At 66.7% G+C, this 54644-nt stretch carries 63 protein-coding genes and 1 tRNA gene (2 of these 64 running past the window's edge); 43 read left to right on the plus strand and 21 right to left on the minus strand.

Annotated features, from left to right (window positions below; genetic code table 11):
* The 3 genes from HT136_RS18620 to HT136_RS18630 form a co-directional block, all read left to right on the plus strand.
* On the plus strand, positions 1 to 544 hold the final stretch of the coding sequence (locus tag HT136_RS18620) for a protein-disulfide reductase DsbD family protein (protein WP_214201319.1). The gene continues 1499 nt to the left of window position 1, outside the view; only the last 544 of its 2043 coding nucleotides appear in the window; its start codon lies beyond the left edge, outside the window; it ends in the stop codon at positions 542 to 544.
* A gap of 152 nt (positions 545 to 696) precedes the next feature.
* Positions 697 to 1323 (plus strand): hypothetical protein, encoded by a 627-nt coding sequence (locus tag HT136_RS18625; RefSeq protein WP_214201320.1) that lies wholly within the window; start codon positions 697 to 699, stop codon positions 1321 to 1323.
* Entirely contained in the window at positions 1316 to 1768 is a 453-nt protein-coding gene (locus HT136_RS18630; protein WP_214201321.1) for a hypothetical protein, read from the plus strand. The genes HT136_RS18625 and HT136_RS18630 overlap by 8 nt, the downstream gene beginning before the upstream one ends.
* Positions 1769 to 1861: 93 nt before the next feature.
* Here HT136_RS18630 and HT136_RS18635 read toward each other — a convergent pair whose 3' ends face one another.
* Together HT136_RS18635 and HT136_RS18640 are read right to left on the minus strand one after the other, a co-directional pair.
* A complete protein-coding gene (locus HT136_RS18635) occupies positions 1862 to 2482 on the minus strand; it encodes a YceI family protein (RefSeq protein WP_214201322.1) in 621 nt (206 codons plus the stop codon).
* Positions 2483 to 2494: 12 nt separating this feature from the next.
* Entirely contained in the window at positions 2495 to 3097 is a 603-nt protein-coding gene (locus tag HT136_RS18640; RefSeq protein ID WP_214201323.1) for an FMN-dependent NADH-azoreductase, read from the minus strand.
* 171 nt (positions 3098 to 3268) lie between these two features.
* Between HT136_RS18640 and HT136_RS18645 the strand changes: the two genes are divergently transcribed.
* Together HT136_RS18645 and trxC are read left to right on the plus strand one after the other, a co-directional pair.
* Entirely contained in the window at positions 3269 to 4150 is an 882-nt protein-coding gene (locus HT136_RS18645; RefSeq protein WP_214201324.1) for a LysR family transcriptional regulator, read from the plus strand.
* Between the two features lie 54 nt (positions 4151 to 4204).
* The gene (trxC, locus tag HT136_RS18650) at positions 4205 to 4672 is read left to right on the plus strand and encodes a thioredoxin TrxC (RefSeq protein WP_214201325.1); all 468 of its coding nucleotides are present in this window, start codon (positions 4205 to 4207) and stop codon (positions 4670 to 4672) included.
* Between the two features lie 15 nt (positions 4673 to 4687).
* On the opposite strand, the gene HT136_RS18655 is transcribed toward trxC, so the two are convergent.
* From HT136_RS18655 to HT136_RS18690, 8 genes are all read right to left on the minus strand, one after another.
* Positions 4688 to 5452, minus strand: coding sequence for a sigma-70 family RNA polymerase sigma factor (locus HT136_RS18655; RefSeq protein ID WP_214201326.1), 765 nt, complete (start codon positions 5450 to 5452; stop codon positions 4688 to 4690).
* Complete coding sequence (locus tag HT136_RS18660; RefSeq protein WP_214201327.1) at positions 5449 to 7578, minus strand: flagellar biosynthesis protein FlhA; 2130 nt, start codon at positions 7576 to 7578, stop codon at positions 5449 to 5451. The genes HT136_RS18655 and HT136_RS18660 overlap by 4 nt, the downstream gene beginning before the upstream one ends.
* Positions 7575 to 8534, minus strand: coding sequence for a transglycosylase SLT domain-containing protein (locus HT136_RS18665; RefSeq protein ID WP_246543894.1), 960 nt, complete (start codon positions 8532 to 8534; stop codon positions 7575 to 7577). Before HT136_RS18665 ends, HT136_RS18660 begins: the two co-directional genes overlap by 4 nt.
* A 75-nt stretch (positions 8535 to 8609) precedes the next feature.
* Positions 8610 to 8942 carry a flagellar protein FlgN gene (locus HT136_RS18670; RefSeq protein WP_246543895.1) on the minus strand — a complete coding sequence of 111 codons (333 nt, stop codon included), beginning with the start codon at positions 8940 to 8942 and terminating at the stop codon, positions 8610 to 8612.
* Positions 8943 to 9269: a flagellar biosynthesis anti-sigma factor FlgM gene (locus HT136_RS18675; protein ID WP_214201328.1), complete on the minus strand. Its 327-nt coding sequence runs from the start codon at positions 9267 to 9269 to the stop codon at positions 8943 to 8945.
* 121 nt (positions 9270 to 9390) lie between these two features.
* Positions 9391 to 9912, minus strand: a complete 522-nt coding sequence (locus tag HT136_RS18680; protein ID WP_246543896.1) for a flagella basal body P-ring formation protein FlgA — start codon at positions 9910 to 9912, stop codon at positions 9391 to 9393.
* A 70-nt stretch (positions 9913 to 9982) separates the two neighbouring features.
* The gene (locus HT136_RS18685) at positions 9983 to 10444 is read right to left on the minus strand and encodes a hypothetical protein (protein ID WP_214201329.1); all 462 of its coding nucleotides are present in this window, start codon (positions 10442 to 10444) and stop codon (positions 9983 to 9985) included.
* Positions 10441 to 11115 (minus strand): MotA/TolQ/ExbB proton channel family protein, encoded by a 675-nt coding sequence (locus HT136_RS18690; protein ID WP_214201394.1) that lies wholly within the window; start codon positions 11113 to 11115, stop codon positions 10441 to 10443. Before HT136_RS18690 ends, HT136_RS18685 begins: the two co-directional genes overlap by 4 nt.
* 248 nt (positions 11116 to 11363) lie before the next feature.
* On the opposite strand from HT136_RS18690, the gene flgB reads away from it, so the two are divergent.
* The 14 genes from flgB to HT136_RS18760 all read left to right on the plus strand — a co-directional run bounded on the left by flgB (position 11364) and on the right by HT136_RS18760 (position 21795).
* Positions 11364 to 11711, plus strand: coding sequence for a flagellar basal body rod protein FlgB (flgB, locus tag HT136_RS18695; RefSeq protein WP_214201330.1), 348 nt, complete (start codon positions 11364 to 11366; stop codon positions 11709 to 11711).
* Positions 11712 to 11713: 2 nt separating this feature from the next.
* On the plus strand, positions 11714 to 12121 hold the full coding sequence (gene flgC, locus HT136_RS18700; RefSeq protein ID WP_214201331.1) for a flagellar basal body rod protein FlgC: 408 nt from the start codon (positions 11714 to 11716) through the stop codon (positions 12119 to 12121).
* The gene (locus tag HT136_RS18705; protein ID WP_214201332.1) at positions 12118 to 12465 is read left to right on the plus strand and encodes a flagellar hook assembly protein FlgD; all 348 of its coding nucleotides are present in this window, start codon (positions 12118 to 12120) and stop codon (positions 12463 to 12465) included. Before flgC ends, HT136_RS18705 begins: the two co-directional genes overlap by 4 nt.
* Before the next feature lie 25 nt (positions 12466 to 12490).
* Entirely contained in the window at positions 12491 to 13306 is an 816-nt protein-coding gene (locus HT136_RS18710) for a flagellar hook-basal body complex protein (RefSeq protein WP_214201333.1), read from the plus strand.
* Between the two features lie 24 nt (positions 13307 to 13330).
* On the plus strand, positions 13331 to 14098 hold the full coding sequence (locus tag HT136_RS18715) for a flagellar basal body rod protein FlgF (RefSeq protein WP_214201334.1): 768 nt from the start codon (positions 13331 to 13333) through the stop codon (positions 14096 to 14098).
* 23 nt (positions 14099 to 14121) lie between these two features.
* Entirely contained in the window at positions 14122 to 14910 is a 789-nt protein-coding gene (gene flgG / locus HT136_RS18720; protein WP_214201335.1) for a flagellar basal-body rod protein FlgG, read from the plus strand.
* A 2-nt stretch (positions 14911 to 14912) separates the two neighbouring features.
* Positions 14913 to 15581 (plus strand): flagellar basal body L-ring protein FlgH, encoded by a 669-nt coding sequence (locus HT136_RS18725; protein WP_214201336.1) that lies wholly within the window; start codon positions 14913 to 14915, stop codon positions 15579 to 15581.
* Between the two features lie 10 nt (positions 15582 to 15591).
* Positions 15592 to 16695, plus strand: coding sequence for a flagellar basal body P-ring protein FlgI (locus HT136_RS18730; RefSeq protein ID WP_214201337.1), 1104 nt, complete (start codon positions 15592 to 15594; stop codon positions 16693 to 16695).
* Positions 16692 to 17039 (plus strand): rod-binding protein, encoded by a 348-nt coding sequence (locus HT136_RS18735; protein WP_214201338.1) that lies wholly within the window; start codon positions 16692 to 16694, stop codon positions 17037 to 17039. Before HT136_RS18730 ends, HT136_RS18735 begins: the two co-directional genes overlap by 4 nt.
* 3 nt (positions 17040 to 17042) lie before the next feature.
* Entirely contained in the window at positions 17043 to 18383 is a 1341-nt protein-coding gene (flgK, locus tag HT136_RS18740) for a flagellar hook-associated protein FlgK (RefSeq protein WP_214201339.1), read from the plus strand.
* A 12-nt stretch (positions 18384 to 18395) separates the two neighbouring features.
* Positions 18396 to 19316, plus strand: a complete 921-nt coding sequence (locus HT136_RS18745) for a flagellin N-terminal helical domain-containing protein (RefSeq protein WP_214201340.1) — start codon at positions 18396 to 18398, stop codon at positions 19314 to 19316.
* A gap of 66 nt (positions 19317 to 19382) precedes the next feature.
* Positions 19383 to 20246: a flagellar motor stator protein MotA gene (gene motA, locus HT136_RS18750; RefSeq protein ID WP_214201341.1), complete on the plus strand. Its 864-nt coding sequence runs from the start codon at positions 19383 to 19385 to the stop codon at positions 20244 to 20246.
* A 1-nt stretch (position 20247) separates the two neighbouring features.
* Positions 20248 to 21081 carry a flagellar motor protein MotB gene (locus HT136_RS18755; RefSeq protein ID WP_214201342.1) on the plus strand — a complete coding sequence of 278 codons (834 nt, stop codon included), beginning with the start codon at positions 20248 to 20250 and terminating at the stop codon, positions 21079 to 21081.
* 81 nt (positions 21082 to 21162) lie between these two features.
* Positions 21163 to 21795 (plus strand): YceI family protein, encoded by a 633-nt coding sequence (locus HT136_RS18760; RefSeq protein WP_214201343.1) that lies wholly within the window; start codon positions 21163 to 21165, stop codon positions 21793 to 21795.
* A 960-nt stretch (positions 21796 to 22755) separates the two neighbouring features.
* On the opposite strand, the gene HT136_RS18765 is transcribed toward HT136_RS18760, so the two are convergent.
* On the minus strand, positions 22756 to 23577 hold the full coding sequence (locus tag HT136_RS18765) for a flagellin N-terminal helical domain-containing protein (RefSeq protein WP_214201344.1): 822 nt from the start codon (positions 23575 to 23577) through the stop codon (positions 22756 to 22758).
* A 269-nt stretch (positions 23578 to 23846) separates the two neighbouring features.
* On the opposite strand from HT136_RS18765, the gene HT136_RS18770 reads away from it, so the two are divergent.
* The 19 genes from HT136_RS18770 to HT136_RS18860 all read left to right on the plus strand — a co-directional run bounded on the left by HT136_RS18770 (position 23847) and on the right by HT136_RS18860 (position 40402).
* Positions 23847 to 25220, plus strand: a complete 1374-nt coding sequence (locus HT136_RS18770) for a sigma-54 interaction domain-containing protein (RefSeq protein WP_214201345.1) — start codon at positions 23847 to 23849, stop codon at positions 25218 to 25220.
* On the plus strand, positions 25217 to 25609 hold the full coding sequence (gene fliE, locus HT136_RS18775; RefSeq protein WP_214201346.1) for a flagellar hook-basal body complex protein FliE: 393 nt from the start codon (positions 25217 to 25219) through the stop codon (positions 25607 to 25609). Before HT136_RS18770 ends, fliE begins: the two co-directional genes overlap by 4 nt.
* 6 nt (positions 25610 to 25615) lie before the next feature.
* Entirely contained in the window at positions 25616 to 27352 is a 1737-nt protein-coding gene (gene fliF, locus HT136_RS18780; RefSeq protein WP_214201347.1) for a flagellar basal-body MS-ring/collar protein FliF, read from the plus strand.
* Positions 27352 to 28362, plus strand: a complete 1011-nt coding sequence (gene fliG, locus HT136_RS18785) for a flagellar motor switch protein FliG (RefSeq protein ID WP_214201348.1) — start codon at positions 27352 to 27354, stop codon at positions 28360 to 28362. Before fliF ends, fliG begins: the two co-directional genes overlap by 1 nt.
* Positions 28346 to 28987, plus strand: coding sequence for a FliH/SctL family protein (locus HT136_RS18790; protein WP_246543897.1), 642 nt, complete (start codon positions 28346 to 28348; stop codon positions 28985 to 28987). The genes fliG and HT136_RS18790 overlap by 17 nt, the downstream gene beginning before the upstream one ends.
* Before the next feature lie 7 nt (positions 28988 to 28994).
* A complete protein-coding gene (locus HT136_RS18795) occupies positions 28995 to 30335 on the plus strand; it encodes a FliI/YscN family ATPase (protein WP_214201349.1) in 1341 nt (446 codons plus the stop codon).
* A 3-nt stretch (positions 30336 to 30338) separates the two neighbouring features.
* On the plus strand, positions 30339 to 30764 hold the full coding sequence (locus tag HT136_RS18800) for a hypothetical protein (RefSeq protein WP_214201350.1): 426 nt from the start codon (positions 30339 to 30341) through the stop codon (positions 30762 to 30764).
* Positions 30757 to 32460 carry a hypothetical protein gene (locus HT136_RS18805; RefSeq protein WP_214201351.1) on the plus strand — a complete coding sequence of 568 codons (1704 nt, stop codon included), beginning with the start codon at positions 30757 to 30759 and terminating at the stop codon, positions 32458 to 32460. Before HT136_RS18800 ends, HT136_RS18805 begins: the two co-directional genes overlap by 8 nt.
* Before the next feature lie 47 nt (positions 32461 to 32507).
* A complete protein-coding gene (locus tag HT136_RS18810; RefSeq protein WP_214201352.1) occupies positions 32508 to 33083 on the plus strand; it encodes a flagellar basal body-associated FliL family protein in 576 nt (191 codons plus the stop codon).
* A gap of 1 nt (position 33084) precedes the next feature.
* Positions 33085 to 33978 carry a FliM/FliN family flagellar motor switch protein gene (locus HT136_RS18815; protein ID WP_246543898.1) on the plus strand — a complete coding sequence of 298 codons (894 nt, stop codon included), beginning with the start codon at positions 33085 to 33087 and terminating at the stop codon, positions 33976 to 33978.
* Between the two features lie 101 nt (positions 33979 to 34079).
* On the plus strand, positions 34080 to 34421 hold the full coding sequence (gene fliN, locus HT136_RS18820) for a flagellar motor switch protein FliN (RefSeq protein WP_214201353.1): 342 nt from the start codon (positions 34080 to 34082) through the stop codon (positions 34419 to 34421).
* Positions 34422 to 34427: 6 nt separating this feature from the next.
* Positions 34428 to 34703 (plus strand): flagellar biosynthetic protein FliO, encoded by a 276-nt coding sequence (locus HT136_RS18825; protein ID WP_214201354.1) that lies wholly within the window; start codon positions 34428 to 34430, stop codon positions 34701 to 34703.
* Complete coding sequence (gene fliP / locus HT136_RS18830) at positions 34700 to 35473, plus strand: flagellar type III secretion system pore protein FliP (RefSeq protein WP_214201355.1); 774 nt, start codon at positions 34700 to 34702, stop codon at positions 35471 to 35473. Before HT136_RS18825 ends, fliP begins: the two co-directional genes overlap by 4 nt.
* A 13-nt stretch (positions 35474 to 35486) precedes the next feature.
* Positions 35487 to 35777 (plus strand): flagellar biosynthesis protein FliQ, encoded by a 291-nt coding sequence (gene fliQ / locus HT136_RS18835; protein WP_214201356.1) that lies wholly within the window; start codon positions 35487 to 35489, stop codon positions 35775 to 35777.
* Complete coding sequence (fliR, locus tag HT136_RS18840; protein WP_214201357.1) at positions 35774 to 36556, plus strand: flagellar biosynthetic protein FliR; 783 nt, start codon at positions 35774 to 35776, stop codon at positions 36554 to 36556. Before fliQ ends, fliR begins: the two co-directional genes overlap by 4 nt.
* Positions 36553 to 37689 carry an EscU/YscU/HrcU family type III secretion system export apparatus switch protein gene (locus tag HT136_RS18845; RefSeq protein WP_214201358.1) on the plus strand — a complete coding sequence of 379 codons (1137 nt, stop codon included), beginning with the start codon at positions 36553 to 36555 and terminating at the stop codon, positions 37687 to 37689. The genes fliR and HT136_RS18845 overlap by 4 nt, the downstream gene beginning before the upstream one ends.
* Before the next feature lie 47 nt (positions 37690 to 37736).
* A complete protein-coding gene (gene fliD, locus HT136_RS18850) occupies positions 37737 to 39167 on the plus strand; it encodes a flagellar filament capping protein FliD (RefSeq protein WP_214201359.1) in 1431 nt (476 codons plus the stop codon).
* Between the two features lies 1 nt (position 39168).
* On the plus strand, positions 39169 to 39540 hold the full coding sequence (locus HT136_RS18855) for a flagellar protein FliS (RefSeq protein ID WP_214201360.1): 372 nt from the start codon (positions 39169 to 39171) through the stop codon (positions 39538 to 39540).
* A gap of 256 nt (positions 39541 to 39796) precedes the next feature.
* The gene (locus HT136_RS18860) at positions 39797 to 40402 is read left to right on the plus strand and encodes a response regulator transcription factor (RefSeq protein ID WP_343222239.1); all 606 of its coding nucleotides are present in this window, start codon (positions 39797 to 39799) and stop codon (positions 40400 to 40402) included.
* Positions 40403 to 40625: 223 nt separating this feature from the next.
* On the opposite strand, the gene HT136_RS18865 is transcribed toward HT136_RS18860, so the two are convergent.
* The 4 genes from HT136_RS18865 to HT136_RS18880 all read right to left on the minus strand — a co-directional run bounded on the left by HT136_RS18865 (position 40626) and on the right by HT136_RS18880 (position 43506).
* A complete protein-coding gene (locus tag HT136_RS18865) occupies positions 40626 to 41192 on the minus strand; it encodes a TetR/AcrR family transcriptional regulator (protein ID WP_246543899.1) in 567 nt (188 codons plus the stop codon).
* Positions 41193 to 41206: 14 nt separating this feature from the next.
* Positions 41207 to 41671, minus strand: a complete 465-nt coding sequence (locus HT136_RS18870) for a nuclear transport factor 2 family protein (RefSeq protein WP_214201362.1) — start codon at positions 41669 to 41671, stop codon at positions 41207 to 41209.
* Positions 41672 to 41763: 92 nt separating this feature from the next.
* Positions 41764 to 42228 (minus strand): hypothetical protein, encoded by a 465-nt coding sequence (locus HT136_RS18875; protein WP_214201363.1) that lies wholly within the window; start codon positions 42226 to 42228, stop codon positions 41764 to 41766.
* Between the two features lie 105 nt (positions 42229 to 42333).
* Complete coding sequence (locus HT136_RS18880; protein ID WP_214201364.1) at positions 42334 to 43506, minus strand: pyridoxal phosphate-dependent aminotransferase; 1173 nt, start codon at positions 43504 to 43506, stop codon at positions 42334 to 42336.
* Positions 43507 to 43683: 177 nt separating this feature from the next.
* On the opposite strand from HT136_RS18880, the gene HT136_RS18885 reads away from it, so the two are divergent.
* The 4 genes from HT136_RS18885 to HT136_RS18900 all read left to right on the plus strand — a co-directional run bounded on the left by HT136_RS18885 (position 43684) and on the right by HT136_RS18900 (position 46787).
* A tRNA-Thr gene (locus HT136_RS18885) sits at positions 43684 to 43759 on the plus strand.
* Between the two features lie 208 nt (positions 43760 to 43967).
* Positions 43968 to 45215: a tyrosine-type recombinase/integrase gene (locus HT136_RS18890; protein WP_214201365.1), complete on the plus strand. Its 1248-nt coding sequence runs from the start codon at positions 43968 to 43970 to the stop codon at positions 45213 to 45215.
* A gap of 409 nt (positions 45216 to 45624) precedes the next feature.
* The gene (locus HT136_RS18895) at positions 45625 to 46506 is read left to right on the plus strand and encodes an ArdC family protein (RefSeq protein WP_214201366.1); all 882 of its coding nucleotides are present in this window, start codon (positions 45625 to 45627) and stop codon (positions 46504 to 46506) included.
* On the plus strand, positions 46503 to 46787 hold the full coding sequence (locus tag HT136_RS18900) for an RNA polymerase sigma factor (protein WP_214201367.1): 285 nt from the start codon (positions 46503 to 46505) through the stop codon (positions 46785 to 46787). The genes HT136_RS18895 and HT136_RS18900 overlap by 4 nt, the downstream gene beginning before the upstream one ends.
* 58 nt (positions 46788 to 46845) lie before the next feature.
* Here HT136_RS18900 and HT136_RS18905 read toward each other — a convergent pair whose 3' ends face one another.
* Positions 46846 to 47061 (minus strand): helix-turn-helix transcriptional regulator, encoded by a 216-nt coding sequence (locus HT136_RS18905; protein ID WP_373280357.1) that lies wholly within the window; start codon positions 47059 to 47061, stop codon positions 46846 to 46848.
* A 555-nt stretch (positions 47062 to 47616) separates the two neighbouring features.
* Here HT136_RS18905 and HT136_RS18910 point away from each other — a divergent pair.
* The gene (locus tag HT136_RS18910; protein WP_214201368.1) at positions 47617 to 48855 is read left to right on the plus strand and encodes a dicarboxylate/amino acid:cation symporter; all 1239 of its coding nucleotides are present in this window, start codon (positions 47617 to 47619) and stop codon (positions 48853 to 48855) included.
* Positions 48856 to 48934: 79 nt separating this feature from the next.
* On the opposite strand, the gene HT136_RS18915 is transcribed toward HT136_RS18910, so the two are convergent.
* From HT136_RS18915 to HT136_RS18935, 5 genes are all read right to left on the minus strand, one after another.
* The gene (locus tag HT136_RS18915) at positions 48935 to 49285 is read right to left on the minus strand and encodes a RidA family protein (protein ID WP_214201369.1); all 351 of its coding nucleotides are present in this window, start codon (positions 49283 to 49285) and stop codon (positions 48935 to 48937) included.
* A gap of 15 nt (positions 49286 to 49300) precedes the next feature.
* Positions 49301 to 50575, minus strand: a complete 1275-nt coding sequence (locus tag HT136_RS18920; protein ID WP_214201370.1) for an FAD-dependent oxidoreductase — start codon at positions 50573 to 50575, stop codon at positions 49301 to 49303.
* 118 nt (positions 50576 to 50693) lie between these two features.
* Entirely contained in the window at positions 50694 to 52280 is a 1587-nt protein-coding gene (locus tag HT136_RS18925; RefSeq protein ID WP_214201398.1) for an N-acyl-D-amino-acid deacylase family protein, read from the minus strand.
* Positions 52281 to 52291: 11 nt separating this feature from the next.
* The gene (locus HT136_RS18930; RefSeq protein WP_246543900.1) at positions 52292 to 53764 is read right to left on the minus strand and encodes a serine hydrolase domain-containing protein; all 1473 of its coding nucleotides are present in this window, start codon (positions 53762 to 53764) and stop codon (positions 52292 to 52294) included.
* A gap of 71 nt (positions 53765 to 53835) precedes the next feature.
* Positions 53836 to 54644, minus strand: partial view of a LysR family transcriptional regulator gene (locus HT136_RS18935; protein ID WP_214201371.1) — the 3' portion only. The gene runs 100 nt beyond the window's last position; the window shows 809 of its 909 coding nt (coding positions 101-909); its start codon lies beyond the right edge, outside the window — the gene reads right to left on this strand; the stop codon is at positions 53836 to 53838.

The raw sequence follows: 54644 nt of genomic DNA on the forward strand, positions 1-54644 counted from the left end.
GGTCTGGCAGGTCGGGGGCGAGATCTACTTCGCCGTCACGCTGCTCTTCGCGCTGCTGCTGGTGCTTGCGCTCTACGGCGTAGGGCGCGCGCAGCGCCGGGGCCGCAAGGCGCGCCCGGCCGCCCTCCTCGCGCTGTTCGATGCCCTCGCCTGCCTCGCCCTCCTGCCCAGCGCCGCGCCCGAACCGGTGGCCGCCGCCTCGATCCTCGACACCCGCCCCTTCTCCGCCGCCGCGCTCGACAGCGCGCTGCAGAGCGGCAAGCCGGTCTTCGTGTGGATGACGGCGGACTGGTGCCTCACCTGCAAGGTCAACGAGCGGGTCGCGATCGAGCGCGAGGAAACGCGCGAGGCCTTCCGCAAGCGCGGCGTCGTGGTGCTGCGCGGCGACTGGACCCGGCGCGATCCCGAGATCACCCAGTACCTGACCGAACGGGGCGCGGCAGGGGTCCCGCTCTACGTCTGGTACGCGCCCGGCAAGGCGGCCGAAATTCTCCCACAAGTCCTGACCCCCGCGTTGTTGAGCGAAAAGGCCACCCAGAAATGAGAAACCAGGCCCGTCCCGCGAACCCGGCATTAATTGCGGCAAAGCGTTCGGGCATCGGAAACTGATCTGCCTCGGTTCTCATTGAATAGGGCGTAAGGACGCGCGGGGCCTTGTTTCCCATCGCGATCCAGCCACCATTCGGGAGACGAGACGTGATTACACTTACCCCGCTCGAGCTGGTCATCGGCCTGCTCGTCGTGGCGGTCCTGGTCGGTATCGCCGTTACCGCGATGCGCCGCCGCCATTCCGCGACGCTCAAGACCCGCTTCGGCCACGAATACGAGCGCGCGGTCGATTCGACCGGGAGCACCCACAAGGCCGAAACGCTGCTGCACGAACGCGAGAAGCGCGTCGCCAGCTTCGACATCCGCCCGCTTTCAGGCCCCGAACGCGAGCGTTACGTCACCGAGTGGCGCGCCGTGCAGAGCCGCTTCGTCGACAGCCCCGCCGACGCCATCACCCGCGCCGACGTGCTGCTGGGCGAAGTGATGGAAGCGCGCGGCTATCCCGTCGTCGACTTCGAGCAACGCTCGCAGGACCTCTCGGTCGACCACGGCGACGTCGTGGAGAACTACCGCACCGCCCACACCATCGCGCAGCGTCATGCGCGCGGCGAGGCGACTACCGAACACTTGCGCCAGGCGATGATCCACTACCGCGCGCTGTTCGACGATCTCGTCAACGAACCGCAGGGCAATGTCCCCGCGATCGCCCGCCGCGAAGGGCGTGTGATCGACCTGCGCACCGAGAAGACCCGTGAGGAGCACCCCCATGACTGATGGCCTCAACCGTACCGGCAGTTTCGCCGAGCCCGCCGCCATGCCTGTCGACACCACCTACTCGCAGGAAAGCGATCAGGCGATCTCCACCGCCGATCTTGCCCGGAGCGGGAACGACACCGCACGACTGGCCGAGACCCGCGCCCACGATCAAAATGGCACAGCCATCGAAGACGACGCCCCACTCTTCCCTGGCAAAGAGGCGCAGGCCTTGCGCTCGCGCTGGGAAGGCGTCCAGGCGGGCTTCGTCGATGAACCCCGTCGGGCAGTCGAGGATGCCGACGCACTCGTTGCCTCGGCGATGAAGCGGCTTGCCGAAAGTTTCGCCAGCGAGCGCGCCACTCTGGAAGGGCAGTGGGACCGCGACGGCGAAGCCTCGACCGAGGACCTGCGCCAGGCGCTCAAGCGCTACCGCGCTTTCTTCGGGCGCCTGCTCGCGGTCTGACGCGCGCCCGAATCCAACCAAAACAGGCCCGGATCTCCGCCAAGATCCGGGCCTGTTTCTATATGCGACCCGGTGACGGGCTTATGTGGGGCGTCACTTAGCCTGTTCGAAGGCCGCGCTGATCCGCAATGTCACCGAATCTCCGACCATCGGAACATATTTGGTCACCCCGAAGTCCGAACGCTGGATCGTGCCGGTGGCGTTGAAGCCCAGGGTGTAGGCCTTGCTCATCGGATTGACCCCGCCCGCGTTGAAGCTGGCGTGAAGCGTGACGGGGCGGGTCACGCCGTGGAACGTCAGGTCGCCGGTCACGTCGGCGGTGCGTTCGCCGGTACGGGTTACCTTGGTCGAGACGAAGGTCATCGTCGGGTACTTGGCCGCGTCGAACCAGGTGGGGTCGCGCAGTTCGCCATTGAGCGTGTCGTTGGTGGTGTCGATCGAGGCGACCGGAATGGTCACCGCAAGCTTGGCACCGGCGACGTTCTTCGGGTCGAGCGAGAGCGTGCCCGAAACGCCCGAAAATTCACCATAATAGTCGGTAAATCCGAAGTGCAGCACCGAAAAGCCGACGCGGGTGTGCGAAGGCTCGACGTTGTAGGACCCGGCCTGCGCCGCCGCAGGCGCCGGATCGGCGGCCTGGGCATAGAGGACGGCGGGAACCGACGCCAGCAGGGCGACGGGAAGCAGGGCAAGCTTGAGAGTGGAACGTGTCATGGGCTTCTTCCTTCAGGCGAGCTTGGCGATGGCGGCCTTCGCGTCGGCGATGGCGCTGGCGGCCGCTTCGGGACCGAAGGCCATGCCCTCGGCGGTGACGACCTCGACTTCGGTCACGCCCATGAAGGCGAGCATGCCCTTGAGGTGGGGCATGCCGAAGACGATGCCGGCATCGTCATCATACTTGCCCGCGCGCGCCTGCGCGACAACGGCCTTGGTGTTCTTGACCAGTCCCTCGGGCCCCTGCTCAGTGTACTTGAAGGTGGAACCGGCGCGCAGGACGTAGTCGAACCAGGCCTTGAGCGTCGAGGGAAGACCGAAGTTGTAGATCGGCAGGCCGAACACCAGCACGTCGGCGTCCATCACCTGGGCGATCAGCTCGTCCTGGAGAGCACGCGCCTCCTGCGAGGCCGGGGTCAGCTTGTCGCCTTCGGGCGCCGCACGGCCGATGCCGACGAGCGAACCCGAGTTGATGTGCGGGACCGGATCGGTGTCGAGGTTGCGCTCGACGACGTTGGCACCTTCGGGCAGTTCGGCGAGATAGGCGTCGATCAGCTGGTTGCTGACGGAAGCGGCGCCGGTGGCCGCGGAACGGATCACGAGATACTTGGTCATGCGAATGGAACTCCTGGATAATGGGGGGTGGCGCCCCTTCGTAAAAGGGAGCCGCCAGGGCTTCGCAGGAAGCTTGATGAAGGAGATAGTCCTGCTAGTTTTGCATGACCATTGGCGAGATGAGCATACCTTCCATGCAAAAACGGATAGATGGCGTTTCCAGGGGCCCTCATGCACTGGGATGACATCCGCACCTTCCTCGCGATCGCGCGGGCGCGCAGCCTGTCGGGCGCGGCGCGCGAGCTGGGTCTCAGCCAGAGCACGATGAGCCGCCGTCTGACGGCACTCGAGGAGCGCAGCGGTGCGCGCCTGCTGCTCAAGACGCCGAGCGGCTACACGCTCACGCCGCTGGGCGAATCGGTGCTCGCCAACGCCGAGCGCATGAACGAGGACGCCCGCGCGCTCGAGCGCATCGTCCAGGGCCGCGACGTCGCGCTGCAAGGGCTGGTCCGGCTGACCACGGTGGAGACGATCGCCAACCGCCTGCTGCCGATCGCGGCGGCGCGCCTTCGCGAGAAATACCCCGGCATCACGATCGATCTGCTCTCCGACACCCGCTCGCTCAGCCTGATCGAGCGCGAGGCGGACCTGGCGATCCGCATGGTCCGCTTCGAGCACAACGAGCTCGTCTCCAAGCGGATGGGAACGATGGTCTGCGCGCTCTACGCGAGTTGCGACTACCTCAAGGCGCACCCCGAACCGCTCACCGATCCCGCGCACACCGTGATCACCGTCATGCCCGACATGGCGCACCAGAACGAGGCCCGCTGGCTTGAGGAGAAGGTCCCCCACGCAAGCGTCGTCTACCGCACCAACAGCCGCGACGCGCAGGCCGGCGCGGCGCAATCGGGACTGGGTATCGCCTGCCTGCCCATCTACCTCGCCGAGGCCACGCCCGGGATCGAGCGCATCTCCCACGCGGGCCTCGGCCCCGCGCGGGAAATCTGGCTCGGCGTCCACCGCGACTTGCGCGACATGCCGCGCATCCGCGCGGTGATCGAGGCGCTCGACGAGGCCTTCAAGTCCGAGCGCCTGCGTTTTTCGGTCGCCTGAGACCTTTCGCTCGCTGTTCGTCGCGCCCATATCGCGGCCAAGGAGAACGCGTCCATGTCCAGCCCCGCAAGTACGCCCGAGAGCAAGATCGTCGTATGCCCTTCATGCGGCGCCTCGAACCGCGTCCCCCTGGCGAAACTCGGCGCCGGGGGCACCTGCGGGCGCTGCCACTCCGCGCTTTTCACGGGCAAGCCACTGGTGCTGACCTCGGCCAATTTCGATGCCCACGCGGGCAAGGGCGACCTGCCACTGCTGATCGACTTCTGGGCGAGCTGGTGCGGCCCCTGCCGCCAGATGGCCCCCGCATTCGAGGCCGCCGCCGCGCACCTCGAACCCACGATGCGCCTCGGCAAGCTCGACACCGAGGCCGAACAGGCCATCGCCGGGCGCTTTTCCATCCGCTCGATCCCGACCCTGCTGCTCATGCTCCGGGGCCGCGAGATTGCGCGCCAGTCGGGCGCCATGCCCCCGCAGGCGATCGTGCAATGGGCGCAGGGGGCGCTGATGGGCATGGCCCGCTAGAACGGCGCACGCGGGTTAGAGAACGTCGGCCACCCCGGAGAGGCTCTCACGCAGCTTGGCAAGCGCCTGCGCCTTGAGCTGATGCACGCGCGGGACGCTGACCTGAAGCACCTCGGCGATCTCGGACAAGTTCAGCTCCTCGACAAAATAGAGCGAGACGACCAGCCGCAAGCGCTCGGGCAGTTCGGACAGTGCCGCGACGACCGCCCCGCGCATTTCCTCGTCGGCAAGCAGCTCGAGACTGTCCCTGGTTTGGGCCGCAAAGGCCGGGTTCTGGTCGGAGTAGACTTCCTCGATCGATTCGAAGCGCAGCGGCTGGCTGGAATCCTGCATTGCGGCGAGCTCGCCCTCGTCCATCCCCAGCGCCTCGGCCAGCTCGCGCAGAGACGGCGCGCGACCAAGGCTCGCGCGCAAGTCGCTTTCCCGGGCCTCGATCTGGCGACGCCGCTCGCTCGCCCCGCGCGACATCGGCACCGTCTTGCGCACGAGATCGACCATCGCGCCGCGCACACGCAGCTTGGCGTAGGCGGCAAAACCGTCTTCGGTGGGCCCCGCGTGCTTCTGTGCGCATTCGGTGAGGGCAACGAGCCCCGCCTGCATCAGATCCTCCAGCTCAATGCCCGGACGGCCCGTCCCGTTGACGTGCCAGGCAAGACGCCGGACCATCGGCAGGAAGCGACGCACGCGGTCGGCCACGTCCTCGCGGTGACCGCCAAGGCGGGGGCTGCGCCCACCGACCGAATACGTCGGCGGCGACAAGGCGGCTTGATCGTGTTTCATGCGGCCAGGCTTTCGGCGGGATCGGGAGACATCGGGTCGGGACCGGGCAGACCCGGCGTGGGCGTGCGCGGCGCGCCCACCACGTCGATCACCTCGATCGGCTGGGTAGGCGGCAGTTCGGCGATCGAGAGGACAAGACAACTGGGCGCGCGCAGGCGCAGCAGTTGCGCAAGCGCCCGGCGTGCGCGAGGCTGGACGACCAGCGCGAGCGGCACCGCATGGGCTCCGCGCGCGTCGGACAGTTCGGCGATGTGGCGTCCGATCGTGGCGGCAAGGTCGGGCTCGATCACTGGCTGGCCGGTGGCCGGGTCCATCATCCCCGAGACGATCGCGGTCTCGAGCCCGGCGTCGAGCGTAATCACCGGCAGGCGCACGCCGGGCGGACAGACCCGCCCGACGATCAATGCCCCGAGATCCGCACGGACGAGTTCGACGAGCCGGTCGTGCTCGACGCTCTGCTGCACCGCCCGGCTGAGGCTGGCGAAGATCGGCAAGGGGTGCGCGATCGGGATGCCGTCCTCGAGCAGGTTGCGCAAAAGGCGGGTGAGCGCGGCCAGCGAAAGCGGCTGCGGGGTGATCGTCTCCACCAGCTGCCCCGCATGGTCCTTGAGCCCATCGACGAGCGCCTTCACTTCGTCCGGGCCGAGCAGGTCCTGCGGACGTTCGGCGAGGAGCTGGTTGAGATGCGTTGCGATCACGGTGCCGGCATCGACCGTGAGGAAGCCTTCAGCGATGGCATGGTCGCGCGCGGCGGGAGCGATCCACAGCGCGGGGCAGCCGAAACTCGGATCCTGGGTCGCCTCGCCGCGCACGGTGTGACCCTTGCGCGCCTCACCGGCATCGATGGCGAGGACCTTGTCGGCACGCAGGTTCGATCCTCCCAGCACGACCCCGCCCAGCACGATACGGTAGTCGTGGGGTGCGAGGTCGAGCGCGTCGCGTACGCGAAATTGCGGGACGATAAAGCCGAAGGCCTGGCTGAGCTGCTTGCGCACCCCGGTGACCCGGCTGACCAGCGGCGAGCCGTGCCGCGCGTCGACGAGCTGGACGAGGCCATAGCCCAGCTCGATCGTGACGAGGGTGTGGTCGGAAACGTCCTCAAGGCTGATCCGCGCCGGGTCGACGGGCACGGGCGCCTCCTCGACCGGCATCGCGCCGCGCGCCGCACGCTGGCGCAAGGCGCGCCAGAGCCACAAGGCAAGTGCGGCGGCGGGCAGGAAGATCGTCTGCGGCATCGCGGGAATCATGCCGATCGCACCCAGCACGACCGCGACCGGAAGCCAGGTTTCCGGGTTGGCGAACTGTCCGCCGATCTGCCCGGCAAGGTCGCGGGTATCCGAGACGCGCGTGACGATGACCGCCGCCGCGATCGAGAGCAGCAGCGAAGGCACCTGCGCCACGAGAGCATCACCGATGGCAAGCGTGATGTAGGCTTGCGCCGCATCGCCCGCCGACATCGCGTGGCTGATCATGCCGAGGCAGAAGCCCGCGACGATATTGACCCCCAGGATCAGCAGCGCGGCGATGGCGTCGCCCTTCACGAACTTGGAGGAGCCATCCATCGAGCCGTAGAAGTCGGCTTCCGTAGATACTTCGCGGCGCCGCGCTTTGGCCTCGTCGGCGGTGAGCAGGCCCGCGGCAAGGTCCGCGTCGATCGCCATCTGCTTGCCCGGCAAGGCATCGAGCGTGAAGCGCGCCGAGACTTCCGAGACGCGGCCCGCCCCCTTTGTCACCACCACGAGGTTGATGATGACGAGGATCAGGAAGACGAAGATACCGACCGCGAAGTTGCCGCCGATGAGGAAGGCGCCGAAGGCCTCGATCACCTTGCCCGCCGCCTCGCCGCCCTCGTGGCCGTGGACCAGCACGACGCGCGTCGAGGCGACGTTGAGCGCTAGGCGCAGCAGCGTGGCGAAAAGCAGGACCGAAGGGAACGAGGAAAAGTCGAGCGGCTTGTCCGCGTTCATCGCCGCCATCAGAACCGCCACCGAAAGCGCGATGTTGAGCGTGAAGGCGAGGTCGAGCACGAAGGCGGGCACCGGCACGATCATCAGCACGATCAGCGTCAGGATGCCGACCGGCAGCGCGACCCCCGAGGGATCCTTGATACGCCGCAAGAGGTTCACAGCCCGAACCTCGCCAGCTTGCCGTAGGCGCTTTGTACGTTGCCCGGGAGTGCCGCGTCGGAGGCGCCGAAGGCGCCGCGCAGCGTGTCCGCCATGGAGACGGTCGCGACCTTGGGCGCCGTAGCCGTAGCCGTAGCCGTAGCCGTAGCCGTACGGGCGGCATGGAATTCGCGCGCGATCGGTCCCATCGGCGCCGCGCCCGGTTGTCCCGCCAGAGCGAGCCCGGTCGGCACAAACGCGCCTGCCTGTCCGGCAATTTCGCCGAGGTCGTCGGGCAGGCTGGGCGCATTGGCCCCCTCCCCAAGCGCGCCCGACATGCGCGAACGCAGCAGGTCCATCACCCCGGACACGCTGCGCGCGGTCCCGCTCGCGGTGTAGAAGATCGACCGGTTGGCCGCCGCCGCGCGCGGCATCAAGGCGGCCGCACTTGCGCCCGGTTCGCTTGCCAGAGCGCCAAGAAAGTCGCGCGCGCCCGCACTGCCGAGGAAATGGGCCAGATAGAGTTCGGTGGAATCGGGCTCGCGGCCAAGTGCAACGGTAAGATCGGCGCGGTTGTCGCGTGCCAGTTCGGCGGCCATCAGCGCCGAGGCCTCGGGGTTGAAGCGCAGCCCCAGCACCTGTTCGCGCATGTCGCCATCGCGCACCTGCCCACCCGCGATGACCTGGCTGACCCAACCCATACCGTGGTCGGCACCGTGGCGTCCCAGCGTTCCAAGCCAGGTCGCGTCGGTGAACTGGAACAGCCCCGCCGCGCTCGATGTTCCCGCGCGGGCGCTGGGATCAAGCCCCGATTCCAGCCGGGCTTGCGCCATGAGATACTGGAAGTCGACACCCGTCGCGTCGGCCGCCCGCGCGATCGCGGCTCGGGCGCGCGTCTCGGACATGCCCGCGCGCGCGATTGCCGGGCGCCCGACCGTCGCGCCGCTCTCGCCTCCCGCTGCTCGTGCCTCGCTCAAATGGGAACTCCCGAAAGATGGCTTCGGGTCGGGATCAGCAAGGGCCGTGCCATTTCGGAACCGGCCTCGCGTGGATCAGGGCCGCCCTCCGGCGACCGCGTAACCGGCGTGCGCGCGGTAGAGCTGCGGACTGCCGGTCAGCGCATCGAGACGCTTGGTGACATTGGCCGCAAGAATGTTGCGAACCTGCCGGTTGACCTCGTTGAGGCGCCGCGCGGTGTCGAGCAGCCCCCGGCACTCCTCGTCGAGGCCACCGCCGCCCAGCGCATCGAGGCGCGCGCAAAGACGGTCCTTGTCGCCCGTCGCGCCGACGATGCCGTCGAGGTCGAGTCCGGCAAGCGCCTGCCGCTCGGTCTCGAGAACGGCAAGCATCTGCCGCAAGGCGCCCTGCAGATCGGGCGAAGCCATTTACTTCGGGCTCCGCAGGAGGACGCCCGCCGCAATCATGGCATCGGCGATCTGGGTCGGGATGACCGGGTACTGTCCGGCCTCGACCGCCTTGCGGATCACCGAGACCCGGTCGATGTCGACCGGCGGCGCGCCGGGATCGAGCGCTGCGGAAGTCTCGACGCTGGGGCTCGTCTGCGAGGGGGTCGTCTGCGAGGTCTGGACGGCTTCGGACCGGACCGGGCTTGCCGGCTGAACCCCGGTCACGTCGTCGCCGCCCGACAGGCGGGCCGGGCGCGCGGATATCGGTCCGACCGATTGCGCAGGTCCCACTTCGATAGGTGGCATCTTACCGCTCCTTGAAAGATTCTGGTCTAGAGAACGGCCGTTCCGCTCGCGCTTTAAGGGCTGTTCCGAAAGCTCTCTTAAGACCCGGGACTCTCGGGCGTTTTCAACGGCATGGCAGGCATCAGGGCAGAGGCAACGCAACCAGACCGGGGCGCACGACACGCGCGCGCAGCTCCTGCCCGCCACCACGTCGCACCAGCGCCGGTCGCACCCGGATCCAGGCCCCGACGCCGCCCGCCTCGAGCGCTTCGCCGGGTTGCGAGACAGTAAAGCCCTCGCCGGTCACCGCGATCGAGAGCGCATCGCCGCGATGGACCGCAAGCGGCAGCGGTGGCCTGGCATCAAGCGGCTCGGGATCAGGCTGGCGCACCGGCACGAAGAGGCGCCAGCCGCCCGCATCACCGCATTGGACCACCACGCTGTCCCGGCCTTGCGTGCGCCACGAGAGTGCAAGCGAGGTCTGGCAGCGCGTGAGCCGCAGGCGCCGGTCGAGCGGCGTCGTTGCTCCGCCCACCGCACCGATCGGTGCCCCTGTGAAGGCCGCCACCTGCCGCTCGATCGCCTCGAGATCGGCGAAGCCCGGCGCGCCCGGAGAGCTCGCCCCGGCCGCCGCGATTGCCATGATCAGACTGCTTGCTCCCATGTCGTGCACCGTGTTCCTCGGTAATGCCCGCAAGGCCTGCCGGCGCAGGCGCGATCTTGAGGTGGAGCAATCATCGTGCCAGCCCCGCGTCCGGGTTCGCGGCGTCGAAGGCGAGCGCCGCGCGCACGGCGCCGGATCCGGGCTCGACGACGACGCGCGCGCGCATCCCTGCAGCGGAGGCCTCGCGGGCAAGCCGCAAGGCCTCCTCGACAGCGGCACCAAGGCCCTGGTGCCGACCGGCGTCGTAGTGCGCGGTGATCGTCAGCTGCTGGCGCGGATCGGGCGCCTGCTGGGCCAGCCAGTCGCGCAACGGGGGCGCGTCGGCGGCCGCGATGTAGACCGACAGCGGCTCCGCGATCGCGGGCGCTTCGGCACGTTCCTGCCGCGCCGCGGCAGTGCTCTGCCATGCCTTGCCGCTTGCGCCGGGCACGGCCTTTCGCGGTGTGCTGACCGCCGCGGCGGTGACCATGAACAGGATCAGCGACAGATCGGCCAGCGAGGTCTGCCAACTGACCGACGCGCGCCCGCTCATCGCCGCTTCGCCACGCTTGGGGGCGCACTCGGCAGCAGGTCGCCATGGCGTGGCAGGGCCACGGCGACCTGCTGCTCGAGCCAGTCGAGCACCTCCTGGCGCGCCTTTTCCTCGTCGCCCGCCCGGCGCGCGACCATGCGCGCCAGCGGCGCGAACACCATGTTGCCGAGCAGCAGGCCATAGAGCGTGGTCAGCACCGCCATCGAGATCGCCGCCGTAAAGCTGCCCCCTTCGCCGCCACCTGAGGGCAACTGGCTCAGCGAGACCAGCGTGCCCGCCAGGCCCAGCACCGGCGAGAGATCGGCGGCCTGCCCCAGCGTACGCACCGCACGCATGTTCTGTTCGGCCCGGCGGCGCTTGTGCGCGATATGCGCGGCGTGCAGCGAGGCGGCCGAGCGGGTGCCGATGAGTGCGCCGGTCGCCTCGTCGAATTCGGGGTCGCCCGAGTGGTGCGGTTCGGTGCGGATGACCCCATCCTGCTGCATCTCCTGGACATGAACCGCGAGCTCGGCCTTGAGCAGGCCGGCATCGAAGCGTCTGCGGGCGAGGCCGCGCAGGGCTCGCAAGGCGGTCGCGCTGTCGCCGAGACCGCAGCGCAGCACCGTCGTGAGCACGGTGCCGCCTACCACGATCAGCGCGCTTGGGCCGTCGAACAGCGTTTCGGGCGACATCACGGCTGCTTCCATTCCATGGCTCGGCGTATCCTTTCCCGGCTCGTCCTCCAGCCAAGAACGGCACCACCCGGACAAATTCAGCCCTGCCCGCGCTTTGCCGCCCATCCGGCAACTCCTTGCCGCCCGGGCCCCCCGCGAACTTCGAACCCACCATGTGAACGGCCGCTGCGCGGCGATCGGTCGCATCTGGCACGCCCCTTGCTGATCACCCAGGACGGAACACCGGCAAGGTAGAAGGAAGCAACATGCCGCAGGACCTGTTCGGCATTCACGGCAAGGCACTGGAGCTGCGCTCGCAGCGCATGGGGCTGATCGCCTCGAACATCGCCAATGCCGCGACGCCGGGATACAAGGCCAAGGACATCGATTTCGGCGCGGCTCTAACGCGCGCCGAAAACGGCAGCGACATCGACGCGGCGGCGCAAGGCGCCACGCTCTACCGGGTCCCGGTCATGCCCGCGCTCGACGGTAACACCGTCGAACTCCAGAACGAGCAGCTCGCCTTCTCCGAGAACGCGCTGGGCTATTCGACCACTCTCGAATTCATCCGCGGACGGGTCGACACCGTCAAGCGCGCGCTGCGGGGCGACTGACCATGGCCAATCCCCCGATGACGATCTTCACACTCGCCCAGCGCGGCATGTCCGCGCAGATGGTGCGCATGAACGCGGCGGCCTCCAACCTTGCCAACGCGGGCACGCTCTCGGCCAGCGAGGAAGGTGCCTACAAGCCGATCCGCCCCGTCTTCGCCGCCGACCTCGACGCCGCCAGCGGGCTCGCCTCGGTCGACGTTCGGGCCGTCGTGCGCGAACAGGCCGCCGCTGTGCGCCAGCACAACCCCGACCATCCGCTCGCCGACGCCAACGGCGACGTCTGGGCCTCTCCCGTCGATGAGAACGCCGAAATGGTCGAGATGCTCGAAGCCTCACGCCAGTACCAGAACCTGGTCGAGGCCCTTTCCACCGCAAAGCAGCTCATGCTCGAGACGATGAGGCTCAAATGACCGTCACTTCGATCACCTCCGCCACTTCCACCACGACCACCAGCGCGAAGACCTCGCTCGGCGATCTCGACCAGGGCGACTTCCTCAAGCTGATGATGACCCAGCTCCAGCAGCAGGACCCGTTCAACCCCACCGACCAGACCGAGATGCTCGCACAGATGGCGCAGTTTTCCTCGCTCGCGGGGACGACCTCGATGGCCGATACGCTGACCACGATATCCGGCCAGATGGACGCCTTGGTGAGCAACCAGGCCGCCACGCAGAGCGCGATTTCCGACCTCGCCACGTACGTCGCGGCCAGTCTTGCCTCCGCCACCGATCCGACCACCCCCGACGCCGCCTGAGCGCGCGCCACGAGAGAGAACGCCCATGTCCTACTATACCTCGCTGACCGGCCTCAAGAACGCGCAGACCGACCTCAACGTCATCTCGCACAACATCGCCAACGCCGAGACCACCGGCTTCAAGAAGAGCGACACCGCCTTTGCCGACATCGTCTCCTCCTCGATCCTGACCGACCCCGCGCTGACCACGGGCATCGGCGCCAGGGTCAGCGCGATCGTCCAGCAGTTCTCGCTGGGGCCGATCGAGCAGACCGGCTCGGCGCTCGACGTGGCGATCAACGGCGAAGGCTTCTACACGGTCGTCTCGCCGCTCTCGGGCGAAACGCAGTACACCCGCGCGGGCTCGTTCACCGTCGATGGCGGCGGTTACATCAAGAACGCGCAAGGCATGCGCCTCCAGGTGTTCCCGGTCGATGCCACCGGCGCGATCACCTCGACGACGACGCTGCAGGACGCGATGATCCCGGCCCAGAACGCGGCCGGCGAGGATTTCGCGGGCGTGACCATCGATTCGACCGGCCAGGTCGTTGCGACCTACGCCGATGGCAGCAACACCACGCTGGGCGTGCTCGCGCTCGCCAGCTTCGTCGCCCCCACCGCGATGCGCCAGGAAGGCAACGCCAGCTGGTCGGCGACCGGCGTCTCGGGCGCGGCCAAGTACGGCCAGCCGGGCTCGGGCCTGTTCGGCAACCTCATGGCCGGCTCGCTCGAACGCTCCAACGTCGACATCGCCGAAGAACTGGTCTCGCTGATCACCGCGCAGCGCAACTTCCAGGCCAATGCCAAGGCCGTCGACACCGCCACGCAGCTTTCGCAGACGATCATCAACTTGCGCAGCTGAGGTATCTGACGGGAGCCCCGGACGATGGACCGCCTGATCTACACCGCGCTTTCGGGCATGGCCAATTCGATGACGCGCGAACGCGTGATCGCCTCGAACATGGCCAATGCCCAGACCATCGGCTTCAAGGCCGAGGTCCTCAACGCCACCCCGATGACGCTGGAAGGTCCGCAGCTCGAAGTGCGCGCGATGTCCAGCGCCGACGTCAAGGGTGCGCTGATGAAGGACGGCGCGGTGGTCAACACCGGCAACCCGCTCGATGTCGCGCTTTCGGGCAATGCCATGTTCGCCGTCCAGGCACCCGATGGCGGCGAGGCCTATACCCGGCGCGGCGACCTTTCGGTGACCGTGACCGGCGTTCTCCAAAACGGCGAGGGCCTGCCGGTCATGGGCCAGGGCGGAGCGATCACCGTGCCCCCCGGCGCGCAGCTCACCATCGCGCCCGATGGCGGCCTGCTGATGACCGATCCCGCCACGCCCGACCAGCCCCCTGCCCGGCTCGACCAGATCAAGCTGGTCTCGACCACCGGCTCGGCGCTGACCAAGACGCTCGACGGCCTGTTCCGCGTTCCCGGCGACGGGATCGCGGGAAGCCCGAACGAATTCGGCGTTCTGCCAACCGACGCCAACGCGCGGCTGATCCCGCAATCGCTCGAACAGTCCAACGTCAACGCCTCCGAAGTGCTGGTGGAGATGATCGCCGCCCAGCGCCTGTTCGACCTTCGCACCAAGCTCATCGAAACCGCACGCCAGCTCGACGAGGGCGGCGCGCGGCTGATGCGCCTCGACTGACCCGTCCAAAGGAAACCCGCAAGATGCCCTCATCCGCCCTCCAGGTCGCCCGCACCGGTCTCGAAGCCCAGGACACGCGCATGCGCGTGATCGCCAACAACCTCGCCAACGTCTCGACCACCGCCTTCAAGCGCGACCGTGCCAACTTCGCGACTCTCGCCTACCAGGACGCACGCGTCGCGGGTGCGGCCTCTTCCAACGAGACCACATATGCCACGGGCCTCAACCTGGGCACCGGCGTCGGCGTCCAGTCGACCACCCGGATGGAAACCCAAGGCTCGCTCCAGACCACCGGCAACAGCCTCGACCTCGCGCTCGACGGGAGCGGCTACTTCCAGGTGACCCTGCCCGGCGGCCAGCTCGCCTATACCCGCGCCGGCAATTTCAGCCGCTCCTCCGAAGGCCTGCTCGTCACCAGTCAGGGCTATCCGCTCGAACCGCCGATCACCATTCCCGAGGGCGCGACCTCGATCGCGATTTCCGAGGATGGCACCGTCTCGGCGCAGATCACAGGGCAGTCCGACCCCTCGCAGATCGGGCAGATCACCGTCGCCAACTTCACCAATCCGCAAGCCCTCCAGGCGATGTCGGACAATTTCCTGCTCGAGACCGCAGCCAGTGGCGCGGCGCAAATCGGCATCGCCGGACAGGAAGGGCGCGGCCAGATCCGGCAGGGCATGCTCGAAGCCTCGAACGTCAACATCGTCGAAGAACTGGTCGACATGATCGAGACGCAGCGCGCCTACGAGATCAATTCCAAGATGATCTCGGCGGTCGACGAGATGCTGCGCAACGCCAACCAGACGCTGTGACCATGCCGCGCTCGATCCTCCTCGCCTGCGCCCTCCTCGCGCTCGCGCAGCCGGCGCTGGCGAAGAAGCCGCCCCGCCCCTCCGGCTTCGAGGCCACCCTGCCCCCGGCCCCGAGCGCGCTGCCCCCCGCGCAGGCCAGCGGCGGGATCTATTCGGCCGCAGCCGGCTACGCCCCGCTCTACCAGGGCAACCGCGCGACGCGCGTGGGCGATCCGCTGACCATCGTGCTGCTCGAGACGACCACCGCTGCAAAGTCGGTGAGTTCGAGCAACGGCAAGAGCGGAGGCGCCTCCATCACGCCCCCCACGGCCGGGCTGCTCTCGTTCCTCAACCCCAACGCCCTTAACGCGAGCTCGACTTCGTCGTTCAAGGGACAGGGCAGCGCCGCGCAGACGAGCACGCTCGCCTCGACGCTGTCCGTCACCATCGCCGAAGTGCGTCCCAATGGGACCGCACTCGTCCGGGGGGAAAAGAAGATGCTGCTCAGCCAGGGTGACGAATGGGTCCGCTTCTCGGGGATCGTGCGCCTCGCCGACATCGATCAGGACAACACGATCGCCTCGCCGCGCGTGGCCGATGCGCACATCGAGTATTCGGGCAAGGGCGCGCTCCAGCGCGCGAGCACGCAAGGCTGGCTCGGCCGCTTCTTCAACCTGATCTCGCCGTTCTGAGGGAGCTGCCATGCACCGCCTGCTTGCCTGTCTCGTGATCGCGCTTCTGGCCCTCGGCCTGGCTCCGTCGCCGGCCCTGGCCGAACGGGTGCGCGATCTCGGCCAGTTCCAGGGCGTGCGCTCGAACCAGCTCACCGGCTACGGCATCGTCGTCGGCCTGCCGGGCACCGGAGACGACAACCTCGCCTATCTCACGCAGGCGATGAAGGGCGTCTCGGGCCGCATGGGCCTGACCCTGCCTGCGGGTGTCGCGCCCGGGCTCAAGAACGCGGCGGCCGTCATGGTTACCGCGGAATTGCCCGCCTTCGCCAAGCCGGGCCAGCGTATCGACGTCACCGTCTCGACCATCGGCAAGGCCAAGTCGCTGCGCGGCGGCGCGCTCATCCTGACCCCGCTCTACGGCGCCGACGGGCAGATCTACGCGATGGCCCAGGGCAATCTCGCCGTCGGAGGACTGGGCATTTCGGCCAACGACGGCTCCAAGCTGACCGTCAATGTACCGACCGTGGGCCGCATCGCCGAGGGTGCCTCGGTCGAGAGGGCAGTCGCGACCGGCTTCGACAGCGAGGCGACGTTGCGCTGGAACCTCTTCGCCGCCGACTTCCTGACCGCCGCGCGCGTGCGCGACGCGATCAACCAGAAAATGCCCGGCACCGCCTCGGTCGAGGACGGGGTGACGCTCGCGCTCACCCTTCCGCTCGAGTCCAACACCCGCGCCAGCGTCATGGCCGCGATCGAGATGATCGAGATCAAGCCCGCCGAGACGACTGCGCGCGTCATCGTCAACTCGCGCACCGGCACGGTGGTGATCAATTCGGCGGTGCGCCTGGCGCCGGCTGCGATCAGCCATGGAAAGCTCACCGTGCGCGTCGACGAGAAGCCCACCGTCGTCCAGCCCGCTCCCTTCAGCCAAGGCCAGACCGCGATCGAACCCAATTCGCAGATCACCGCCGAGGAGGAAAACCGCTCGGTCGCGCTGTTCGAACCGGGCGCTTCGCTTGCCCAGGTGGTCGACGCGCTCAACCTGCTCGGCGTCACGCCCTCCGACCTCGTCGCGATCCTCGAGGCGCTCAAGCAGGCCGGCGCACTCAAGGCCGAGATGGTGGTGATATGACGACGATTGCCTCCACCACCAACCTCGTCCTATCGCCCGAGCGCGGGCTCACTTCCGCGCCTGGCACCAGCGAGCGCGAAAAGCTCCACGAAGCCGCGCAGCACTTCGAGGCGATTTTCGTGCGCCAGATGCTGGCCGAGGCGCGCAAGACCAGCTTCGACAGCGAGGGGATCTTCTCGAGCGGCGCGCTGCAGACCTTCCGCCAGATGCAGGACGACCAGTTCGCCGACCTCGCCGCAAAGACCGGCGCACTGGGGCTTGCCAGCGTGATCGAGGCGCAGCTTGCGCGCCACCTGCCGCCGGAGACCGACGCCCCCTCCACCACCGCCACGGGAGAAAGCTGAGCCATGGCCTCCGACCTCATCGCAATGGCCCGCAGCGGCACCCGCGCCGCGCGCACCGCGCTCGAGATCACCTCGAACAACATCGCCAACGCCTCGTCCGAGGGGTACGTGCGCCGCTCGGTCTCGCTCACCGAAGTCGCGGTAGGCACGGTCAACGCCACCCCCACCGCGATCAACCTCGCAGGCGTTGCGGTCGCCGGAATCGTGCGCAACGCCGACCAGTTCCGCCAGTCCGAAGTGCGGCGCACCGGCGCGGACGCCGCGCGCGCGGCCGCCGAGGTCCAGGGCCTGGAAAACATCGAAGCCGCGGTCGAGCAGACCGGCGTCTACACCTCGATCGTCGATTTCGAGGCGGGCCTGCAGGCGTTGCTCGCCGATCCCACCGACGGCGCGCTGCGCGCCTCGGTGCTCGAGCAAGGACGCACGCTTTCCCAGACCATGAACGTTGCCGCCACCAGCCTCGACGCGGTCGGCGAAGGGCTGCGCTTCGAGGCCGCCGACGGGGTCGAGAACGTCAACCGCATCGCCGCCGAGCTGGCCCGCGTGAACTTGCGCCTTGCCCGCGCCTCGGACGCCTCGAGCGACCAGACCGCACAGCTCGACCAGCGCGACACGCTGCTCCAGGAGCTCTCGCAATACGTCGACATGAAGACCAGCTTCGCACCCGACACCGGCGTCGTCACGGTCACCCTGGGCGGAACTGCGGGCACCGATCTCGTCGCGGGCGGCGTCACGCGCACGCTGGCGATGACCACCGCGTCGGACGGCACGATCAGCTTCGACCTCGACGGCACGGCCACGACCATTTCTTCGGGCGCGATCGCGGGCAAGAGCCTCTCGCTCAACCAGGCAGCCATCACCCGCAGCGACCTCGACGCGGTCGCCGCCGGTATCATCACCGCGATCAACGCCGCGCAGACGAGCGGCGTCGACCTCAATGGCAACGCGGGCCAACCGCTGTTCTCGGGGTCCGGCGCGGGCGACATGACGATGATCGCGACCAACGGCTCGGCCGTCGCCACCGCGCCCGCCGGAGCTTCCGCGAACAGCCGCGACGTCTCCAACCTCGAGGCGATGCGCAGCGCGCTGGCCAGCGCGGATCCCGCCGGCGCGATGGATACCTTGCTGTTCGGCGTCTCGAGCGCGGTCGCGGGCCGGATCGTCACGCGCGACGCGCTCGATTCGATCGCCAGCACCGCCAAGGTCGCGCTTCAGGCGCAGGCCGGGGTCGATCTCGATCAGGAAGCGGTCAACCTCGTGCGCTTCCAGCAGGCTTTCGAGGCCAATGCCCGCGTGATGCAGGTCGCCACTGACATCTTCGATTCCATCCTGGCCATTCGCTGAGGTATCCGCGCCATGCCGATCGTCTCCACCAGCACCAGCGCCTTCTACGAACGGGCCCGTACCGACCTGAAGGACTTGCGCTCGCAGGCCGAAACCTTGCAGAGCCAGCTCAGCAGCGGACAGAAGCTGACGCGTTCCTCGGACAACCCCGTCGCCGCCTCGCGGCTGCGATCGCTCGCGCGGCTCGAAAAACTGTCCGAGATCGACGCCACCAACGCCAGCCGTGCCAACGCCGACCTCAACCTCGCCGACGCGGCCATGTCGGATATGGCCGACGCGCTGATCCGGGCGCAGGAGCTCGCCACCGAAGCCGCCAACGCCACCTTGACCGATGCCCAGCGTACCTCGATCGGGCAGGAGCTTGAGCAGATCTTCGGCAACCTCGTCGCACTTTCGAACGCGCGCGATTCGAACGGCCATGCGCTTTTCGGGGGCGAGAGTGCTGGCGATGCCTATAGTCTCGATGCGAGCGGAAACGCGCTTTACGTGGGTACGCCCGGCACCAGCGACCTGCCGCTCGGCGAAGGGCAGAGCGTGAGCCGGTCGATGACCGGTCCGCAATTCCTGTCCTTCATCGACAGCAACGGCAATGCCGCCGACTCTCTCGCTACCGTCAAGGCACTTGCCAGCGCACTGCAAGGAGGCTCGAGCGATCCTGCCGGCGCCGCGCGCGAGGCGCTGGGCAATCTCCAAAGCGGGCTCGACGCGCTGACCACCGGCCAGACGGTGATCGGCACGCGCCTCGCCTGGATCGAGCTCACCGACAACCGGCGCGTCGACCTGCAGGAACTGCGCCAGAGCGAAGAATCCGAGATCGGTGCTACCGACATCGCCACCACCATCGCCACCTTGCAGGAAACGCTGACCGTCCTGGAAGCAAGCCAGGCGAGCTTCACCAAGCTAGCCGGCCTCACCCTGTTCGACCATCTCTGAGCCCGGACCCGGCCCCGAAGCGCACTACCGCGCTTCCGGGCTTCTTACCGAGGGGGAAAGTTAACCATGTTTGCACTCATCGGCATCGTCATCCTGCTGGTGATGGTCTTCGGCGGCTTCGCGCTCACCGGCGGCGCGCTGGGCCCGGTGATGCACGCCATCCCCCATGAGATGCTGATTATCGGCGGTGCGGCGATCGGCGCGGTGGTCGCCGGCAACTCGATGCACGAACTCAAGGCGCTGGGCGCAGGCTTCGCGCGCGTGATCAAGGGCCCCAAGCACAACAAGCAGGACCACATCGACGTCATCGTGCTGACGGTGCGTCTCATGAAGATCCTGCGTTCGGAAGGGCCGGTCGCGCTCGAAAGCCACGTCAACGATCCCAAGTCCTCTACGCTCTTCGCCGAATTCCCCCGCATCCTCGCCAACCACGCGTTGACCGACCTCATCTGCGACACGCTGACCCTGATCGTGGTCTCCTCCGGCACACTCGAGGTTCACGCCGTCGAGGACGTCATGGACAATGCGATGAAGACCCATTTCCACGAGTTTCACGGCCCCCAGCACGCGATCCAGAACCTCGCCGACGCGCTTCCCGCGCTCGGCATCGTCGCGGCGGTGCTGGGCGTGGTCAAGACGATGGGCTCGATCGACAAGCCGCCCTCGATCCTGGGCGGCATGATCGGTTCGGCGCTCGTGGGCACGTTCATGGGCGTGCTGCTCGCCTACGGCATCGTCGCCCCGATGGCGGGCCGTCTCAAGCAGGTGAACGACCAGGACGAGATGATCTTCCATTGCGTCAAGCAAGTGATCATCGCCAGCCTCCATGGCTGGCCGCAGCCACTCGTGGTCGAAAGCGCACGCTCGGGCCTGGGCCACGCGTTCCGCCCGGGCCTTTCCGAACTGCTCGACGCGATGCGGGGCCGCTGACGTGGCCAAGAAAAAGGACGAGGCCCTCCCCCCGATCATCGTCAAGAAAGTGACGGTCGTCGAAGGCGGGCACCACGGCGGCGCCTGGAAGGTCGCCTATGCCGACTTCGTGACCGCGATGATGGCCTTCTTCCTCCTGCTGTGGATCGTGGGCGCCACGACCGAGAAGCAGCGCAAGGGGATCGCCGACTACTTCAGCCCGACGCTTGTCCAGACCCGCAAGCAATCGGCGGGTTCGGCTTCGGGTCTGCTCGGCGGCTCCTCGATCACCGACGCCGACAACTACCCGCACTCGATGGGCCAGACCGGGACCAAGGCGATCACCATTCCGCGCGACAAGACCGGGGGCGCGAAGGAAGGCGCCAAGCCGATCAAGCAGAGCTCGCGCGCCAAGGAATCGCTCGAGAAAAAGCTGCAATCGAGCGCACGCCTGCGCCGCCTCGCCAAGCAGGTACGCCTCGTCGACACGACGCAGGGGGTGCGCATCGATCTCGTCGACGATGCCGACTTCGCGATGTTCCGCCTCGGAACCACCGTGCTCACACCCGATGCCGCCGAACTGCTGCGCGCGATCGCCGAGGCGGTGGGCTCCAACCCTGACGAGCTGACCATTCGCGGCCACACCGATGCCCTGCCCTTCCTGCCGGGCACCGTGGGCAACAACTGGTCGCTTTCGGCGGGGCGTGCCGAAGCGACGCGACAGGCGCTCATCCGCGATGGCCTCGGCGAAGACCGCTTCCGCCGCATCGAAGGCGTCGCCGACAAGGAGCTCCTGATCCCGGCCGATCCCAACGATCCCCGCAACCGGCGCATCTCGATCACCTTGCTCGACTGAGGCGATGCGCCGGGCGAGACAGTAGCCAACTCCGGGCAAGCGTGGCACTCTGGCGCGAGACAAGCCCCGGAAGGATCTGAAATGCGCCGAATTCCACTCGTCCTGACCGCCTGCGCCGCCCTGATGGGAGTGGCGAGCACGACCGCCTCCTGGGGCACCGCCCCGAGCGCATCCGCACCACTCGCGGGCGACTGGGCGCTCGAGAAGCCCGCCTCGCATCTTTCTTTCGTCACCATCAAGGCCGGCCAGGTCGTCGAGGCCCATCGCTTCGACACGCTTTCCGGGACCGTCGGCGCGGACGGCAAGGCACGCTTCGCCATCGCCCTGGGCTCGGTAAAGACCGGGGTCGACATCCGCGACCAACGCATGCGCGACATCCTGTTCCAGATCTCGCAATTCCCCGAAGCCACCGTGACCACCCAGCTCGACCCCGCCAAGCTGGCAAGTCTTGCCGTCGGGCAGCAGGTCACCCTCCCGGTTACCGCCACGCTGTCGCTGCACGGCCAGGACGCCCCGATCGAGACCGACCTTGCGGTGACCCGCATCGCCGCCGACAAGGTGCAGGTCGCGACGATCAGCCCGATCATCGTCGATGCCGGCAGCTTCGCGCTCACCGAGGGCCTCGCAAAGCTCCAGGAACTGGCTGGACTGCCCTCGATCACCGAACAAGTTCCCGTGAGCTTCAGCCTGGTCTTCGACAAGACGGCGAAGTGACGCGCCTCGAGGCGCGACACGTTACTTGACCAAGGCCGTCACTCAAAATCGTTTAAATGACGAAATTCAAGAAAATTGTCCTATCTTCCTGATTAACCACGCGATAATACGCAGACCTCGTGGCGGCTCACACACGGTAGTCAGGAAGTAGGCCTTAGTATGGTTCAGTATTTTCTTTGCCGGTTCGGACGGCACGACCCGGACCGAAATCAGACCAAGTGGAACGGTTGGCATTTCGTGAGCCATTGCAAGTGTTGTGGTACGCCCCTTCGTCGCCTTCGCAAAAAGGTTTGGCGCAAGACTGTTGAGCGTCTCTGATTGCGACCGTCGGGGCGTGGGGCAAAGGAGGTCACGCCTCCGCCTCTCTGTCTCCGTCCGCGCAAGCACACCACCGCCCCGCAATCGCCAGACCCGCAACTGCGCCACTCGGGCCGAAGCGCCACCAGCGCACATTTTTATTGATTTATATCAAAATATTACGAGCAAAATAGGCCAAGCGCCTCGCCCTCCCGGTAAAGCCTAGAAGCTAATTTTCGGGAATCGCCATAACACAATCGTTTGGCTCGATTGCTGCAATCGTTTCGGACCAGAATCCCGCTTTTTCGTGCTTTTTGACCCTGCTACGCGTCGAATCGAGCCGACGGGGATCGGCGAATTGGTCGGAACATTTGATCGTGCGAGTCTTCACCATCATGCGGTGCCGTCTGAACAGACACGCGCCCATTCAACGTCGTGCGGCATGGGATGGAAGCCATTTCGTGAGTCGCTGCCAGATGTGCGGCACGCCCATTCGCCGCTTGCGCCACAAGGTCTGGCTCGAGGACTGGCTGCCGGAAATGCGGGCCCAGTTCCAGCGCCTTCAACGCAAGCCGAATGGGCCCGGCGGTCTGGGGAAGACACCGCCGAGCCCAACTGGAGGCCTACTTGGTCAGGGCAGGCCATACATTACTTGCGACCACTTTAGCGCAGCAGCGAGAGCACGTTCTGCTGGCTCTGGTTTGCCTGTGCGATCATTGCCGTCGAGGCCTGGCTGAGAATCTGCGCCTTGGCCATCTGGGTCGTCTCGCTCGAATAATCCGCATCCTCGATCCGCGATCGCGCGTCCGACAGGTTCGTCACGTTGTTGGTGAGGTTGTTGATCGCCGATTCGAGGCGGTTCTGCCCGGCGCCAAGCGAAGCGCGCGTCGCGTTGACGTCGGCCAGCGCGGCATCGACATTGTCGATGGTGGTCGAAGCCGAGGCCGCGTCACTGACGTCGAGCGCGGTGGCATCGAGGTTGGTCCCGTCGATCGTGGTCGAGGTCAGCGTGATCGTCTCGCCCGAATTCGCGCCGGTCTGGATGTCGAACGTCACGTCCGAACCCGAAGTCGAAAACAGCGCGTTGCCGTTGAACTTGGTGTCCGAAAGCACGTCGGAGATCTGCTCGGTCAGCGCGGTCACTTCCGACTGCATCGCCTCGCGGTCCGAATCCTGGTAAGTCGCCGAGGCCGACTGGATCGCCAGTTCGCGCACGCGCTGGAGCATGTTGGAGACTTCCGAGAGGCCGCCTTCGGCCGTCTGCGCCAGGCTGATACCGTCGTTGGCGTTGCGGATGCCCTGGCTCATGCCCTTGATCTGCGCGGTCATCGAGGTGGCGATGGCGAGGCCGGCGGCATCGTCCTTGGCCGAGTTGATGCGCTTGCCGGTCGACAGGCGCTCCATCGCGGTGCCCAGCATCTTGTTCGCGGAGTTCGAGGCGTTCGAAGCCTTGATGGCACTGATATTGGTATTGATAACTGACATTGAATAGCTCCCGTTGGCTGTCCCGAAGCCCGAACATGCCATCCGGCCCATCCGGATTGGCTGTCAGACCCTAGACCGGCAAGGCCCGCGTGTTTTTAAGGGGGCTTTCCAAGAGTACGGACTCGGGGCGCCGCAAAGCGCCCCATGACTGCCGGAAGGTTTTCGCGCCTTACGGGAATCCACAAGGCCTTAAATTCTCAAAACCTTGGCCGTTCACGCGCGATACCCGACTCTCGGAAACGGGTTACTTCCACGGGGAAATCGCGAACATGTCAGGTCTCAACGCCAGCCCGCACGGCGCCGCGCAGTTCGGCCGGGCCATCACATCGCCCTCGGGAAGCGAACCGCAAACCGGAGGAAACCACGCCGCGCTGGTCGCGCGCGCGCGGACGCTGGCGGGCAGCCTGTGTGACGAAGGCGCGCTCGATCTGCGCGACATCGCCGAGAGCTCGACAATCCGCCCCGGACGCCGGCTCGTGCGCCTCGAACGGCTGGATTGCAGGCAGGCGAACGGGCTCGAACGCGATCCCCTGGGCGTGATCCTGCGCTACGCCGACCCGGTCAGCGAGACCGCGCTCGCCATGTTGCTGGCCGCCATGGCCGGTCCAGGTGAACCGATCGCGGCCGACCCGGTCAGCCTCTCGGTGCTCGCGCTCGCCGAACGCCTCGCGGCGAGCGACATTCCCGTCCTGATCAATGGTCCGACCGGAACCGGCAAGGAAGTGCTGAGCCGCTTCATCCACGCCCGCAGCCCCCGGTGCAAGGGGCCCTTCATCGCGGTCAACTGCGCCGCGATGCCCGAGACCATGCTCGAGGCGATGCTCTTCGGCCACCGCAAGGGTGCCTTCACCGGAGCGACCGAGGCCAGCGAAGGCTTCATGCGCGCGGCCGACGGTGGCACGCTGCTTCTCGACGAGATCGCCGAACTGCCGCTCTCGCTTCAGGCCAAGCTGCTGCGCGCGCTGCAGGAGCAGGAAGTCGTGCCGATCGGCTCGACCCAGCCGATCCCGGTCAACCTCAGGGTCATCGCCTGCGCCAACCGCGACTTGCCGACCGAAGTGGCCGAGGGGCGCTTCCGCGCCGACTTGTTCTACCGCCTCAACGTCTTCCCGCTCACTCTCCCCGCGCTCAAGGCGCGCGGCGAAGACATCGCCCCGCTCGCCTACGCCATGGCGATGCGCCATTGCGCCCCCCAGGGCCCGGTGCCCTGTTTCAGCGAGAGCGCGCTGGCCATGCTCAAGTTGCACGCCTGGCCGGGCAATGTGCGCGAACTCGAGAACGTGATCCGACGTGCGCTCCTGCTCGCGCACACCGACAGGACGATCACCCCCGCGCACATCGTCTTCGACAGCCCTGCCCGGCTCCTTTGCGCCAGCCCTCTCGAGACAGCCTCCGGCGCTGCGGCAATGGGCGAAGCCGACGCAGATGCGGACCACGCCCGCCGCCTCTCCAGTGTCGTCCAGAAATCCGAGGCCCGCGCCATCGTCGAGACGCTCGAGAGCTGCGGTGGCAACCGCCAAATGGCCGCGCGCGAGCTCGGCATCTCCGAAAGGACCTTGCGCTATCGCCTCGCGGCCTTGCGCGACGCAGGGATCCACGTTGGACGTACCACCTCCGCGCGTCTCGCCGGAGGTCGCAGATGAGCACGGTTCCGGCGGTCCTGGCGCGCGATGGCGGGATCCAGCAGATCCTCGACATGCGCCAGCAGATCATCGCGCGCAGCGAGATCCTGCGCCAGATTCATGCCCCCGACACGAGCGCGGCGGCAGGCGCCGCGCTTGCCGGTTCGCCGGTCGGCAACGGTTCCCCCGCCCCGGCCTTCGCCGAGACGCTGCGCAGCGCGCTCGATGGTGTGAACGCGGTGCAGGCGCGCGCCGAAACGCTCAGCAGCGCCTACCAGACCGGCGAGGTCACCGACGTCGCCAAGGTCATGCTTGCCCGCCAGGAAGCCGGGGTCGCGTTCGAGGCGACGATGCAGGTGCGCAACAAACTGCTGAGCGCCTACCAGGACATCATGCGGATGGGGGTCTGATAGCGCATGCCCGATCTCGTCCCCGCGAACTCTGCCAATGGCGGCCTTCCCGCGCCGCGCTCGCTGCTGGCCCCGTTCACCGATCCAGCGGGTGGCCCGGTGCTTACCCGCCTTGGCGCCTTCACCGCCCAACCTGCGGTGCGCAAGGTCCTCCCCGTCTTCGTCGGCCTCGCCGCCGTCGGCGCGGCGCTGCTCACCTGGAGCGCGATGGCCCCCGACCCGCAGCGCATTCTTTACAGCCAGCTCGACGACGGCGAGCGTGCCAGCGTCGCCGCCGCGCTTGATCAGGCCGCCATCCGCTATCGCATCGACAACGCCACCGGCGCGCTCACCGTGTCCGAGGGCGACTTCTATCGTGCCCGCATGCTCGTCGCCTCCGACGGCGCGCTCGCCACCCCCGAGAGCGGCACGCAAATGCTCGACAGCCTGCCGATGGGCGCCAGCCGCACGCTTGAAGGCGAACGCCTGCGCGCCGCGCGCGAGGCCGACCTGCAGATGACCATTCGCGAGATCGACGGGGTCGAGAGCGTGCGCGTGCACCTCGCCTCGGGCGAGAAATCGGTCTTCGTGCGCGACAACGTGCCCCCCAGCGCCTCGGTCATGGTGCGGCTCGCCAAAGGGCGCAGCCTCACTGACAGTCAGGTCACCGCGATCGTCAACCTCGTCGCCGCCTCGGTCCCCGGCCTCGCGCCCGATGCGGTGCGCGTCGTCGACCAGCACGGGCGGCTGCTCTCCGCGCTCGGCGCCGGGGCCGACGGCGACCGGCTCGATCTCCAGGCGCGCATGGAAGCCAAGCTGCGCGAGCAGGTCTCGCAACTGCTGAGCCCGATCCTGGGCGAGGACAATTTCTCGTCCGAAATCCAGGTCGACCTCGACATGGACGACGTCACCTCGGCACGCGAGAGCTACGACAAGGATGGCGTCGTACGCAGCGAGAGCCAGCAGCAGTCGCAGACCACCGGCACGGGCGCCGCCGCCGGTGTTCCCGGCGTGCTCGCCAACACCCCGCCCCCGCAGACGCAGGCGCAGCCCGGCCCGCCACAGGGAACGCAAGCTCCCGCTCCCGGTGCGCAGGCCCCGACCAACGGCGAGAGTTCCTCCAGCCGCACGTACGAACTGGGCCGCGAGGTTTCGGTCTCGAACAGCGGGCCGGGCCGCGTCAAGCGGCTCTCGGTCGCGGTCGCGATCAGCGCCGAGGCGATGAAAGGGGCGAGCGCCCAGCAGATCGCCGACCTCCAGGCGCTGGTGAGCGCCGCCGTGGGTGCCGATCCGCAGCGCGGCGATGTCGTCAAGTTGATTTCGCGCAGCTTCGAGCCTTCGACCGAGACGCCGCTGCCCTTTTACGAGGCGAGCTGGTTCGCGATGGTCGTGCGCAACGTGGCCGCCGTGCTCGCGGTGCTGCTCGTCCTGCTCCTGGGCGTACGCCCGATGGTGCGTGCGGTGCGCGGGGATGCGCGCAAGCCTGCAAAGGGGAAGAAAGGCAAGAAGGCCAAGGGCGCAAGCGAGGACGAGGAAGAGAGCGAGACCGACATACGCGCTCCCGACGGCCAGCCGCTTCCCGTCGAGCGCCCCGCGATCCCGGGAGGTTCCGAAGAGGACGAACACATTCCCCGCGCCGAGCTGCTGAGCCGCCAGATCGCGCTCGCACGCGGGCTCGTCGCCGAGAATCCTGAAAACGCGGTTCACGCGCTTCGCCAGATGCTCAACCAGGGGCCCGCGGGCGACGAGGCGAAAGCGGCCTGATGAGCGAGATGCCCCCCTTCGAGGCGGCCGACAACGCCGCCGTGATGATGATGCTGCTCGACGAGGAGCAGACAAGTCGCATTCTGTGCGAACTCGAACCCGACGAATTGCGCCGGCTCGGCGAAAAGATGTGCAAGCTGGGCGAAATCAGCCCCGAGGTGATCACCGAGGCGCTCACCGGCTTCCTCGAGAAGACCGAGGAGCTCGGCCTGCCCTCGCACGACCGGATCGGCCAGGTGCGCTCGATGATGCACCGCGCGCTGGGCGAGGTGAAGACCGAGAACCTGATGCAGCGCATCGTTCCGCCCGATGCGCCCAAGGCCTCGATGGTCGAGCTCGCGCGGTGGCTCAACCCGCCTGCGCTGATCCCGCTGATCAAGGACGAGCATCCCCAGGCGATCGCCGTCCTCCTGGTCCAGCTCGACCCGCTCGTCGCGGCCGAAGTGCTGCATGGCCTTCCGCCCGAGCAGCATTCCGAGATCATCCACCGCGTCGCCACGATCGGCCCGGTTTCGCCCCAGGCGATCGCCATGCTCGAGGAACTGCTCGGCCGGCGCATCACCCAGTGCCACGGCAGCCGCCCCTTGCAGATGGGTGGCATGAAGGAAGCTGCCGAGATCATCAATGGCGTGGGCAAAGTGATCGAAAAGCGGGTGATGGGCGAGATCACCAAGAAGGACAAGATCCTCGCCAAGCGCCTGGAGGAGGAGATGTTCAAGTTCGAACACCTCTTCGTGCTCGAGCCGCAGCAGATGGGCGTGCTGCTGCGCGACGTGGGCAACGACACCCTGATCGATTCGCTCAAGGGCATCTCGGAGGAAGAGCGCGAATTCTTCTTCCGCGCGATGTCGAGCCGCGCCGCCGACGGCGTGAAGGACGAGATCGCCGCGCGCGGGCGCACCAAGCTTTCCGACGTCGTCGCCGCGCAGAAGGAAGTCGTCACGATCGCGCGCAAGCTCGTCGCCGACGGATCGCTGATCATGGGATCGGGAGATGGAGAATATGTCTGACCTCGGCTTTGCCTTTCCGGGCCCCGGCTTCAAGCTGATCGCCCCTTTCGCCGAGCGACGCGGCTTCACGCCCGACCGCCGCTTCGGCGAGGAGCGCCGGGCGAACCCGCCCGTGTCCGCGCCGCCGCCCGAACCCGAGGCGCAGGGGGAGACCGTCGATCCGCTCGGCGAAGCCTTCTCCCAGGGTTTTGCCGAGGGCTTCGAGCAAGCCCGCCAGGCGGCCGCCGCGCGCGCCGAGGCGGACGACGCCGCGCGCGCCGCGCTCGGCCTTTCGCTCGAGCGGATCGACGGCGAACTCGCGGAGCAGCTGCGCCTGCGCCTGCGCGAAACCGTGGCGGCTCTGTGCGAAAGCGCGCTCGCCCCGCTCGCGATCGACGCAGGGGCGCTCGAACGCCGCATTGCCAAGGCTGTCGCCATGCTCGCACGCAGCGAGGACGAACGCGTCCTGCGCCTCCACCCCGAGGACATCGCGTTGATCTCACCCGAACTTGCTCGCCAATGGGAGCTGCACCCCGATCCCACCCTCCCCCGAGGGACGATCCGCGTCGAGACCGCCAGCGGCGGGGTCGAGGACGGCCCGGACGCCTGGCGCCAGGCCATCGCCGAGGCGCTTCACGACTGCTGAGGTTCCCATGCTGCGCATCTGCGAGGCCATCCTGCACGATCTAGCCACCGAGCCGGTCGATCTCTCGCCGCGCCGCTTCGGCTACGTCACCGCCTGCGATGGCGGATTGCTCGAAGTGAGCGGCCTCTCGATCCCGGTCGGGGCGATGTGCCGCGTGGCCGATGGCCGCAAGGCGCCGCTGCTCGCCGAAGTGATCGGCTTTCGCAACGGTCGCACGATGATGATGATGCTGGGCGACACCATCCTCCTGCGCCCCGGTGCGCGGGTCTGCCCCGAGGGGCGCCCCGGCATGCTGCCGGTGGGCGACGCGTTCCTTGGCCGCGCGGTCGATGGCGAAGGCCTGCCGATCGACGGCGGCTTGCCGATCCACACCCGTGCCGAGTGGCCCGCGGGCGGCGTGCGCACCTCCGCGCTCGATCGCAGTCCGGTGCGCCTGCCCTTCGACACCGGCGTGCGCGCGCTCAACGCGCTCACAACGTTCGGCGTTGGCCAACGCATCGGCGTCATGGCCGGTTCGGGCGTGGGCAAGTCGGTGCTGATCGACATGATCGCGCGCGGCGCCTCGCTGGCCGAGAGCGGCGCGGACGTGGTCGTCGTGGGCCTGATCGGCGAGCGTGCACGCGAGGTTTCGGACTTCGTCGAGCGGCACATGCACGCCGCGATGAAGGGCAAGACCGTGATCGTCGCCGTACCCGCCGACCATGCCCCCAATTTGCGGCTGCGCGGCGCGATGCTGGCGACCGCCATGGCCGAACAGTTCCGCGCGCGCGGCCGCAAGGTTCTCCTGATCATGGACAGCCTCACCCGCGTCGCCCACGCCGCCCGCGAAATCGGGCTCCTGCTCGGTGAGCCGGGGGCGGCGCGTGGCTATCCCCCTTCCGCGCTCGCCACGATCACCAAGCTGGTCGAGCGCGCGGGAAATTCAGCGGCTTCGGGGGGCTCGGTCACCGGGCTCTACACCGTGCTCGCCGATGGCGACAACCAGGACGACCCGGTGGTCGACACCGCGCGCTCGATCCTCGACGGGCACATCGTGCTCAGCCGCGAACTCGCCCAGCGCGGGCAATATCCCGCCATCGACATCGCCGCCTCGCTCAGCCGCGTGATGAACGACATCGTGCCCACGCCGCACCAGCAGCTTGCCCGCAACTTCCGCGCGCTCACCGCCAGCTACGAGGCCAACCGCGACCTCGTGCTGATGGGGGCCTACCGCCCCGGCGCCGATCCGCAGCTCGACCGCGCCATCGCCATGACCGGCAAGCTGACGACCTTCCTCAGCCAGTCGGCCGGCGAAATCGTGCCGCTGCACGAGAGCGCCGAGCAACTCGCCGCGCTTCTCGAGGCCTGAGCCATGCGCGAGGAGCAAAAGCGCCTCGCGCGGCTGCGCCGCCTCGAGAAGATCCGCGCACTCGCGTGCCAGACCGCCGCGAACGAAGCCGCGCAGGCCGAGAGTACGCTCGCGCAGTTGCGTTCGCTGAGTGCGCGCACCCGCCAGCTGGCCGAGGACTACGCCGGACGGCGCAATGCCGCCGACGGCGCTGCGCTTCATCAGATCGGACGCTTCGTTTCGGGACTCCAGGCGCTTTCGCAAACGGCCGAGGGCGATGCGCGGCGCGCCCACGCGATCGCCGATGCCAAGCAGCGCCAGCTCGCCGAGGCCGAACGCCGCCGCGCCGCGATCGAGGAACGTGCCGCCCTGCAGGAGCGCATGATCGCCAAGCAAGCCACCGCCCCGGTGCTCGCTGCTCGCCGATCATCTGGCACGAAGCTTGAATAAGAACCGGCATGGACTACCCGAGGATGCCCTGCCGATGATCGCCCCCACGCCCCCCATGCCCGGCCTTTCTCCCGCGAATACTACCGGCACGGTGCCCGCGCGACCGGAAACGGCGGCGCAAGGCGGCGGCTTCGCCCAAGTCCTGCAGGGGCTTGGCGCAAGTGACGCCGCGCTCGAGACCATTCCCGAGAGCCCGATGTCTGGCGCGCCGGACAACGTAGCTCCGCAGCCACCTTCGAAGCTGGCAACCGGCAATATCTTGCCGCCATTGGCCACCCTGCTGCCGTCCGCCACAGCCATCGCCTCCAGCGACCGATCCGGCGACGACGAGCCCTCCCTTCGGGCCACGCACGCCGCCGAGCTTCGTGAATTCAAGACCGACGCGGTCGAACTTGTTCACGACGACGGCGCGGCGGGCGAAGGCGAACTTGCCACAAGCGGACAGCCACTCGAACAAACAGCGGCGTCCCTGCTTCCGCTCAGCCCTGCCTGGCTGGCGCTGCTTCCCGAGCCCGTGCGCCAGGCGGGCATTCGCGTCGATCCCTCGCCCGCTTCCCCGCCGGACACCGCACTGGCCCGCGCGCGTCCCGTCGCGAACGAGGTGGCAGCCCTCGGAGCCCTGAAACCGGACGCGGGAAGTGCCGTCGAGCTCACGCTTCGCGCGATCCCGGGCGAGTTGCCTATCGCGGTCCGGTCCGAAGCGACCTCGCTTCCCGCGACAGCCGCCGTCGTCCCGGCCCCCTCGAGTGAGGTCCCGGCCTCGGTGAGCTCCCCCAGCTTGTCGCAAGTTCCCGTTCTGCCCCCGCAAGCCGGACGCATCATGCCATCCCTGACGAGCCTGGAGACCCCACAAGGCCCCGTCCTGCGCGACGACGCCCCGTTGCCTTTGCAGACGTCTCCCCGTTCGCCCAGCACTTTGGCCACTTTGGCGACCGTCGCGTCGGCCAACGGGTCGAGCGAAGGCGCCGCGGCTCCTACCATCACCCCGGCCACCACCAGCTCCGCGCCGCAGACTGGACCTGCGGCCGGCCTCGCCCACCTGACCGACGAGGCCCCCAAGGGCCAGTTCGAGTCCAATCCTGCGACGGCCTCGATCGCCACGTCCGGTTCGGCCAGCATGATCGTGCCCACGGCTCCTGCCGCGCCGGCCTCGTTCACGCAGGCGCCGCCGACTTCGGCCGTGCCGGGTGTCGACGCGCGCGACTTCGAAACCCTCGTCAGCCGTCTCCACGAAGCGCGTGAGGGCAGCGGCGCACCGGTCGTACGCACTTCGCTTGTCCATGCCCAGTTCGGTCCCGTCTCGCTCCAGTTCCGTCCCGACGCCACCGGCACGAACGTGACCTTGCAGAGCGCGGACCCGCAATTCGCGGGCTCGGTCCAGAGCGCGGCGGCCGCAGTGCTGGCTGGCGCGGCGGCGCAGTCGGGCGATACGCCGCGCGATGGATCGCCCCCCTCGCACCACACGCCTTCCTCGCAATCGCCCGCGACATCCTCCGGATCGAACCAGGGGAGCGACGCGCGATCCTCAGGAGGATTCGCGCAAAGCGCCGCGCAGGCCGGAGCCGACACCAGCGGACGGCAGGACGCCCCCCACAGTGGCCAGGTGCGCGAAGACGCACCCGATCCGAGCCGACCTACCGCCCACGCTGGCAGCGACCAGATCGCGCCAGCCGCATCGGGCGGCATCTACGCCTGAACCATCGGGCCGCAATTTTTCCGGGGAACCGACGATGAGGAACACGCATGAGTGACAAGGAAGAAAAGCCCAAGGGCAAAGGCAAGATGGGCCTGATTCTCGTCGCGCTGGGCATGCTTGTGCTGGGCGGTGGCGGAGCGGCCGGCGCCATGATCTTCATGGGCGGCGGGCACAAGGAAGTCGCCGAGCCCAAGGGCCCGCAACTGATCCGCAAGGGCGAAGTCGACCCTTACGCACCGGCCGCGCCCGAGGGCGAAGGCGAAGGCGGGGCCGCCCCCGAGGCCGAGGGCGATGGCGGTGACGAATACCGCACCGCCTATTACTCCTTCAAGGACGAGTTCACGTCCAACCTCAAGGATTCCGATGCCCTCGTCCAGCTCGCGCTGGCCTGCTCGACCCGGCGCGACGGGCGCGTGCTGCAATGGCTCGCCAAGCACGAACTGGCGATCCGCTCGAACATGCTTTCGGTCATCGCCGATACCCCCGAGGACGACATGTACACGATCGCGGGCAAGGACAAACTGCAGAAGCGCCTGACCAAGACCATCAACGACGTGCTCAAGAAGAAGGAAGGCTATGGCGGCGTCGACGCCGTCTACTTCCGCACGCTGATCATCCAGTGACATGGTGACGCCCCAGCCCCCTTCACAGACGATCAAGGCCCGGCACTGCACCGAGCTGCTCGGCGCGCCGCCCTCAATCGACGAACTGGTGCCCGCGCTCTCGTTCCTGGGCGAGAAGCTGGCGCGCACGCTGCCCACACACCTGGCCCTGATCACCGGCGGCGATCCCCCCCTGGTGCGCGTGGGCATGCCGATGGACACCACGCTTGGAGGGATCCAGGCCGAACTCGAGACGCTGGCCTCGCACGCACTTCTCGGCATCGGAACCAAGGCGTTGCCCGCGCTCGCCACCTTCGAGGCTGCCCCTGTGTTCCGCCTCGTCGACCGCGCCTTCGGCGGACGCGGCGAGGTGCCCGAGCCGTTGCCCGAAACCTTCCCGGTCTCAGCCGAACTCCTCCTCGCCCGCATCGAGAACGCAATCGCGCGCGCGCTCGAACCGCTCTTCCCGGGCGAGCACGGGCACGCCGTGCGCACGATCCGGCGCGACACCAGCCTGCGCCAGCTCGATCCTTTCGACAAGCGCACCGACCTGCTCCAGCTCGCGCTCGAAGTGGAGGAGGCCGGCGCCGATCCCTGGTCGCTTTCGCTGGCCTTTCCGATCGCGACGCTGGGCGCACTTCTCGCCCCTGGTCGATCCCCGACCCGCGCGCGGCGACGCGCGCGCAAGGCCGCCCCCGAACACGAGCCTTTCGCCTCGCTCACGCTCGAGGTCACCGCCGTCCTCGTCGACATGCCAATGCCGATGCGCCGTCTCGCCAGCTTGCGCCCCGGCGATGTGATTCCGGTGCCGGTCAGCCGCGCGGTGCCGTTGTTGGCGGGGGGACACCTCATCGCCACCGGCACGATCGGCGAGCTCGACGACAAAGTCGCGGTCCAGATCGGACAGGCGTTTTGAGGCGCCTTCGTACCAAGGACGCAGGGGCGTGAACCACGCGCCTTCGCGCCTATCCGCGCCGGTGCGGTCACACCGGCGCGCCAACTGGGGAAGAACCAACCATGTCAACACCGCAACGAAGGCCGCCACGCGGCTTCGATTTCCTGAGGGACGTGGATGTCCGCGTCTCGGTCGAACTCGGCCGCTCGCAGATGAAGCTGAAGGACGTGCTCGCGCTGGGGCCCGAAAGCCTTGTCGTGCTCGACCGGATGACCGACGAGCTGCTCGACATCCTCGTCAACGGCAAGGCCATCGCGCGCGGCGAGGTGATCGCGCACAACGGGCGGTTCGGCCTGCGCATCATCGAGATGGTGGGTGACGAGGACGAAGCCGCAGAGGCAGGCGAGACGGGCGGGGCCGAAGCCGCCCTGCCCCTGCCCGAAGCCGATCCGGGCCGGGAGTGAGGCGCGATGCTCTGGTATGTCCTCAAGCTCCTCGTGCTCCTGCCGCTGATCACGCTGCTCGCCTGGGGGGCGCTGCGCCTTGCCAAGGCGATGCAGCAGCGCGCCGGGATCGGACAGGCCTCGCGCTCGATCCGGATCGTCGAGACGACGATGCTCTCGCCCACGCTCAAGCTCGCGGTGATCGAATTCCACGGCCGCGAGATTCTCGTTTCGGCCTCGCGCCATGGCCTGACCCGGCTTGCCGAGGCGCCCGCGCGCGCCACCTTCGAGGTGATCGAATGAGCCCTCGCGCGCGCCTCGCTTTCGTCACGGTGCTGCTCCTGAGCGTCGTTCCCACCGCGCTCCACGCGCAGGAGGCGATCCCCGGCGCGCTCGACCGCGCCTTTGCGCAGATCGGCGGCACCGGCTCGGGTCCGGGCGGTCCGGGCATGAGCCTCTCGCTCCAGCTCCTGCTCATCATGGGGCTGCTGACGATCCTGCCCAGCCTCGTGCTGATGATGACCAGCTTCACCCGCATCCTCGTCGTGCTGGCAATCCTGCGCCAGGCGATCGGGCTCCAGCAGTCGCCCCCCAACCAGGTCCTGATCGGGCTCTCGCTGTTCCTCTCGCTCTTCGTCATGGCGCCCACGCTCGACCGGGTGAACGCGTCCGCGATCGCACCTTACGCCGCGAACCGGATCGGCGCCGAGCAGGCGATCGCCAACGCGGGCGCCGAATTCCACGCCTTCATGGTGCGCCAGACCCGCGCGCGCGACCTCACCCTCTTCGCCGACATGGCCAAGGCCCCGCGCTTCGCCTCCCCACGCGAGGTGCCCTTCTCGATCCTGCTTCCCGCCTTCGTTACCAGCGAGCTCAAGACCGCCTTCCAGATCGGCTTCATGCTGTTCCTGCCCTTCCTCGTCATCGACCTCGTGATTTCCTCGGTCCTGATGTCGCTGGGCATGATGATGATGAGCCCGATGGTGGTCTCGCTGCCCTTCAAGCTGCTGCTCTTCGTCCTCGTCGACGGCTGGGCGCTGATGATGGGCTCGCTCGCGGCAAGCTTCACCTGAGGGGGCCTGTGCGATGGAAGACATCACCCAGCTCCTCTCCCTAGCCGACAAGATGCTCTGGGTGACGGCGCTGGTTGCCGCGCCCGTTCTGCTGAGCGCGCTTGCGGTGGGGCTTGTCGTCGGGCTTGTCCAGGCGGCGACCTCGGTCAACGAACAGACGCTGACCTTCGTCCCCAAGCTTGCCGTCGTCGCGCTCGTGCTGGTCCTGTTCGGCTCCTCGATGATGACGCTGGTGGGCGATTTCACGCAGGAAATCTTCGCCCAGATCGCAAATCTCGGCCAGGCTCAGCAGGTGGCGCCATGATTGCGCTCGATTTCGGGTTCGGCGCGCTCGAACACGAATTCTGGCGCCTGCTCTTCGTGATGACGCGGATCGGTGCCGCGCTCGTCGCCGCCCCGCTCTTCGGCATATCGAGCGTGCCGCCACAAGTGCGGGTGATCGGTGCGGGCGCGGTGGCGGTGCTCGTCTGCGCCTGGACCGGGGTCGTCGTGCCGCCCGCGCTGTTCTCGCTGGCCGGGCTTCTCGCGGTCCTGGGCGAAGTGCTCGTCGGGCTGGCGCTCGGCTTCGTGCTCCAGCTCTCCTTCGCCGCGCCAATCCTCGCCGCCGAAGTCATCGGCGGGTCGATGGGGATGAACATGGCGGTCGCGGTCGACCCCAATTCGGGCACCCAGTCGCCCGCGCTCGGCCAGTACTTCGCGGTCGTGCTGACGCTCGTATTTCTCGCGCTCGGCGCGCACCTGCAATGGTTCGCGCTGCTGGTCGAGAGCTACTCCACTTTCCCCCCCGGCCACACCTGGCTGGGCGCCGAGCGCACCGCGCTGATCGCAAGCTTCGCGCTGCGCACCTTCACCACGGCGGCCACCATCGCGCTTCCGGTCTGCCTCGTGCTGCTCGTCGTCCAGCTCGTGACCGGGGTGCTCAGCCGCTCGGCACCCTCGCTCAACTTGTTCTCGCTCGGCCTGCCCGCCGGCATCCTGGGGGGCCTTGCCGCGCTGCTCGTCTCCGCCCCGCTGCTGACGGATCTCGTCGTGCGTCTCTCGCACGATGCCGTCACGCAGGCCGCCGAGGTCCTCCAGCCATGAGCCAGTCCGAAGGCGAGAAGAGCTTTGCCCCGAGCGCCAAGCGCAAGCGCGACGCGGCGCAAAAAGGCGACGTCATCCGCTCGCGCGAGCTGGCGACGGCGGGCGCGGTGGCAGTGGGCGCGGTCTGGCTCAAGCTTGCCGGGCCCTGGCTGCTCGAGAGCCTTGCCGATGTCCTGCGCAAGGGCTTGCGCTTCGACCGCGCGGCGATCGACGATTTCACCCCCGGCGCGCGCCTCGCCAGCGCGCTGCTGGAGGGCCTCCCCCCGGTCGTCGTCCTGGGTCTCGCCGTCCTCCTCGTCAGCCTCGTCTCGCAGCTTGGCTTCGGCGAGGGGCGCTGGATTCCCGCGAACCTCGCCCCCAAGGCCTCGCGCATCGATCCCGCCAAGGGCCTCAAGCGCATGTTCGGCCCCAATGGCCTGATCGAAATGGCCAAGGGGATCGCCAAGGTGGCCCTGCTCGGCACGATAGCCTGGATCTGGGCGCGCGACAGGATCGAGACGCTCTCGCGCCTTGGTCGTGGCGACCTCTTCTCCGAACTGCGCTACGCCTGGGACCAGCTCATTGCCCTGCTGTTCTGGCTAGCCGCGGGCCTCGCGCTCATCGCCCTGCTCGACCTGCCCGTGCAGCTCGTGCGCCGCCTGCTGCGCCTGCGCATGACACTGCAGGACGTGCGCGACGAGCAGAAGGACGCCGAGGGCGCGCCCGAAAAAAAGGCCGCGATCAAGGAGCGCCAGCGCAAGATCGCGATGGGCGCGCTGATCCCGGCGATGCAGGAGGCAAGCTTCGTGCTCACCAACCCGACCCACTTCGCGGTCGCGCTCTCGTGGGATCCGGAGAAGGCCCCCGCGCCGGTGGTGGTCGCCAAGGGTCGCGGCGAAAAGGCCATGGCGATCCGCGAGCTGGCCGCCGAATACGAGGTCCCCGTGCTCGCCTATCCCGCACTCGCCCGCTCGGTCTACTACTCGACCCGCGAGAAACGCATGATCCGCGAAGAGCACTATGTCGCCGTCGCCGCGATCCTTGCCTTCGTTCTGGGCATCCAGCGCGGCGAGACCCGCAAGCGCCCGGAGGTCTCGGTGCCCGTCACCTTGCGCTTCGATGCCGATGGGCGTCTCGAATCGGCGAGCAAATGACCCATGCCAGCCCTTAAAATCCACCGCGCGGAGCCGTTCTGGAAGCCATGACCACGATCTCCACCTCCCCCACCGCCACCAGTTCGCTGGTCACCGCGCTTGGCGGAGGCAGCGGCATCGACATGCTCGACCTCGCCAACAAGCTGGCGCAGGCGCAGTTCGCCAACAAAGTGAACCAGCTCGAGACCCGCAGCGAGACGCTCACCACCCAGATCTCGACCGCCTCGGACATCAAGTCGATGCTGCTCGCGCTCGACACCTCGCTCGGCACCCTCATCCGCACCGGCGATCTCTCGCGCACGCCCAGCGTCGCCAATACTGCCGTCGCCAGCGCTACGCTGACCGGCAGCAGCCTGCCCCAGGGCAGCTACGACCTCGAGGTAACGTCCCTCGCCAAGGGCCAGAACCTCGCCAGCCGGGCCTACGGCTCCGCTACCGATACCGTTGGCGCGGGCACTCTGACACTGCGCTTCGGCACCGTCTCGGGCAGCACCTTCAGCGAGGATACGGCCCACGCCGCGGTCGACATCACGATCGCGAGCGGCGCCACGCTCGCCGACGTCGCCAAGGCGATCAACGGCGCGAACGCGGGTGTGCAGGCCTATGTCGCACAGACTGTCTCCGGGGCACAGCTCGTGCTCAAGGGACAGGCGGGGGCGGCCAACGGCTTCGTCCTTGAAGCCAGCGAAGACCCGCTCGAGCCGGGCCTCGCCGGGCTCGCCTGGAATCCCTCCTCGACCTCGGGCCAGCTCCTGAATGGAGCCAGCAACGCGGCCTTCAAGGTCGACGGGCTCTCCTATACCGCCACCTCGAACGCGGTCAGCGACGTGATCCCCGGGGTCAAGCTCCAGCTTACCGGCACGAACGTCGGGGCAGCGACCAAGGTTACGTTTGCCGACCCGACGTCGGCCATCGCCAGTTCGATGCAGGATCTCACCGACGCGCTCAACGAGGTCATGTCCGCGCTCAACACCGCAACCGGCATCGGCGGCGACCTCGCCAACGACGCCGGTGCTCGCGCGCTCAAGCGCAGCCTTTCCGGGCTTGCGGGCACCGTGATCATGCCCAACGCCACCGGCGCCGCGCGTACGCTCGCCGATCTCGGCCTCAAGACCGAGCGCGACGGCACCTTCACGCTCGACACCACACGGCTCAACGCCACGATCGCCGCCGACCCCGAAGGCGTCTCGGCAATGTTCACGACGGGCGTCTACGGCGTCTACGCCAGCGTCGACAAGATCTACCGCACCGCGTCGTCTTCGACGGGTCTCAATTCGCTGGGCGCCTCGATCAAGAAGTATACCGCCCTGCTCTCTGCCGTCACCGACAGCCAGACCGACGTCGCCGAACAACAGGAAAAGCTGCGCGCCCGCCTCGCCAGCCAGTTCACGACCTCGGAAAGCCGGATCGGCCTCCTCAACGCGACCAAGTCCATGTTGGAGAGCCAGATCGCCCAGTGGAACAAGACAAGCAGCTGACATGCTGGGCCGTGTTTCCCCCCACGAGGCCTACCGCCGCGTCGACTTCGACGCCCGCGTCAATGGCGCCGACAGCACCGAGCTCGTGCATTTGTGTTTCGAGCATCTCGTCGGTGCCCTGGGCACCGCGCTTCACGCCGATGCCATCGGCGATGGCGAATTGAAAAGCCGCTCGATGACCCGCGCCCTGACCGCCGTCACCGCGCTGCAGATGGGCGTCGCGGGCGACAGCGGGATCGCCTCGGCGCTCAACCAGGTCTACGCCGCCGCACGCCGCACGATCCTCGACAGTGCGACCAACTTCGCGCGCGAGAAGATCGTCGAACTTCGCAACGATTTCCAGGAAATCGGCCAGGCGATGCAGGCTGGCTGAAGGCCCTCCGGACTCGGGAATCGTCCCTGTGAGGGGCGGCACGCCCCGCCTCGCGATCCCGGATCGGAACACGAAATACCCACCTTATCCCGTCCATCTGGAACCGAAATGGCAGCGCACGCCGACATAGCGGCGTTGAAATCGCGGCGATTTTGCAGTTGGCCCACCGCAACGCCTCGGTTCTGGAGGGGAAAGCCCAAAAATCCGGGCCGCATTGCGTTATCTCCCTAAGCACAAATCATAAGGGAGACGCTTCGTGGAGCAGGCAATTTCGAATCTCATCCTGATTGACAACGACATGCGGCGCCGGGCGGCGATCAGCCATGCGCTTGCCGTGGCCAGCATCCATGTCGAACCGTTCGAAAACATCGCCGAATTGTCCACCAGCTGGCCGCGCAGCGGGATCATCCTCATCCACGACGAAGCCGGCGCGATCGACGAACTGATCGAGAACATGTCGCGCCATGGCGAATGGTTCCCGATCATCGCCTTCAGCGAAAACCCCGCCGCGCAGCGGATCGTAGGCGCGATCCTCGACGGCGCGATCGACTACATCGCCTGGCCGATCACCGCCCCCGAACTGAACGACACCATCGCCCGCGCCACCCGCCGTGCGGAAAACGTCGGTAACGCCAAGCTGCGTGAGATCATGGCCCGCGCGCGTGTCGACCGGCTCACCCGCCGCGAACGCGAGGTGCTCGGCGGCGTCGCCAGCGGCCTGTCGAACCGGCTGATCGGCGAGAAGCTTTCGATCAGCCCCCGCACGGTCGAAATCCACCGCGCCAACATGCTCAACAAGCTCGGCGCCAACCACACCTCGGACGCCATCCGTATCGCGATCGAAGCCGCCATGGTGCACTGATCCCGAGTAACGTCAGCCTTTGCGTACGTTCGCCTAAGCGCACCACAACGCAAGCTTAGCAACCGCGAAGGCATGATCTTGTGTGCCGGCCCCCGCATCCTGAGCGAGCGCCGGCTCCTGGTCCCGTTAGTCGTGTACCGGCAGATCCGGTCGGGCATATCCATCGTCCGGCCGGATCTGCCTTGTGGGCCTTTCCCATAATCTCGATCCTAAATTTCAACTCTCAACTTTCACCTCGCGCGACAACGGCCAGAAGTTCGGATTCGAGCTTCTCGACGATACGAACGAAGAGGCGCGTGTCATCGAGCGCACGCGACAGGACGATGGCCCCCTGAATGCCGGACACGGCCTCTTGCGCCAGGCTGCGCGCGCGCGGCGCCGGTACCCGGCCCGTCTGGAGGCAATGCGCCAGCGTGGCGATCCAGCGCGCGAAGTAGCCGTTCACCCGGTCCGCGAAAGCTTCGCGCGAGGATCCCAGGCCAAGCCATCCGACCAGGCACACCCTGCCGCCCGATTGGAAGTAGGCGGTAACCGCCTGCATCATGGCCATGATCGCCGGACCGGGTTCATCAGCCGCTTCAAGTGGGGTGAAGACCGCCTCTTCGAACCACCGGTCGATGTCGTCGAGCACGGCGGCCATCATCTCGTCCTTTCCGCCGGGAAAGAAGTTGTAGAGGCTGCCCTTGCCCAGCCCCGTCGCCTTCGAGATCGTGGTCAGGCTGGTTCCTTCGAAGCCGTGCTCGCGGAAGACCTCGGCCAGGGCCGCCAGGCTTCCCGAACGCTCCGTCATGACCCGCCGCGCTGTCACAGGCCCATTTCGCCAAGCGAGGGATGATCGTCCGGGCGGCGCCCCAGTGGCCAATGGAACAGGCGTTGCGCCTCTTCGATCGGGCAATCGTTGATCGACGCAAGCCGGCGCGTCATCAGGCCCTCGGTGTCGAATTCCCAGTTCTCATTGCCATGGGAACGGAACCAGTTACCGGTGTCGTCATGCCATTCGTAAGCGAACCGGACGGCAATCCGGTTCGCCGCGAAGGCCCAGACCTCCTTGACCAGTCGATAGTCCAGCTCGCGCTGCCATTTGCGCGCCAGGAACGCCTCGATGGCTGGGCGTCCCTGCAGGAACTCGCCCCGGTTACGCCAGTGACTGTCCAGCGAATAGGCGAGAGCGACCCGAGCCGGATCCCGACTGTTCCACGCATCTTCGGCAAGGCGCGCCTTCCGTGTCGCCGATTCGGTAGTGAAAGGAGGCAGGGGAGGACGCGGCATGGCACTTCTCGCTTCGCTAAGTTGTACCGATCAGTACAAGTAAGGCGAAGCGAGATCAAGCGGGGCAAGATCACACCGCCAAATCCGCACCTTCAATGCACGCTGGTTATCGCCCCATGGCCTTGGAAGGCATCGGCTTCCTCCTCGCTTTCGGCCAGACACGCACCCGCCCAGGCCCCCAGCAGGGCCAAGGCCAGCGTGGCGCCCTCGGCGCAAATCTCATCCTTACCATCGTCGACCGCAACCATGGCGAGGCAAATGCCGCCGGGTCCGCGCGAACACATGACGGGCAGGATTTCGCCGATCAGGCTGATGACGCCGCTCAACCCGGCTCCCACCGCAAGCAGGGTCTCGAGGCAGGGCCCGGTGCCGGCTTCCGCGTCGGCACGGCCCAGCAGGCACGCTGCCTCGCGAATGCGCGCTGGCTCCTCGCTCACCGTGCTGCGAGCGCAGTCGGCAATGAAATCGCGCAGGCGGTCCTGGTACGTGTGGGTGGACGCGTGCTGGGATGCAGGGGCTCGGGTCATCGTCGGGGCGGGGGCTTTTGTCGAGGGCATGACTTTCTCAAGCCTTACCGCGAGCCCCGGGTCAATCCGCAGAGACTGCCGCGTTTGACCGGCGTCCCAACGTGCGACACAGGCACCGGAAGTCCTGAACGAAAGTCAGGATGGGCCCGTCCTCCCGCGCCGTGTCGCGAACCAGGGCACGAGGCGTTCGATGGCCTCAACGATCTCGGCGGGCGAGACGGCGAAGCTGAAACGCATGAAGCCCGCGCCGTGGACAGGGTCGAAATCGATGCCTGGTGCCGTCGCCACGCCCGTCTCGCGCAACATCTCGCGGCAGAATGCGAGGCTGTCCTGCGTATAGGCGCTGATGTCGGCCCAAATGTAGAAAGCCCCATCCGGTGGCGCGATCCGCTCCAGCCCTAGCCGGGGGAGAGCCTCGAGCAGCATCTGCCGATTGCGGGCGTAGATCTCGACATGACCTTCCAGCTCTTCGGTGCAGTCGAAGGCAACGAGCCCGGCGTGCTGCGCCAGGACCGGCGGGGTGAGAAACAGATTGCCCATGCGCGCCCGGGCGACCGCGACCAGGTCGCGAGGCACCAGCAGCCAGCCCAGGCGCCAGCCGGTCATCGAGTAGTACTTCGAGAAGCTGTTGATCACGACCGCCTCGGGCGCATATTCGAGCAGCGAGTGCGCCTCCGGGCCATACGTCAGGCCGTGGTAGATTTCATCCGACACGATCCGGATGCCTCGCCGCGCGCAAACCTCGGCAATCGCGCGCAGATCGGCGGCTTCGATTATGGTGCCGGTGGGATTGGCCGGACTGGCGATGATCACGCCGTCGGGCGCCGGCTCGAGCGCCTCGAGTGCGGCGGCGCTGAGCTGGTAGCGCGCCTCGGCGCCGCATTCGATCTCGACCGGCTCCAGGTACATCGCCTTGAGCGTATTGCGATAGGCCACGTAACCCGGTCGGGCCAGCGCGACTCGTGCCCCCGGCGCGAACAGGCTCGAGAGCGCCAGCACGAGTGCAGGCGAAGCGCCGCAGGTGAGGATGATCTGGTCGCTTTCGACGTGCTGCCCGTAGCGCTCGCGGTAGTGGCGCGCGATGCGCTGCTTGAGCGCTTCATTCTCCCAATAACCGCCTGCTTCGGTGTCGAGCACCTCGCGTGCCTTTGCCAGGGCCGCTGCCGGAGCGCCGGTCGAGGGCTGGCCATATTCCATATGGATCACGCTGCGCCCCTGCTCAGCCAGCTCATAGGCCAACTTGCCAATGGAAATCGCGTGGAAGGGCTCGACCTGGGCGAGTTCGAAAGGGCGCGTAGGATGGGTCATGCGAGCGCTGCTAGGCCCCGCTCCGGCGGCACGCAAGCCCCGTTCAAGGCGCGAAAATCAACGCGCCGCCCCACCGCATCGCTTGCCTTTCGCAAAACCCTCTTGCACTCCTCGCCCACCCCCGGTAAAGGCGCCCCCTGCCCGCGAACCGGAAACACCCGGGAATCGCCAAGGCACGCCGCTTTAGCTCAGTTGGTAGAGCATCGCATTCGTAATGCGGGGGCCACAGGTTCGAGTCCTGTAAGCGGCACCATTAGCCCCTCCCAGAACGTCTCTGAAGCTTGAAAAAATGGCAGATTTCTGCCATTTAGAAGCTTCGATGATCTCGGAGCGTATCAGGCGAAATCACGACATCTTTTGCGAAATGGGGCCATGAGGCGGGCAAGGAATGGCCGCCACAGGACTCAAATTCGCGAAGCTTTTCGAGGCCTGACGGCTCCCGGTTTTTTGGGAGATTCGCCATGGCACTTACAGAAATCCAAATTCGCCAACTGAAGCCTGCCGACAGAAATTATCAGTGCAGTGACGGGCGGGGTCTCTATCTCGAAATTCAGTCGACCGGCTCCAAGCTCTGGCGCTTCAAGTACCGCTATCTCGGCAAGCAAAACCGGCTGGCCCTTGGACGGCATCCCGACGTCGGCCTTGCGGAAGCCCGCAGAAGGGCAGACCAAGCTCGACAGGTTCTTCAAGAAGGGGAAGATCCCCTGGCCCTGCGCAAGCAGAATAAACTGATTGCGGTCTATCAGGCGGCCAACACCTTCGAGGATGTCGCCAAGGAGTTCATCGAAAAACTGACGGCGGAGGAGCGCGCCGAGGCGACAATCGTAAAGGCCAATTGGATGTTCTCCCTTCTGAAACCGATCGCCAAGCGCCCGGTTGCGCAGATAAAGCCTCTGGAGGTCCTGGCCATTCTCAAGAAGATCGAGGCGCAGGGCAAACGCGAGACGGCACGCCGGTGCCGCGCCTTCGCCAGCCGTGTCTTCCGCTATGCCGTCGCCACAGGACGCGGCGAGCAAGACCCCACCTTCATTCTGCGCGGCGCGCTGATCGCGCCAAAGGTGAAACACCATGCCGCACTGTTGGAGCCAGCCCAGGTCGGCAAACTGCTCCGTGACGTCGACGCCTATTCGGGAACAGCGATCACTCGCCTTGCCATGCAAATCGCTCCGCACGTGATGGCGCGACCAGGCGAGTTGCGAAACGCACACTGGTCCGAATTCAACCTCGCCGAAGCTGTCTGGACGATCCCCGCCGAACGAATGAAAGCCCGACGCGCCCACGAGGTGCCTTTATCCCGGCAAGTCATCAATTACCTAATCGAGCTGCAGGACCTTACCGGACCGTACGGTTACGCCTTTCCAGCAAGACATACTGCACGCAAGACCATGAGCGAGAACACGATAAACAACGCTTTTCGGCGCATGGGCTACGGCCCACGTGACCTGACAGCGCATGGACTGCGAACTACCGCCTCTACCCTTCTCAACGAAAGCGGGCGCTGGAGTGCTGACGCTATCGAACGTTCTCTCGCGCACATGGATACAAACGCCATCCGCGGCATCTACAATCGTGGCCGCTATTGGGCCGAGCGGGTCGAGATGCACCAATGGTGGAGCGACTTTCTTGATACGCTGCGTGAAGGCATTGACGTTCAGCCAGCCTACCGGTCGCAGGCTAATTTGGCAGGCGGCGGGATACCAAAGGGATAACGCAAATATCGAGCGTCCCACGCGGATGCGTGACCGCGCTCTACTTCCGCTGCAGCTCCAGCCGAGCCACCATGCGGTGTCTCGGCGGCATAGCCGTCACGATCGCATGACGCGTTCCGTCCCGCCATTGGGCGGGCCGGTCGGGGTGCTCTAGCATCCCGACAATGGTCGCCGCGCATGAGGCGCGGCGGCGTTGAGCCTTGACGGCTCCGTGGTGGCGGGGGGGCGTCGCGGCCCCTTAGCCCCGCCTCGACGGCGCGCAACCCGTTCGCTGCGCTGCCGGGTGCTCCTCTTCGTTTCGCCCCTTCGGGTGCGCCCCGCCTTTAGCCGGCGGGGCTTCTGGTCTGCTCCTGCCGCCCCCCGCCACCCTGGCGCCGGTCAATGGCGGTTGAGGAAAGGAGCAGGAGTTATGGCCGACCGTCAGAGCCTTTATGGCGAGGTTACCGCACGAGTGATCGCCGAGCTGGAAGAAGGACGCCTTCCGTGGGTGCAGCCTTGGGACAAGGCCCGGTGTGCATGCACGATGCCGCACAACGCGGTGTCCGGACGAGTGTACTCCGGAATTAATGTGCTGATCTTGTGGTGCGAGGCGGTGGAGCGGGAATTTACTTCGCAGCGCTGGCTTACCTACAAGCAGGCCGAGAAGGCAGGCGGGCATGTCCGACGCGGAGAGAAAGGCACGGTCATTTGCTATGCTGATCGCTTTACCCCCAAGGACGAAGCCGCGAAGGCCGCAGGTGAGGACCGCGAGGCGCGCACGATTGCCTTCCTGAAGCGCTTCACGGTGTTCAATCTCGACCAGATCGAAGGGTTGCCCGAACAGTATGCCAACGAGCCAGTCGTGCCCGATCCCGTGATGGCGATAGCCGAAGTGGACAGGCTGATTACGGCCAGCGGTGCCGACTTCCGGGTCGGTGGGAGCGAAGCATTCTATTCGCCCAAGTCTGACTATGTGCAGGTGCCCCCGCAGGCCGCCTTCCATGAACCTGTGAACTGGTTTCGCACGGCCCTGCACGAGCTTGGCCACTGGGCTGGCGGCAAGGGACGGCTGGAGCGCGATCAGAGCGGCAAGTTCGGTTCGGCCTTGTACGCCAAGGAGGAACTCGTCGCGGAAATGACCTCCGCGTTTGCCTGCGCGTCGCTGGGTATCGAGCCCACGGTCCGGCACAGTGACTACATCGGAGCGTGGCTTGAAGTCTTGCGCGCCGACGAGAAGGCTATCTTCCGGGCGGCAAGTGCGGCCAGCAAAGGTGCCGACTACCTCCTGGCTTTCGGGGAGGACGTGGCATGATGCGGCGTTTCTACCAGCTGGAGCAGGCTATCCGCGAAGCGTTCCTGAGCGATGCCTTCCCCGAGTACGAGGACCCGCAGTTGCGGCGGGTGGCGCGGGCGGTTCATTCGCTGCCGCGCTTCCACCGTCAGCTGTTCTGCCTCGTGCGCTACGAGAACTGGTCCTATGACGAGATCGCTGCGCAACTCGACATCAGCTTGCGCCGGGTGGAGATCGAGATGGGCCGCGCTATTGCGATGCTGAGCCAGTCACTGGATCGGCAGAGGCGCAAGGGCTGGTGAGCAAATGGGCGCGCCCGCTGCGGCGGGCGCGCATGGCTCCTGCTGGATTTGACGGTACTCATGCCTGAGGCGGAAAATCATCAACTGAGTAGAAGATGGGATTGCGCATCCATTCGGTGACGGCGCTTTCGCGCCAGCCACAGCATCGCTCGGCGAGGCGCACTTGCCGGGGAAAGGTCCCGCTCTGAATCTTGCGGTAGAGGGTCGCGCGGGAAAGACCCGTGCGGTCGAGCACATCGCCGAGGCGAAGAAAGCGGTCAGGGGGCGTCATCATGTTCATGTGGCATGTCCTCCGATTTGGTGAGGTGGACTGGCCGGCCACGAACAAGAATGAGCCAAAACGAGGCAGGATCAAGAGCATGCGGGCACTGGCTGGAGCGCAGAACCTGGCGAAGTGAACGATCCGGGACGTCTAAGGACGGTTGGGGACGATCAAAAAATCTGCCGCCAGAATTTCCATTTTGACGTTCTGCTCGCAAGCCGTCTCAACAGGCATCGGGAGCCGCGCGATATACCGAATATCTGGCCGAATCATTCAACGTAACGCAACGATAGATGGACGGCAGCGCTGCATTCGCGCACCGCCAAACTGATTTCGAATCCAAGCCGAAAGCCCCCTTTTTAGCGGCATATTGGGGCCGTCTCCGGTCGAACCCATGCAAGCCGGATGACCGGCTCGGCAAGCGCCCTGGCAACAGGATATCATCCGCCCCTTCAATGGCGATAACCCATGGTTATGATCAGAGAAACGGTTCGCAATCGCGGTTGCGCGATTGTTTGCTATCGATGTCTTCGCATCCGCACAGACCGGAAGGAATATACCATCACGATGCTACGCACCTGGTTCGCACTATCGCTTTGGAAGCGGGTGCTGATTGCCGTCGTCCTTGGTTTCGTTGCTGGCATCCTGCTGGGCGAACAGGCCGCCTCAATCAAGTGGATTGGCGACCTGTTCATCCGCGCGATCAAAATGCTGGTCGTGCCGCTGATCTTCTTCTCGCTGGTTTCCGGTATCACTGCGGTGGGCGACATCGGCCGGCTTGGGCGTGTCGGGGGCCGTGCCCTGTTGCTGTTCATGACAACCGCGCTGGTTTCCGTCTCGCTTGGCATGGGTCTCGCCACGCTCGTCCAGCCGGGCGCGAACCTCGCCATCGAATTGCCGGCAGGCAGCGTGGTCCCCGCCGCGCCCGACCAGTCGTTGGTCGCGATGATCGTGGGCCTCGTGCCGGACAATCCGGTCATGGCGATGGCGCAAGGCTCAATCCTCCCGGTAATCGTCTTCTCGGTCCTGCTGGGCATCTCCCTACTCGTCACCGGAGAAGATGCCGCCCCGTTGACGCGAATCATGAACGCCGGCTCGTCGGTCATGCAGACGATGACCATCTTCGTGATGGAACTGACGCCTTTCGGTGTCTTCGCCCTGATCGCCTGGGTCATAGGGACGTTCGGATTCGAAGCGCTGGTGCCGCTGGCCAAGCTGGTTGCGCTCAATTATCTGGGCTGCGCCCTGATCCTGGGCCTGCTTTACCCGCTTATCCTACGCACTATCGCGCGCCTGCCGGTGCGCGACTTCTACCGCGGGATCATCGACGCACAGGCGGTCGCCTTCTCCACCGCTTCCTCAAACGCCGCCCTGCCCGTGACCTTGCGCTGCGTCGAACGCAACCTTGGCGTCTCAAACGCGGTGGCCAGCTTCACGGTCGCGCTCGGCGCCACGATCAACATGAACGGCACCGCGATGTACCTGGGCGTGATCGCGCTGTTCGGCGCGCAGGCCTATGGCATCGAGCTGCACTGGCTCTCCTATGCTCTCATCGCCCTCACCTCCACGCTGGGTGCGATCGGCGCAGCCGGTGTTCCCGGCTCTGGCTTGGTGATGATGAGCCTCGTACTTTCCACGATCGGCGTTCCTCTTGAGACGATCGCGTTCGTGGCAGGGATCAACCACATCCTGGACATGGCGCGCACGATGACCAACGTCACCGGTGACGCGGTCGTGGCGGTCGCGGTCGGACGGATGGCCGGGGAAATCGACATCGCCGAGTACGTCTCCGCCGACGACGTCTAGGGTCAGGGCCGTGGATACGAAAAGGGCGCGCCCTGCCGAATGCAGGACGCGCCCTTTTCGTATCCAAGCGGCTTTGCGTTCACGCCACGCAGGCCACCGCCTCGATCTCGACATCGCCCGCGACGAGCCCGGAAATGACCGTGGAGCGCGCAGGAAAGGGCTCACCGAAGACCTCACGGTACACCGCATTGAAGCCGGGCATGAAATCCGCGTCTGTCAACCAGGCGGTTATCTTGACGACCTGATCGAGCCGCGCGCCCGCTTCGGCCAGGACCGTTGCAAGATTAGCCAGCGCCTGCCGGGTCTGCACCGTAATGTCGCCCTCGACAACGCGCCCCTTTGCATCGCGCGGCAGTTGTCCAGAGGTAAAGATCAGGGAACCCGCGCGACGATATCGGCTGAGTGGAGGTGGTGTCGCAGGCTGCGTCATGGATGAAGGGTCCTTTCAGGAGGAAGAGGCCGCGGCCTGCGTGGCCGCGACGAGAGTGGCGATCCGCTGCGCGGCGCCAGCGGCGAAAGTCCATCCCAACATGCCGTGCCCGACGTTGAGGAAGAGCCGCTGGCGCACCTGGCGGATGATCGGGCGGGAATCGGGCGTCATCGGGCGCAGCCCTGCCCAGCCATCGCCCGCCGCGGCGTAGTCCGCCGCCGCAGGCAGCGCGGCGCGCGCACCATCCACGAGCGTGCGCAACCGGCCGGGCTCCACCACGCGATCACTGCGTCCCAGTTCGGCAAGGCCGGCCACCCGCAGGGTACCCCCCAACCGGCAGAAAACGATCTTGCGCGCTGTATCGGTCACGCTGATCGATGGCGCCTGCGCGCCGACGGGGGCCGTAAAGCTGTACCCCTTCATCGGCCGGATCGGGACGCGCAGGCCGAGCGGGGTGAGAAACCGCGCCGCGTCAGCGCCGAGACATACCACCGCGCAGCGCCCCGAAATTACTTCACCATCGCTGCGCAGCGCGTGGGCATACTCCCCATCGGCCTGCAGGCGAGCGACAGGAAAGCCGAACTGCGCACGCACGGCGTAGTCCCGCTCGAGGATATCCAGCAGGGCAAGGCAGAAACGGTACGGATCACCGACCTCCTCGCCCGGTGTCCACAAGGCACCCGCAAAAGCTCCCGTACCGGCGAGGGCTGGCTCGCGATCGATTGCCTGACCAGGCGTAAGCAAGTGCTGCTCGATGCCCGTCCGCTGCTTGATGACCGCAACCGCGCGGGCGTGGTCAAGGCTTGCAACATCTCGAAAAACATGGAGCTTACCCGGCGTGGCATGGCCAAAGTCAAAGGGATGGCGATTCCGCAATTCGGCCATGGCCGCCTGCGATTCCAACGCCAGTTCGAGCGTTGCCAGGGTGTTTGCACGAAAGCGCGCCTGTGAGCAGTTGCGCAGGAAGGCAAGGCCCCAGCGCAGGAACGCGGGGTCGGGCGAAAGCCGGACACGAAAGGCGGGGTCCATCCCGGCCACAAGCGCCGGGATGCGCTTCAGCAGGCCTGGCTGCGCCAACGCATCGGTATAGGCATAGCTAAGCTGCGCCCCGTTGGCGAAGGAGGTGCCCTGCCCCGGCCCATCGGCCTGATCCACCAGAACAACCGACAGGCCCTTGCGCGCCAGCGCATAAGCCGTCGTCACACCGATAACACCGGCGCCAAGCACCAGCACATCGGCGACAGGCCCGGCGGCAGCAGGCCTGACAGTCTCAGGCGTGCCGAGGCGCATCGATGACAGGCAGACCTCTCCCTTCGCTGGTTGCGAATGTTCCATGGGTTTCCTTCGAATAGAAAATTTACAGGCGACGACGCGCAGCCTTCCGGCTGCGGCGGGATGCCGGTTCCGGTTAACCTGGGCAGGTGCCGGGCGGAGCGGAGCGACGGATCGCCCGGCCAGCGGCAACGCCGGTAGGTTGGCTACCCAGAACAGCCGCCCTGCCGTTCACGAACAGGCTCTCTACGCCCACGGTCAGCTCACGCGGCTGCACATAGGTCGCCACCGGACGGTAGCGCGCGGGATCGAACACCACGACATCAGCCTTGTAGCCGGGCTTCAGATGCCCCCGGTCGGTCAGCCCGAACATGTCAGCGGTGCGCCCCGTGCTGCTGTTGATGAACGTAGCAAGATCGATGACCTCAGCCTCCTTCACATAGTGCGCGTACTTCTGCGGAAAGGTCGCGTACATACGCGGGTGGCCTTCCGAGCCGTCCGAACTTGTGACTACCCAGGGCTGGCGCATGAAGGTCGCGATGTCCCCCTCGGCCATGTTGAACGAGACGACCTTGCCGCTCCTGTCACCGTCACGGATAATCCGGATCGCAGCCGCAACCGGGTCGAGGGTCCAGCGAGCCGCAATCTCATCGAGCCGCATTGCCGTCCATTCGTGTCCCGGATCGGTCAGCAGCAAGGCATGGGCCCCGCCCCGACGACGCAGGTTCTCGCGCATTTCCGTCTCGATCTTCGCGCGGGTGACGGGATCCTCCAGTCGAGCCAGCATCGGCTCACGCCCGCCATCCTGCGCCCAGCCGGGCAAAAGCGAGGCCTGCAGGCTTGTGCCCGAAGCGTCCCATGGGTATTGATCGGCGGTGACGACCTGACCGCTGGCGCGGGCCTTGTCAATCAGTTCGATGATCGCGCCCGACTGACCCTGCACATCGACACCCAGCACCTTGATGTGCGCGAAATGGACAGGCAGGTGGCCATCGCGCCCGATCTCGAGCGCTTCCTCGACCGATTTCGCGATACCGATGGTATAGGTCGCCTCGTCACGCTGGTGGGTGTCATAGATCCCGCCGCGCTTGCCCGCCTCTGCCGCGAGCGCAGCCACCTCACCGGTCTTGGCAAAGCTTTGGGGGGCGTAGAACAGGCCAGTCGAAAAGCCGATCGCACCTTCACACATACCCTTGGCGACCAACGCCTTCATGGCGTTCAGTTCCTTATCGTCGGGCGCACGGGCATCATCGCCCAGAACGGCGCGGCGCACCGGGGAAAAACCGACATAAGCGGCCACGTTAAGCCCGAAACCGCGGGCCTCCAGATCGTCGAAGAAGCTTGCGACATCAGGTGTACCGCCACCGTCGACACCGGTGAAGATCGTCGTCACGCCCTGCATCATCCAGGCGAGGTTGAGCCTCACTTGCGCATCTGTGCTACCAAGAAAGCGCCCCGCGTGAGTGTGCGGATCGATGAAGCCAGGCGCCACGATCATCCCCCGGGCATCGACGACATGCGCGCCGCGCGGCGCCTTGCGGCTCGGCCCGACGTAGACGATGGTATCACCGCGCAGCACCACATCGCCGACGAGCGGTTTCGGACTGCTGCCGTCGTAGATAGTCCCCCCGGTCAGGACCGTAGTGGTGGCCGTGCCCGCCTGCGCTGTTGCTCCCGTCGCCAGCCCGGCGGCGGCCAGAACGGCAAGGAGGGAGCTCATCATTCGTGCGCCGGTCACTTGCGCTTTCCTTCCTTGCTGCGGCTAAAGACGATCCCCTTGATCGCACCGCGGCTCACCACAATGCGATCGGGATCATCGGTGAGCGCGATGGTCACGCCATCGTCGTGAAACAGGCCGTCATCGGCGGGACGGAACGTGAAGACGGCTGGCGCCTCGAGGAAACCGGAGGTAACCTCCACGCGCAACCCCGCTCCTTCGGGGGTAAGGCGATAGCTGGCCCCCAATTCATCGGAATGAAACAGGCCAGCGGGCTGCACGCGCGGCATTCCGGGATAGCGCACGCCCTGTGCCGCCATGACCTGCTTGAGCCGCGCACTCGCCGTCCAGTCCCCGCGGTTGCACAACAGCGCAAAAGCCTCACGGGTTTGCGGCAGACGGATGTAAGCGTGCTTGAGCGCTTCGGCCGACCCGGTGTGCTGGACCACTGCCTGGCCGTCTATCGTGCCGATATGCAGTCCGCCTCCATAGCCCAGCCCTTCGCCATCATCGATCGGCGTACCATCGCTGTAGTGTCCGGGCGTCAGCATGATCCTCGCGACGGCATCGGTCCAGACCCGGTGCCCGCGCTCGATGTCATATTCGTAGCGCGCCAGATCGTTCATCGAGAGCATAAGCCCACCCGATCCGCTGAACCGCGGGAAGGTATCGCGCTGGACAAAGCCATTGCCCGCAGGAAGGTAGCCGTGCGCAAAGGTTCCCGGGCGCGGATCGGAACCGCTCAGGAAGTAGGACCGGGTCATCCCCATCGGATCGAGAATCGTGCGCTTGGCATAGGCGGCGAACGGCTCACCCGTCACCCGCTCCACGATTTCGGCAAGCAGGAAATAGCCCCCGTTTGAATAACTGTACGCCGTGCCCGGCACGAATTGGGTGTCGCGCTGGCGAAAGACCAACGCAAGTGCAGCCTCCTTGGGCGCCTGGCCGACATCGGCCATGCCCGCCATGCGTACCAAGCCCAGCGAATCGCGAATACCGGCTGTGTGCTGCATGAGCATCGCCACGGTCATCGGGGCACGGTAAACCGGCAGTTCGGGCAGGTAGCGGCGCACATCCTCTTCGAGCGCCAGCTTGCCCTCAACAACGAGCCGAGCCACGGCAAGGTCGGTGAACTGCTTGGAAAGCGACGCGGCATAGAACAGCGTATCGCCATCAAGCGCACGCTGCGCGGGAATATCGGCGTAGCCTTGCGCGACCATCGCGGTCATCGCGCCGTCACGGAACGTGCCCGTCACGCAGCCGGGCGCAAAAGGATGCCCAGCATCCGCCAGAAGCGCCCGGATGGCTTCCGAACCGGCTGACGCGCGACCTTGCCCGGACTCAGCCAGGCTTGGCGCAGCCGCCAGCCACATCGCCAGCGCAGAGCCCAGCAGGCAGGCCCAACGTCGGTTTGCTCGAGTATGGCAGGAAACAGACACGTACACCTCTTTTCGACTGACCTCTGGGACTGCCCCTTCACGGCTGACCATGCATCACCGACTGGCCCAGGACCGGTTTGCAGCCCCGGGTCGCGCAAGACAATGTCACGTTCTTGGGCTAGTCATAACCTGGGTCTATGGAATGGGTCGAGATCACCCCTGCCCTGTTTCGGCAAGAACTTCGCAAACGGTCTCGACGAACAGCGCGGCAAGATCCTGCGATGGTGCGCTGCGAAGCGTCGTCGCGTACACGGGCGCCTTGACGTCCGGCACCAGCCGGTAGAGGACAAGGCAGCCGCGGTATACTCGTCGGTGACCGTCACCCCTACGCCTTCGCGCACAAGCGCAAGCGCCGCGTAATACGTATGCGACGTGACGACTTCGTTTGGCGTGATTTCCAGTCGGTTCAATTCGTTCACGAAGGCATCGGCCAGTGGCCCACTTTCCCGCAGGCCAATGAAATCCACCCCGTGCAACGCCTCGATAGGGACCAGTTGTTCATCCCCGCCAAACGTATTGCGCGGCGCAATCAGCACGAGCCCGGCCTGACCCAGCACCACCTGATGCAGATGCGATTGCCGCGAAATACGAAAACCAATGGCGACATCGCATTCCCGCTCGTTAAGACTACGCTCCATTTCCCGGCTGTGCAGCGTGGTGATCTCTGCGGTCACCTGCGCATGGCGCGAGCACAGGCGCGCAAGCGCCCGGGGCGCGACGGCAAGCGCGATCGAAGGCAGCACGGCCACCTTGAGATGCCCACCCTTGCGTGTGCCCAGATTACGCGCCGTGCGCGCCAGGCGGCTGAGGCTGGTGTAGACCTCGGCGACTTCGGAAAAGAGTTCATGCGCCTGCTCGGTCGCCACCAAGCGCCCCTTGGTACGCTGGAACAGGTCATATCCCAACTGGTCCTCTGCGTGGCGCAACACTT

This window comes from Novosphingobium profundi (genome assembly GCF_018491765.1).
Classification (GTDB): domain Bacteria; phylum Pseudomonadota; class Alphaproteobacteria; order Sphingomonadales; family Sphingomonadaceae; genus Novosphingobium; species Novosphingobium profundi.

Bases quoted from the DNA above. Each gene is read 5' to 3' on its own strand.
- HT136_RS18630 (WP_214201321.1), top strand. From the start codon at position 1,316: ATGACTGATGGCCTCAACCGTACCGGCAGTTTCGCCGAGCCCGCCGCC.
- HT136_RS18635 (WP_214201322.1), bottom strand. From the start codon at position 2,482: ATGACACGTTCCACTCTCAAGCTTGCCCTGCTTCCCGTCGCCCTGCTG.
- HT136_RS18640 (WP_214201323.1), bottom strand. From the start codon at position 3,097: ATGACCAAGTATCTCGTGATCCGTTCCGCGGCCACCGGCGCCGCTTCC.
- HT136_RS18645 (WP_214201324.1), top strand. From the start codon at position 3,269: ATGCACTGGGATGACATCCGCACCTTCCTCGCGATCGCGCGGGCGCGC.
- trxC (WP_214201325.1), top strand. From the start codon at position 4,205: ATGTCCAGCCCCGCAAGTACGCCCGAGAGCAAGATCGTCGTATGCCCT.
- HT136_RS18655 (WP_214201326.1), bottom strand. From the start codon at position 5,452: ATGAAACACGATCAAGCCGCCTTGTCGCCGCCGACGTATTCGGTCGGT.
- HT136_RS18670 (WP_246543895.1), bottom strand. From the start codon at position 8,942: ATGGCTTCGCCCGATCTGCAGGGCGCCTTGCGGCAGATGCTTGCCGTT.
- HT136_RS18675 (WP_214201328.1), bottom strand. From the start codon at position 9,269: ATGCCACCTATCGAAGTGGGACCTGCGCAATCGGTCGGACCGATATCC.
- HT136_RS18680 (WP_246543896.1), bottom strand. From the start codon at position 9,912: ATGGGAGCAAGCAGTCTGATCATGGCAATCGCGGCGGCCGGGGCGAGC.
- HT136_RS18685 (WP_214201329.1), bottom strand. From the start codon at position 10,444: ATGAGCGGGCGCGCGTCGGTCAGTTGGCAGACCTCGCTGGCCGATCTG.
- HT136_RS18690 (WP_214201394.1), bottom strand. From the start codon at position 11,115: ATGTCGCCCGAAACGCTGTTCGACGGCCCAAGCGCGCTGATCGTGGTA.
- flgB (WP_214201330.1), top strand. From the start codon at position 11,364: ATGCCGCAGGACCTGTTCGGCATTCACGGCAAGGCACTGGAGCTGCGC.
- flgC (WP_214201331.1), top strand. From the start codon at position 11,714: ATGGCCAATCCCCCGATGACGATCTTCACACTCGCCCAGCGCGGCATG.
- HT136_RS18705 (WP_214201332.1), top strand. From the start codon at position 12,118: ATGACCGTCACTTCGATCACCTCCGCCACTTCCACCACGACCACCAGC.
- HT136_RS18710 (WP_214201333.1), top strand. From the start codon at position 12,491: ATGTCCTACTATACCTCGCTGACCGGCCTCAAGAACGCGCAGACCGAC.
- HT136_RS18715 (WP_214201334.1), top strand. From the start codon at position 13,331: ATGGACCGCCTGATCTACACCGCGCTTTCGGGCATGGCCAATTCGATG.
- flgG (WP_214201335.1), top strand. From the start codon at position 14,122: ATGCCCTCATCCGCCCTCCAGGTCGCCCGCACCGGTCTCGAAGCCCAG.
- HT136_RS18725 (WP_214201336.1), top strand. From the start codon at position 14,913: ATGCCGCGCTCGATCCTCCTCGCCTGCGCCCTCCTCGCGCTCGCGCAG.
- HT136_RS18730 (WP_214201337.1), top strand. From the start codon at position 15,592: ATGCACCGCCTGCTTGCCTGTCTCGTGATCGCGCTTCTGGCCCTCGGC.
- HT136_RS18735 (WP_214201338.1), top strand. From the start codon at position 16,692: ATGACGACGATTGCCTCCACCACCAACCTCGTCCTATCGCCCGAGCGC.
- flgK (WP_214201339.1), top strand. From the start codon at position 17,043: ATGGCCTCCGACCTCATCGCAATGGCCCGCAGCGGCACCCGCGCCGCG.
- HT136_RS18745 (WP_214201340.1), top strand. From the start codon at position 18,396: ATGCCGATCGTCTCCACCAGCACCAGCGCCTTCTACGAACGGGCCCGT.
- motA (WP_214201341.1), top strand. From the start codon at position 19,383: ATGTTTGCACTCATCGGCATCGTCATCCTGCTGGTGATGGTCTTCGGC.
- HT136_RS18760 (WP_214201343.1), top strand. From the start codon at position 21,163: ATGCGCCGAATTCCACTCGTCCTGACCGCCTGCGCCGCCCTGATGGGA.
- HT136_RS18765 (WP_214201344.1), bottom strand. From the start codon at position 23,577: ATGTCAGTTATCAATACCAATATCAGTGCCATCAAGGCTTCGAACGCC.
- HT136_RS18770 (WP_214201345.1), top strand. From the start codon at position 23,847: ATGTCAGGTCTCAACGCCAGCCCGCACGGCGCCGCGCAGTTCGGCCGG.
- fliE (WP_214201346.1), top strand. From the start codon at position 25,217: ATGAGCACGGTTCCGGCGGTCCTGGCGCGCGATGGCGGGATCCAGCAG.
- fliF (WP_214201347.1), top strand. From the start codon at position 25,616: ATGCCCGATCTCGTCCCCGCGAACTCTGCCAATGGCGGCCTTCCCGCG.
- fliG (WP_214201348.1), top strand. From the start codon at position 27,352: ATGAGCGAGATGCCCCCCTTCGAGGCGGCCGACAACGCCGCCGTGATG.
- HT136_RS18790 (WP_246543897.1), top strand. From the start codon at position 28,346: ATGGAGAATATGTCTGACCTCGGCTTTGCCTTTCCGGGCCCCGGCTTC.
- HT136_RS18795 (WP_214201349.1), top strand. From the start codon at position 28,995: ATGCTGCGCATCTGCGAGGCCATCCTGCACGATCTAGCCACCGAGCCG.
- HT136_RS18800 (WP_214201350.1), top strand. From the start codon at position 30,339: ATGCGCGAGGAGCAAAAGCGCCTCGCGCGGCTGCGCCGCCTCGAGAAG.
- HT136_RS18810 (WP_214201352.1), top strand. From the start codon at position 32,508: ATGAGTGACAAGGAAGAAAAGCCCAAGGGCAAAGGCAAGATGGGCCTG.
- HT136_RS18815 (WP_246543898.1), top strand. From the start codon at position 33,085: ATGGTGACGCCCCAGCCCCCTTCACAGACGATCAAGGCCCGGCACTGC.
- fliN (WP_214201353.1), top strand. From the start codon at position 34,080: ATGTCAACACCGCAACGAAGGCCGCCACGCGGCTTCGATTTCCTGAGG.
- HT136_RS18825 (WP_214201354.1), top strand. From the start codon at position 34,428: ATGCTCTGGTATGTCCTCAAGCTCCTCGTGCTCCTGCCGCTGATCACG.
- fliP (WP_214201355.1), top strand. From the start codon at position 34,700: ATGAGCCCTCGCGCGCGCCTCGCTTTCGTCACGGTGCTGCTCCTGAGC.
- fliQ (WP_214201356.1), top strand. From the start codon at position 35,487: ATGGAAGACATCACCCAGCTCCTCTCCCTAGCCGACAAGATGCTCTGG.
- fliR (WP_214201357.1), top strand. From the start codon at position 35,774: ATGATTGCGCTCGATTTCGGGTTCGGCGCGCTCGAACACGAATTCTGG.
- HT136_RS18845 (WP_214201358.1), top strand. From the start codon at position 36,553: ATGAGCCAGTCCGAAGGCGAGAAGAGCTTTGCCCCGAGCGCCAAGCGC.
- fliD (WP_214201359.1), top strand. From the start codon at position 37,737: ATGACCACGATCTCCACCTCCCCCACCGCCACCAGTTCGCTGGTCACC.
- HT136_RS18855 (WP_214201360.1), top strand. From the start codon at position 39,169: ATGCTGGGCCGTGTTTCCCCCCACGAGGCCTACCGCCGCGTCGACTTC.
- HT136_RS18865 (WP_246543899.1), bottom strand. From the start codon at position 41,192: ATGACGGAGCGTTCGGGAAGCCTGGCGGCCCTGGCCGAGGTCTTCCGC.
- HT136_RS18870 (WP_214201362.1), bottom strand. From the start codon at position 41,671: ATGCCGCGTCCTCCCCTGCCTCCTTTCACTACCGAATCGGCGACACGG.
- HT136_RS18875 (WP_214201363.1), bottom strand. From the start codon at position 42,228: ATGCCCTCGACAAAAGCCCCCGCCCCGACGATGACCCGAGCCCCTGCA.
- HT136_RS18880 (WP_214201364.1), bottom strand. From the start codon at position 43,506: ATGACCCATCCTACGCGCCCTTTCGAACTCGCCCAGGTCGAGCCCTTC.
- HT136_RS18890 (WP_214201365.1), top strand. From the start codon at position 43,968: ATGGCACTTACAGAAATCCAAATTCGCCAACTGAAGCCTGCCGACAGA.
- HT136_RS18895 (WP_214201366.1), top strand. From the start codon at position 45,625: ATGGCCGACCGTCAGAGCCTTTATGGCGAGGTTACCGCACGAGTGATC.
- HT136_RS18900 (WP_214201367.1), top strand. From the start codon at position 46,503: ATGATGCGGCGTTTCTACCAGCTGGAGCAGGCTATCCGCGAAGCGTTC.
- HT136_RS18905 (WP_373280357.1), bottom strand. From the start codon at position 47,061: ATGATGACGCCCCCTGACCGCTTTCTTCGCCTCGGCGATGTGCTCGAC.
- HT136_RS18910 (WP_214201368.1), top strand. From the start codon at position 47,617: ATGCTACGCACCTGGTTCGCACTATCGCTTTGGAAGCGGGTGCTGATT.
- HT136_RS18915 (WP_214201369.1), bottom strand. From the start codon at position 49,285: ATGACGCAGCCTGCGACACCACCTCCACTCAGCCGATATCGTCGCGCG.
- HT136_RS18920 (WP_214201370.1), bottom strand. From the start codon at position 50,575: ATGCGCCTCGGCACGCCTGAGACTGTCAGGCCTGCTGCCGCCGGGCCT.
- HT136_RS18925 (WP_214201398.1), bottom strand. From the start codon at position 52,280: ATGATGAGCTCCCTCCTTGCCGTTCTGGCCGCCGCCGGGCTGGCGACG.
- HT136_RS18930 (WP_246543900.1), bottom strand. From the start codon at position 53,764: ATGGTCAGCCGTGAAGGGGCAGTCCCAGAGGTCAGTCGAAAAGAGGTG.